This is a genomic window from ANME-2 cluster archaeon, assembly GCA_019429385.1.
Classification (GTDB): Archaea; Halobacteriota; Methanosarcinia; order Methanosarcinales; family Methanocomedenaceae; genus Methanocomedens_B.
The window spans coordinates 1-53986 of the sequence record JAHYIS010000012.1; the positions used below are offsets into that span (position 1 = coordinate 1).

The following is a 53986-nucleotide window of genomic DNA, read 5'->3' on the forward strand; positions in this document are numbered from 1 at the left end:
CCGGTGCTCAAGGCCATGGAGCGCATGGAGAACGAGCATCCAATTGAAGTAGTCGGCAAGAAATTAAGGGCAATGATGCCCTGGCTCAATCCTGATAAAGATTGAGCTCATATTTTTCTATTTTTGTCAGTAATAGGAAAATATTGTCGGTGGTGATTTCGATACGTTTTTATATTAGTAAATCAATACTTAATTAGTCCTCACTATGATAATGATGGACATAGAATTGATATTTGAGGAGAGTTTAGTAAATGAAGAAAGATAGCAAAGAACAGAAAAAGGAAGAAGAAAAAGCAGCACAGGAAATCTTTGAGAAATCAAGATTGTTCTCAGCATAAAATCCAAAATTCATGGAAAATAAAATAATTGAATTGATAAAATTATCTTTTACCCCATTCTCAATTATTTCTCCAATTCCATTTTTTTCTTGTTTTCTTTTTCTCATTGCAACAAAATATTCGGAAATGAATGTATTCGATTTTTTTCTATTATTTATAGGAATTATTATCACGTTATTATCTAGTGGAGCTTCAAATTTCTGGAATCATACAAATGATATAAAAGAAGATATAAAAAATAATAAAAATAACGTATTGATTCAAAATATTATTTCTCAAAACTCTGCTATATTAATATCAATAATATTATATAGTATTTCAATAATTCTGGTATTTCTGATATCGATATACTTAAATCGACCAATTTATTTTTACTTCCTAATATGGGTAATCATTACATGGTGGTATTCGGACAATTTTTTCCTCAAGAGGATAGTAAGATTTCGCCTAAAAACACATTATTTAGGTGAAATATTTACGTATAGTATTGCATATCCAGCTTACACAATGAGTATTTGGCTAATATTTTCTGATTCTATAACTAAAGGAATAGTTTTGTCATTTTTATTTTTATGTTTCGGCATAGCAGGAGTTCTCCTTAAAGATTTAAAGGACATAAAAGGTGATCGTGAAGCGGGGCTAAAAACATTTGGAGTGATGTTTGCTCCATCAAAATTAATTCATTTAGCATGTATTTTTTTAATTTTTTATTTCTTTATAATATTAATTGCAACGAGTGAAAGAATTTTCAATCCAATGTCTGTGATAATTGTAATACCATTTATTTATCTAATTGATAGAACATATCTTCATTTTAGTAAGAAAAATTGGAAACTTGAAATCGGAGATCAGAAAAACATAAAATCAATGATAATGTCTGTATATTCATCATTGTTTCTTTTAGGTTTTACTAATTTCATCTAAATAGTAGTAAAAATGTTACCGCCACCTGATATATAATATATGTTTTCATCAGACTCGGCAATATATTCGCGTTTTTTATATCTGTCAGGTAAAAAAATAGATGGGGAAGCAGAAATTATTCCAAAATATTCATTAAATAAATTATTAATTTCGTCATTATAACTAATTATTCTATCTCCGAAAGCTGATATAGATCCAACATCAATAATAAAAAAAGCAAAATGTTCTAAATTATTTAAGTGATATAAGCTCGAGATATAATCATTTAAATTGATATATATCGGTTCATGAGTTAACAACACTTTATTTGAATATTCAGTTAGATCCAAAAAAAAAGGAAAAAGGTCAAAAGGAAAATATGCATTCAAACCAACACTTTGTATTCCATTTGTTTTTTTGTTAAAGAATATTAATATATATGGATTTTGAACTTGAAATTTACCTTTATCGAATTCATTTTTCAATTCGGAATCATTTTTTTCAAGTAAATTAATTATATTTTTGACAGCTTTTAAAGGGGGCTTACCACTAAGCGATATTAATACATTCTTCTTAAATAGAGCATCGAATTCATTTACAACACTAAACCTTTCTTTTATTTTTTCAATCGTCTCTTCCATAGTAGCCCCCTTATTAGGAAAAATATCATCATATACTACTTCAACATTATCCTTTTCAATAACCAGAGCAGCAATCCCCCCACCAATATCCTTAAAATTGCTGAAAATGGATGGCGAATTAAATTTTACCTGCGTATGCAATAGGTTCATTCCGACTATGGGCACCTTATAATCAAGCTTTCTGGCAAATATTTCAAGCACTGTGGGAGGTAAATAAAATATATTTTCCTGGTTACAATAATCTGATAAATTCCTCGCCATCTCTTGTTGTGTGTTTTCATCACCTCGATAAGCTTTGTAACTGTAGTATCTTCCTTTTGCAAAGAATTCTCCCGTTTTTTTCAAACCGGGCACATGAACTAATGGAAAATGAAGAATCACAACCCCTTTTTCACATTTAATTTGAGCAGCAAGCTTTTCTGCTGAATTTATAGCGCCCTTTTTTTTTGAACTTGTCACGTTAATTAGTGCATCTTTATCTTCACATAGCACAAGGGCTGCCCCATCAGTACGAATATCGTTCGGAAATATCATTCCATCCACAGAAGCCCCTATCTGTGGAATATCTCCAAATCGTTTCTGGAAAACATCAAGCATTTCCTGATAATGTCCATTATACTTCAAAGTGGCATAAAACAAAACCAGATCTGGTTCAAATGTCAAAGAAGCCATAGCTTTCTCAATTAATTCCTCAGCAGCAATTTTCGCATTTTTAATATTGCTAAAAACTGTCAATGTTCTCATGAAAAACCCTATATTTATTTTATTTACATTTTACTTTGTTAATATAAATATGTGTAGTTTGCATAAACATTCCATTCAACAGAACAGTAACAAATCATATACTTATAATAAGGTATATAAACAAGGAAAATAGATTTAAAAGAAAAAATAGAGTTAGAACTTTAAAAGGGTGTTTTACATTGTCTGAACGTTTAACTTCTGGGATATATGGATTAGATGAATTAATGGGGGGAGGATTCAGAAAAAATACCGTAAACATCATTAACGGCGGTATTGGTGTTGGAAAAACTACATTTTGCCTTCAATATGTCTTATTCGGGCTTAATCGCGGTGAAAAAGCATTATTTATCTCATTAGAAATGTCTAAGGAACAGATTATTCGTGATTGCAGGGCATTGGGTTATCTTGAGATAGAAGAACATATTGAAAATGAAAATCTTAAAATATTGCACATTTATGGAGAAGACCTCACATTTCCTTCTATCAGTCTTATCGATATAATAAAAAAAAATGTTTCACAAGGACAACACAATCGGATAATAATTGATCCGTTCACGCATTATTCCATGTATTTAGATAACGATAAGAGGAAATCAATAAGCACAATTTTTCAAAATATGAGGGAATTTGGTACAACCCTCATTACCCTTGAAGAATCTGAAAACATCAATACAATACATGCTGGATCAATGATGCCACTTTATCTTGCCGATACGGTACTTCGTCTGGATAATCTTGGTTTTGGAGAAATGTTTGACAGAACACTTCGGATCGTAAAACACAGAGGGTCAAAACATGGAAGCAGCCTTTATCCCTATAAGATCGAAAGTGGTCTAGGGTTAGTAATTCTTGCTTCAGAGCATGATATCAACCAGGTTACTCCTATTAATAAATTTGACAAAGAGTTCCTTGCTGCTATCAAGGAATCCAGAACAATTGACAAAGTCGGTGATAAATTGGCAAAAAGAATCGAATTGTTGAGAAATAACTGGAACCATAATGAAAGTCCGCAATTCATACTTAATTTAGTAAAAAGAAACGAAATCATACAATAATGCACCGAACAAAACTTGAAAAAACACTGGACAATCTTTACGAAACAGAAGGAGTGGATGCGTGTATTGTATATCGCATTGACGGGGCTCCAATAACTGTCAGAACACCCCTGGACAGTACTATTCTTGAAGTGATGTTCTGGCTTGAAAAACAAATCAAACACGTATTGAGAAATATGAATAAAGAGGGTTTAAAAGCAACTACGTTCGATTTTAAGAGTTACCAAATTCACATCACACCTTCATCCAGGTCAACTATATTAGCTACTATTATTGACCCCGATGCTCATCAGCAACTCATCTCAATAGAAATTGCAAGAGCAAAATCAATTATTAACAAATGTGTATCATAATGAAAGAAGTTCTCTTTTGCTGATTATTTTTTCATTTGTAGCTTTAACCTTTACCGTAATATTTTTATATACAGGAATACCACCAGTTGTTTCATCAGATACCAGAGCGTTTGACCAGGGGCTGTTTACCATGAACCCGATTCCTTTTTGTTCTTCCTTTGGTGAAAACACTGCTTTGACAACGATACTACCCCATTTTGATGTGAGTCTCACATTCCCCCCATCCTGAATACCCATACGCTTCATTTCTCCAGCATCCAGCACGATGACAGCAGATAATCGTTCACACTCCTTACCGGTAATGTCTTCTTCACATGCAGTGGACTGGAACACATCTCTGTATGTAACCACTGTTATGTCATATTCAGGAGCCCGTACGAATTTTCCAACATCAACTGCCATCATTTAATCTCCTTTAAAATCTGTCTGATAATCATCTCATCAGATAGGTGATTTCCATGAACCAGAGCATTGATATTAATGGTCTTGCCATCCATACGTACCGAAGTCCCTCCCACTTCAATTCCGGATGTACCTGAGGGAATGGTCACATCTGCAACCAGAGATGTCATATTTATGCAAGGGTCTATCAGTATGAGAGGAATATCTTTCAAACGTCTCGAAATGGATGCAGGAAGACTTGAAAGCGGGTCTGACCCTACCACCAAAACTGCATCAGCATGGTTTTTTATCTGCTCGACCACAGAGTACTCTATACCGGATATCGCTTCCCCTTCTGTGAACTTCACCCGATGAATATGTCCGGACTTCTCGTGCAAAGTATGATTAAAACCCCGCATATTGAAATGACCTGCCATCGGAATCAATGAATAATGAGAGATTTTGTTCAATGCATTTATAAATTCACAGAGCAGGGAAATATCTTCTTTTATGGAATAAACCAGCCCCAATCCTGCAAAAAGCACACCGAACTCCGCTTTCTTCAATATGGCAGCCAGTTCAAGGATACGTTTAACATCATAGTCAAAGGATAATTTTGGTACACGGCCCGATAGTGCATCTACCAGACCTCGCATGAACTCGGCATCCATTCCCGGGGGTATTCTGTGGGATCCATTCTTACATATCTTTGCGGTCATGGACTGCCTTACATCGATGGAGATTGCAGTCCTGTCCTCTTCATATCCTCGCTGCCTTAATTCACCCCTTGGGAAATATGAATATTTGGACATGTGTCTGGGATGGGAACTCATGGGGTCGGCACCCCAAAAAAGTATCACATCAGCTTTTTCTCTTACATCTTCCAATGTACATGAAGGGATGGAGCCGTTGAGTATTTCATTGACAATAATACCCTGGCAGAAGGATGACGTGGAATCAATGACACCCCCAAGTGTCCGGGCCAGTTCGATACCTGCCATCTGGGCTTCATTTGTAGAATTGCTCCACCCGTAGAGCAAAGGATTTTTCGCTTCCCGTAATATCCGGGCAGCATACTTAATTGCATCATCAGTATCTGCTTTTTTACCATTAATTGCAGGAATAGCCCGGTCTTTACATCCAAAGATCCGGGCTTTGCCTTTCATGCAGGCATGCTCAACATGTTCAAGTCTGTTATCAACCTTTCTTACCTGGATATCCTCGCAAAGCAGTGCGCATCCGGTACAGGTCCAGGTAAATGTTTCAGTCATGCATCAACCTCACTCAACTTACACAAATTCAATTGCTTCGGTTGGGCATGGGTCAATACATGCCCTGCAAAGAATCTTATCCTTGCCAAACCGCCTGCATTCTTTTACATTGGCTGCTTTCACTTTACCATCAACAACCTTGAATATGACTTTATCGTTCGTAGGAGCTGATCCCCTGCCTGACCCGTGTGGGTCATTGGCTACATCAACAGGACAAGCCACTACACAGTTCCCGCATCCGGAACAGAGTTCTTCATGGATGATAAGCCCGGTCTCCTGTGCACCTTCGATGGGCTTTAATATTTTTTCAAGTTTCTGCCTTGAATCGCTGTATTTATCATCTTTCATAAGTGGCGGGCATTCAGTAAACCGCCTGGTACCTGAGAGCAGTGCGACACTAAATGCCATGCAGGTTGACTCACCACATTCCTTGCAGTTGGTTTTTGGCAGTAGTTTATAAATTTCCATTGCATTTGCCATTGTGTAACCCCCCATTAAATATGGAACAGTACAGTCTATAGGTGAATTATGACGTAATTTGAAGTTATGTGTGGAATACTAATAAAAACTTCCTGCAACGAATAAATCAAAGTGGTAAATAGATCACAAAAAAGTAAAAAAGAAAGAATAAACCGGTGTTTTCACACCAGTTTATTGATTGGATGGTTAGGGTCCAGCGTATCGATACCCAATTCGTGAGCTGTTTCAGCCAGCATGATATCCACCAGTGCAACTGCCGGGAATACTGACCTGACGTTCTCGATAGGACCATACAGCAGGCAATCCGCACCCACGATCTGAGCTACAAGATTAGTTCCGATATCGGTGGGCATATAGGCTTCCTTGTGTTCTTTCTTGAACTTCTTAAGCCAATCCCATGCAGATGCCATATTATGGAAACCGCCACCAGTAGGTAATCCCAGATGTCCCTTGACAGCCATGATAGACCGTATGGTCGCACCAGAACCTGCACCAGGTGGCATAGCAGCCACATCGATGATAGGGCGCTTTATACCGCAATCCTTGGCAATTTCCAGCATTCCTTTGGCCTGGCCTGTGCCGCCAACCTCAAGGATCTCCATCTTACCTTTCACAGTGGGGTCGGTAGCATTGAATGCCAGTACAATGGCTGCATCAAGGTCGCTTTCCCTTAACGCAGTAATCTCTTCTTCATTGACACTGGCATTGATAGAATTATGTATGGCCCTGTCAGCTACGCCAATCTCGGTACAATACGCTGCTGCGGCTGCACGTACATCACCAGCAGATGAATCTATCAGGAATGCTGTTTTATTATCCACTTCGACGAACCAGTCAATAAATTTCTTAATAGCTTCCGGTGTTTCGCCTACTATCTGGTTGATATAGGGAATACCTGTCAGGTCTCCCATCTCTTGCTGGGTTTTCCACAATTTCTCAGCCGCATCTTTATCAAATATACCTTTATCTTCGTCACTCACGATTTTGTGCTTGCCGTAGAACATGGTACTGATAAGGACAGTTGGATATTGCCCTGGCTGTCCCCCCATCTTCACGCCACCAAACTCAAAGACTTCTTGTTCTTTATCAAATCTGAACATCTATTATCACCTCATAACAATATTCTTATTACTGCTGACAAAAGGGATTCTCCCTCCTGTAATTGAACTGTGGTTGTGGGAGTTAATCCCAATGTGGTCACGACCAATAGATACATTACCACAAGAATAAGTCCAATACAGATGCCGTACAGTATTCCAATGTCTCTGCCCAGTCGTTTACCGACTCTCTGTTGCATCTCGCTGTTCGTGAATTCTATCTTCTCATCTATGAGGTTAAGTTTCTTGATGACCTCCTGATAATCCATAGCATCCACTATTATCTCAGGGACCTTATTTTCAGCCATGTTAGATACCTCCACTGAGAACAATGGGCAGTCCTACCATTATGACCGCAAATAGAAATCCAATGACAAGACCTTCGAAGCCAGCAGCAACTCCAGAATCCAGTTTTTGGTTTCTGGCAATAAGTTGTCCCTTGTACCTGATGTTCTCAAGAAGTTTATCAAAAACACCGGCACCTGGTGGTCTTACCACCATGGGAACGCCTTTTCCATAGACATATTCGTCAGAATTTTCAGCCATCTTATACACCTCCCATGATAAGTAATCCAAGAATTCCAAGTGTCAGGGTGAGTCCCATCATTACTCCCTCGATCTTACCTGAATAGACACCCGACGCAAATTTATTCAGATTACCGATGTCAGTTGTCGCAGCTTCTACTGCCCGGATCCTGGACTGGATGAGCGCAACCTCTGCTGCCATTGGTCTTATACCTTTAAATTCTTCTTCACCTTCACCTTCGTCTTTGATTTCAATTACCATCGGTTCAGCATTAAAAGCACCCGGATCTTTGCCGACAAGCTCCTTTATCTTGGCTGTAATTTGTCCCTGGTCTTCCGTGTTCATTAAATTAACACATTCGACCTGTTCCTGGAACCGCCCAATTGCTTCATCGGTCAGGTTCTCAATGTAAGGTATTGCTCCCTTTGCACCGACAATCCTGTTTTCCTTGGTACCATTGGCATGTATATTTATTATGGCATCTCCAGTAAGATGACCTTTTACCTCAGAACCCGTAACCAGAAGGAACCTGATATTTGGATTTGAGATGATATTGGCCACAAGTTTTTCGATACCGATATTCTCTGTCTTGCATGGACCGGTTATGGCAGCTCCTGCATCAAGATGAGGTTTTGCTGATAGATGGGAACCTAACGTCGCCACTGCAACCGGATTATGCAGGCTGGCAATTTCGTATTCCCCTTTCATGACAGGCCATCCAATCGCTGCATCTTTTTTATCAGCCATTTACAAGCCTCCTAATTTTAATAATACGGCAAACAGGGTCATTAATATAAGACCACCAATAAAACCGTAGAATATGTTCGTCCATATACCTGCCGTTACTGCGGCTTTCTCTCGACCCGGGAATGTAGACAATAGTGGTTTATCCGGACCCAACGAGTTCATCATGTCAGTTACAATTTTATCCAGTTCGTCCACCACTGTTGATATATGGTCCAGAGAATACTCAAGTATATCATCATTTTCCTCTGCCAGAATACCTGACATGGGTTCCAGTATTAAATGGAATTCAGGTGCAACTCTTACGTGGCTCATTCTAATTCCTCCGCGGTTGGAAGTAAACCTGTTCCTGTTATCAGGTGTGCATCACGATGGGTCAATTTCATGAACTTCTTGAAATAGACCACCCAGATCACCAAGCCTACTATTGTGGTCAATGCACCGGATATACCATCCATACTTTCAACTGCCAGAGAAGCAAATCCGGCAACAGCCATGATAAGTGCTCCTTTCTCAACTGCGACCATGAGAGTTCGGTCCTGTTTTTCGTCAGGACCCAGGCAGGCATTGAATGGATGTAATATCGCCATCGCACCACCGATAAAGACCAGTGCAATGAACCCTGTCTCAACCACTGCCGGCATTATATCAATAATATTGAAACTACCTGCAATAGCTGTTGACAGGCCGATCATGACAAGAGCTCCGGCACCTGCGATCTCGACCATGGATTTTTCCATGATGGGGATGTTCATCTTCAGTATCTTGTTTGACATGACACCAATAACAAGTCCGATTATGGCTGCAACTATGAATGCTATGATCGGGCCTGCAACGACGGGAATTCCTGCAACTTCAGGAAGGGTTAGTCCGAACATGGATGCCACAATACCCATACCAAGAGCCAACATACCTATTGATGGAACACCGGTACCCAGACCGTAACTGCATACACGGCGTACCGCATCTGCACCCCAGACTGCTGCAAATATTGCACCGATGCCTCCGAGGAATGAGAATACGGTCGTATCCATGGCCTGGTTAAGCATTGTAAGGTAGATTCCGGCAAGTCCTCCAACGGCACCGAGAATAATGACCTGGTTCGGGTTAAGTAATCCTTTAACGGGTCCTCCTGCTGCTGTTGACATTATACAACACCTCCCATAATTGGTACTGCAATAATAGCGCACAACAGTGAAGCTATCAGGCAGGATACAATTGCTTTTGGTACTCTCTTAAACTTAGGATCGTGGAAACCTTCGATAGTACCACCGATATTGTAGGAAGCCAGAACAGAGTTCACATAGAACACTCCTGTGGCAAATATACCTGCAAGAGCGACAGCGCCTAAATTTGTAGGGTCACCAACAATTTCCATTAACTGGACATAGATCATTGAACCGCCAACGCCTCCGAGCAAAGCACCGATGGTACCGCTCACAAAACTGACAGTAGGAACTCCATGTCCTTCAGTACCTTTTGATACATAAATATCCTGCACATCTCCGGTGATGGGGTCTTTCTTGACCTTTGCAGATACCGGCGGTACACCTACACCATAGACATATATTACCTGACCAATGAACATGGTCACAGTTATCATGATCATTGCGCCTACTGCACCTGATGCCATTACCAGCATGAAATCAGAACCCGTGAATTCACCACTAATTGCAAGATGGTTATACATGAATCCTGCACTGATAAGTCCGGTCAAACCTGCACCGGCAGCCAGTTGGACAGTACCTGTACCTACGCCTGTTGCCTGGGCCATAGCCGCTGGGGCACCACCCACAGGTATAAAGTGAACACCAACACCAATGAGAACTCCTCCCAATGTAATTAATATGATAGTAATTGGGTCCATTATGCTGCTACACCTCCATCTACATCCTTGTATGGTCCGTATGCCTTTCTTGCTTTTACCTCAACCATTCTATTGGCAAGTATCAGTATCAAGACAATTATCAGACCGGCAATTATTGTATTCATTCCTTCGAATACTGTTGATCTCCAGTTATCAAGGAACACTGTTAAACCAAGAGCCAGTCCGGTCAGGGGACCGCCAAACTTCGCACATGCCCAGACATTATCCATACCGTTACGAAGACCGGATTCGGCCTTTCTTACTATGTTACCTGAGAATGCAGCATTCAATCCGCAGCCGAAAGGCTGGTTCTGGAACTCGCGTTCTGCTCCGTAGTGTACATCACCGGTCGATGAACCTATTGCACCAGCAGTAACTCCCCACAGGAATGCCAAAAGCGGCAGTGGGAAGGGATGTGCCATGAAGTGGTCCATTATGTATGAAAATGATACAATACAAAATACGGCGATATATCCATGTGCCATTATTACCGGGATATGTCCGAGGACCATATCCATATAAACCGGTTGTTTAAATCTTCTTTGACTTGCTGACCGTCCCATGTGAGCGGTCACAGAAAATAATCCCAGGATTATTGCAGCTGCAAAAGAGCCGATTGCGATAGCAAAAAATATTGACATGTCTTTTGCTATTAAAACGCTGGCCACCGTTGCTCCGGAAGCGCACCACAGTCCGTAAGCTGGTGGTTCACCGGATATGGCCTTATTAAAGATCCTGTGTGGAAAATTCATCTGGGGGGCCAATTGCACCTGTGAGTTCGGATTACTCTGAGAGCCGACATCCGACTCAAGATCTTCTGCCGCACCGGCAATAGTAGCCAGTGCCCCTGTTAGTGCAACAATGCCCAGGTCCATTATTATTGGATCAACCATTGTTCTATCCATCCTCCTATACTTTATATAAATATTAGTGATGACACCAAATTAATAGTTACCTGATACCATCAACATTTATGTCCTAAAAACTAGTATGGACTAGTTTATAGTGGATTACCAGATACCACATATAAAGTTTTCTAAATTAACATGCAGTGAACGAATTGATGGGAAATAGGTACACTACATGTATAGAAAAAAAAAAGAGACTGGATTTAAATTAAATCCTATTACGTTCCTGTTTCCCATGCTTCCATATAATTGAACTGGTGAGGTTTTATTGTATCGATTGAAATACCAAGTGCTTCAAGTTTTAGGTTAGCAATCTTTATATCTATTATCGCGGGTACAGGATGTACTCCAGGTTTAAGTTTATTCTTGGCAATGAACTTGACACATAAGGCCTGGTTGGCAAAACTCATGTCCATGACCTCGGCAGGATGGCCGTCCGCAGCCGCAAGATTTACCAGCCGTCCGTCTGCCAGTACATGTATCCGCCTGCCACCCAGGTCATATTCCTTAATATTGTTACGTACCGTTTTGACAGACCGTGCCATATCTTTCAACTGCCCAAGATTTATCTCCACATTAAAATGTCCTGAATTTGCAAGTATGGCACCGTCTTTCATGACCTCGAAATGTTCCTTCGTTAAGATATCAATATTTCCTGTAGTAGTGACAAAGATATCCCCTATTACTGCTGCCTCTATCATAGGCATGACACGGTAACCATCCATCTTTGCTTCCAGAGCGCGTATAGCGTCTATCTCAGTCACAATGACATTGGCACCAAGCCCATCCCCCCGCATCGCAGCTCCACGACCACACCATCCGTAACCGGCTATCACCACATTCTTGCCTGCTACAAGCAGGTTGGTAGTGCGGATAATACCATCCCAGCTGGACTGACCGGTCCCGTACCGGTTATCGAAAAGATATTTGGTCATTGCATCGTTTACGGCAACGACCGGAACTTTAAGGGCACCGTCCTGTTCCATGGCTTTAAGCCTGTGCACGCCTGTGGTAGTCTCCTCACAGGAACCCAGGATCTTAGGAATAAGGTCTTTGCGGTCAGTATGCAGTTTGAAGATCAGGTCTCCACCGTCATCGATCGTAATGTCTGGATTATGGTCAAGTACCGCATCAATTGCATCATAGTATTCTTTATCAGTGCAACCGTACCTGGCATAACACGAGATATTCTCCCTGGTATCCAGTGCCATGGCCACATCATCCTGTGTGCTTAAAGGATTGCACCCGCAAATAGCCACGTTAGCCCCGCCGGCAGCCAGGGTCTCAACAAGTACGGCGGTCTTTGCTTCGACATGCAGTGCCATTCCTATAGTATATCCGGCAAGGGTCTGCTTCTGAATTAATTCTTCCCGGATTTTTGCCAGTACTGGCATGTGATTACGTGCCCATTCTATCTTCATGTTTCCTGTTTCTATCATGTCAGTTTGCATTGTAAGTCTCCTAAATGATCAATTTGACTGTTCCTTGACCCTCTGAATAAGTTTTTCCACAGAGTTGGCAGTCTGTTCCATTATGTTCTTCTCGTCCAAGGCAGTAAAAATACCATCTTTCATCAGGACCTTGCCATCCACGATGGTCGTCCTGACATCTGAGCCCCTTGCAGCATATACAAGATGGGATTCCAGATCGTTGTTGGGTAGTAGATGAGGTTTTTGCATATCAACGATAATGATGTCTGCAAGCATACCCGGTTTTAATTGTCCCGCAGGTATCTTGAGGGCTTTTGCACCATTTACCGTGGCCATTTTCAATACCTGGTGTGCGGGCAGGACCGTGGGGTCAGTCGAATTGACCTTATGCAACAGTGCGGCGGTTTTCATTTCACCGAACATGTCCAGGCTGTTGTTGGATGCACATCCGTCCGTACCCAGTGCAACATTGGCATCCCTCCTTAATAGTTCAGGCACAGGTGCGATACCGGATGCCAGTTTCATGTTGCTGACAGGGCAGTGTACAATGTTCACTCCCCTTTTTGCCAGGATATCCATGTCGCCGGCTGACAACCATACACAATGAGCTGCCAGTACGCCAGGACCCAGAATACCCAATTCATCCAGTAAATGGATACTGCACATGGAATATTTCTCTTTCATTTCGAGCAGTTCTGCTTTCGTTTCAAGTACATGGATATGCATCCCGATAGCATCCGCTTCTGCCTGTGTCTTCACTTTGGCCAGGAATTCCCTGCTGCAGGTATTTGGTGCATGCGGACCATACATTGTTGTAATCCTGCCGTCTGCTGCATTATTCCATGTATTCGCAAAACGTATACCTTCCTTGAGGTCTGCATCACCTTTTGCTTCATTGAACAATTCGATCATACCGTGGGAAAGGGATGCCCTTAAGCCTGATTCTTCTACGGCCCTGGCAGCATGGTCCATGAAAAAATACATATCTGCAAAAGCAGTTGTTCCTGAGCGTATCATCTCAAGACAGGCAAGCAGGGTGCCGTAATATACATCCTCGCCCGTGAGTTTTGCCTCGGCAGGCCATATGTGTCCTTCCAGCCATTCTTTCAGTGGCAGGTCATCGGCATATCCACGAAATAATGTCATTCCTGCATGGTTGTGGGCATTTACCAGACCAGGCATAACGACACATCCTTTTGCATCGATAACTTGTTCTGCCTGTTGTGGCTCCTTGCCCACATAAGTAATTTTGTTATCTTCTATCAGGACGATCCCGTCCCGGATGGGTGGACCGTCCATGGTAATTACATAGCCGTTCTTAATAAGTATACGAGACATGTGAACAATAGATAGTATTTCAATGTTCTATAAGGTTTGCGTTATGAAATGTGAATATCGGTTAACAGGCACTTGAAAAGAAGAATGGTGCGCCGATCGGGATTCGAACCCGAGTTCATGGCTTGGCAAGCCACGGTGATAACCACTACACTATCGGCGCACAGTGGAATAATGTGAGACTTCCATAAGAGAATATAGTATATAGATTTTTGGATTGCATCATAATTACATATTGAAAAAATATTGGGATACGTCACCAAATGCTTTATGCTTAATTAATTCCAAATAATATATGGAGTGTGTTAGATGAGTGAATTCGAAAAAAATTCAATAGACAACGTAGCTTTTACCATTCTGGTGATGTTGCTGGTGGCAAGTGGGATATCAGCGATATTGGGATTTGTGATGTTTGTCCATTCCCAATATCTGGTATTATTTGCTGTGCTATTTATTGTGTTCCTGGCTATCGCAATTGTATTGTCATTCCTGGTAAAATGAACCATAGTTCATCTTAGAATGATTTATGAGAGAGCCCATAAGCAATAACTTCAGCATCCGGTATTCAGAGGAGTTTTTACTTTTCAGGGTCTGCATCCAGTAGCCATTTTCCCAACATGGATAGCATGCGATTAACATCTGGCTCATACCATACTGCAGTCGTTGAACATAAACTATTAAACCAACGATGACCATTAAACACGTTACTGAGGTAACCAAGCATGAAAAAGGCAATCATTGAAACCGATAAGGGCAATATCGTCCTGGAACTGTTCGAGAAGGATGCACCGAACACGGTAGCGAATTTTGTGAAACTCATAAATGACGGATTTTATGACGGATTAAAATTCCACAGGGTCATTTCAAATTTCATGGTCCAGGGCGGCTGCCCCATAGGCAACGGCACGGGCGGGCCTGGTTATAAGATAAAATGCGAGATAAATCCAAGAAAACACCTGAAAGGGACACTTTCCATGGCCCATGCCGGAAAAGACACCGGTGGCAGCCAGTTCTTTATCACACATTCTCCCCAACCCCATCTTGATGGTGTCCATACCGTGTTCGGCCAGGTCATCGAGGGCATGGATGTGGTGAATAAGATGAAGCAGGGCGATGTGATGAAGAAGGTAACGGTAGTCTGAACAGGTTTTTCTCTTTTCATATGTAGTTTTCATTCATTCTGGTTGGGTAGGCTCTACCCACCACTTTTTTGTAGTTCTTGCATATAGCTTTGTTTTTTTACATAAAGTATAACTTTGTATACTCAAGTTAATCCGATCATAGGGAGGATTTTCTTGTTGTCCAACTCTGTCCGACACCGGGATAGAGTCCATAGTTCCAAGGTAATGGGACCAATGAAGAATTTTCCTGTTTATTGTAATCCAAAGCTATGCACATTTATCGTGACTCGAACAACTCCAGCATTTTCTCCTTATCATTAGTCGGGAGCTTGCAAGCGTAGTCCTGGCAAACATAAGCTGTTGCTTTGCCTTCGATACTTTTCAGGTCACCTACAAATCCGGCAATATTGGCAATCTCAGGTGACTCTTCATCAGTTGGATGGAAAATGACTACTTTATTTGGAATGAATGCATGTCTTAGAGTCTCCAACATCGCCTTTGTGTCCTCATCGTTCGGATTGCCGGCAATCACTACTTCACTGGACGGGCCAATTGCAAAGTCCAGCGCCTGCATGAGCATGGTGTATCCCGCAGGTGAGAGTGAAACGTTCCCGGAAAAAGCCTGTCCGGTTTGGATGGCTTTTTTTTCAAACTCGGAATTACCTGTCATTCTGCCAAGACGTAGTAAATTCTGCATGGCAATGGAGTTGCCGGCAGGAACTGCGCCATCATAGAATTCCTTTTTTCTGAAAAGCATCTCTGTGTCCTCATCTGAAGTAAAGAAAAAACCGCCATTTTCTTCATCCCAGAAGTGTTTCAATTGAAATTCGGTGAGTTCAAGAGCGATTTTCAGGTATTTCACATCAAAAGTGGTCTCATAAAGTTCAAGCAATCCCCACACAAAAAATGCATAATCATCCAGAAAAGCAGGCACATCTGATTCACCTTCACGGTACCGGTGATAGAGTCCCCTCTCCTCTCTGCGCATTGTTCTCAGAATAAAATCGGCGGCCTTTGTTGCAGCTTTTTCATATTCATATTCGTTAAAGACCCTTGCACCCTTTGCCAGCGCAGCTATCATTAATCCGTTCCAGTCAGCTAGTATCTTGTCATCTTTACCTGGGGGGATACGTTTTTCACGTGCAGTGAAAAGTTTATCCCGGGCAGATCCAAGGTGTTGTTTGAACTCATCTTCCTGCATTCCCAGCTCCAAAGCCAGTTCAGGAATGGATTTTTTCAGGTAAGGTATATTCTTGCCCGTACTTTTTCCAGAACCTTCATCCCTGAAATTGCCATCATAAGTAATATTGAAGATTTTTACTGCAAGGTCTGCATGTTCTCCAGGTGCACCCTGGATTTCCTCAAGGGTCCACACATAGAATTTCCCCTCAACCCCTTCGCTATCTGCATCCTGTGCAGAATAAAAACCTCCCTTTCGGTCGGTCATATCCCGTAGAACATACGTGAAAACCTCTTTTGCTGTGTTTTTGAATTCCTTCGTTCCGGTAGCTTGATACCCCTCTATGTAAGCCATTGTCAGCAATGCCTGGTCATAGAGCATTTTTTCAAAATGCGGTACAAGCCATCTCGAATCAGTAGAATAGCGGTGGAAGCCAAAACCGATATGGTCATAGATACCGCCCATGCTCATAGCTTCAAGGGTCTTTACCACCATGTGAAGAGCCATTTCATCACCGGTCCGTTTCCAGTAGCGAAGCAGGAAATTCAGATTATGCGGTGACGGGAACTTGGGTGCATTGCCAAAACCCCCGTGTTGTTCATCAAAGATTCCAAATAGCTGTTCATACGCATTATGAAGGGTCTCTTCAGTAAGCTCTTCTCCCTTCATAGTTACTTCCCTGAGTGATGAAATGATCTTATCACCCAGATTGTCCATGTCTTTTCGTTGCGTATCCCACAGTTCCCTGATCCGGGGAACCAACTCCAGCATCCCTACTCTTTGGTACATACTTCTTTTAGGAATATATGTTCCAGCAAAGATTGGTTTTTTATCAGGTGATATGATTATATTAAGCGGCCAGCCACCACTTCCGGTCATAGCAGTACACACAGCCATGTAAAAACTGTCTATATCAGGTCTCTCCTCCCGATCGACTTTTATCGAGACGAAAACCTCATTCATTAACTCTGCAACCCCTTCATCCTCAAAAGACTCCTGCTCCATCACATGGCACCAGTGACAGGTAGAGTAACCTATTGATAGGAAGATGGGTTTATCTTCCTTTTTGGCTTTTTCAAAAGCCTCCTGACCCCATGAGTACCAATCCACAGGATTATATGCATGCTGGAGCAGGTATGGACTCTTTTGTGCAATTAATCGATTGGCCTTCTTGGTGGGCGGTCCGGTTCTATCCATCAGTCAATATTAGTATCGGGACGGTAAAAACATTACCTGTTCCTGCGGGCCATCCCCAAGAAGTTCTCGATTATCTTCATCCCTACCTCTGTCAGCACAGACTCGGGATGGAATTGCAGCCCTTCGACAGGATACTTCCTGTGTCGCAGCCCCATGATAATACCATCCCCGGTCCTGGCAGTAATTTCCAGCACCTCCGGCAGGCTCTCTTCTTCCACCACCAGGGAATGATACCGCCCACCCACTATGGTCGGGGGCAGCCCTGCATATATCCCGCTCTGGCTGTGTGTTATCTTTGAGGTCTTACCGTGCACCGGACCACCCGGAGAATGTATCACTCTGGCACCATAGGCAGCCGCAATGGCCTGGTGACCCAGGCACACACCAAGCACAGGCGTATGAGGGCCGAATGTCCTGATAATTTCAATGCAGTTACCGATATCAGCAGGATTGTGGGGGTTGCCCGGGCCCGGTGATATCACAATGGCATCCGGAGAAATCTTGCTGACCTCGTCCAGGCTTACGGTATTAGGTACTACCAGGGTATCGGGTTCAAAGACCGATACGTAATCCACAAGGTTCCACACAAAGGAATCCTTATTGTTCACGAACAGTACCTTCATGTTCCGCCCCCCAGCGCTTTCATCATAGCTGCCATTTTCCGCTCGGTCTCGTTATACTCGTACGTGGGGTCAGAATCGGCCACAATACCGGCACCAGCCTGGATATAGGCCTTCCCGGCTTTCATTACGACCGTACGGATAACGATGGCAAAATCTGCATCCCCGTTCAGTGAATAATATCCAACACCGCCGCCGTAGGGACCCCTGGCAGAGGTCTCCAGTTCATCGATTATCTCCATGGCCCGTATCTTGGGCGCCCCTGACAGGGTACCGGCAGGGAAAATAGCACGGGTGGCATCGAACTGGTCGCACTCGTCCCGCATCTGCCCTGTTACCGTGCTTTCAATGTGTTGCACATGTGAATATTTCAGCACGCTCATAAAGTCCTCCACTTTTACCGTGCCGGGTTTGCTCACCATTCTCACGTCATTACGTTCCAGGTCTACCAGCATCACATGTTCAGCTCTCTCTTTCTCATTACCCAGCATCATCTGTGCCAGCACCTCATCTTCCTCGGGCGTGGCTCCCCGGGGACAGGTACCTGCAATAGGGTTGGTAATAACTTTCCTATTGTGGATGGTCAGCAACGTTTCCGGACTGGCGCCGATGATCCCTGTATCACCGAACTCGAACAGGTACATATAGGGACTGGGATTCACTTCTCTTAATGTATGATAAACTTCCATAGGGGTCTGCTTGATGTCCAACTCGTATCGGCGCGATGGCACGACCTGGAAGATATCCCCGTCTATGATGTGCTGCCGTGCACGTTGTACAGCATGTTCATAGTGCTGCTGGTCCATATTACAGGCTATATTTCCTATCCGTGATGTTTGCGAGGCAGGGGTAAATACAACCTGTTTTGCTTCTTCAATGAAATACAGCAATTTTACTGCTTCGTCTTTCGTCTCCCCATACACAGATGCTGCATCTTCCTGTTCGCCAATGAACGGCGTCATGACCACATGGATGGTATCGGTCAGGTGGTCGAACACGACGGTCTTGCTCACCAGTGCGAACTGGGCATCAGGGAACTCTGAGGTATGGGCTGATGCTTTATCCATCCAGCAGTCATGTACCAGGTCATAGGAGTTGAACCCGATGATACCTCCGAGGAAAGTCTGCCTGTTAAAAGTGGTATTGTTCAAGAGCACGGCGCCGTTTGCAGGGAATGCTGCCCTTACAGCATCCAGGGTATCAAAACCCGGTTTGATCCGTCCGGTAAAACGACTTTTTTGTACCCCGTCTTTTCCGACATCACACACACTGTTCAGGTTATTTGAAACATGCCTTATCAAAGGTGTGAGCTTTAAATATTCCAGTGTTACCACCCGGTCCTTTACGGTGACCACTGCATCGGGGTCTGCTCCCACAAAGGAGAACCGTGCGTGACGCTGTTCCTTCTCAACTGACTCCAGCAGATAGGAATACTTGCAGGCTCCACTGATGTTCTCTCTTAACGCATGGTAGAGGTCAAAGGGAGTGCACCGCGCGGCAGTCTTGGCGCTCATCTGGATGATGGCTGGTCTGTTCATTGCTGCCAGGTCGCAGAATCCGGTTTTGGTCAGGTCAAACTGCATATCATTCATAATAGTGCCCCTTTTGCCTGTCGGATGAATGTTGTTACTTTGTCTTCGTCTTTACTGCCACCGGTTTCAATACCTGATGCCGTATCCACTGCATAAGGCCTGACTGTCCTGACAGCTTCGGCAACATTTCCTGGTTTCAAACCACCTGCCAGTATAACGGGCAGGTGTGAGGCTGCAGTTATGGCCCGGCTTAAGGTCCAGTCATGAACGGTGCCCGTACCCCCTGTTCTGTCATCGACTTTCGTATCCAGGAGTATGGCATCAACAGTGTGTTTCAGCTGTGATATGTATGCGATCGTATTTCCAATGTCAGTATCCTGGTCGATATGTACGGTCTTGATAAGTTTCACGCGAGTGGCTTTCCTTATTTTTTTCACTATCTCAACAGCCATGGAACTGTGGATTTGAACAGCATCAGGCCGTACATAATCTATTAATTCCATTGCCTGTGACACGTCATCAGGCATGCACACCATTACTGATGTAACAAAGGGAGGTATGCTTGTAATCAGGTCCCTGGCAGTTTCCCTGTCAATGTTGCGCGGCGTATCAACCGGGACCTCGGTAATGAATCCTACGGCATCTGCACCGCAGCGTGTTGCCATCAGGACTGAAATTCTATCCTTCATACCACATATCTTAACCCTCGGGATACAATATTTCAAGTTCTGGTTATTTGCTGATTGTTGCATACATTCTCACAGATATTTGTTCAACTGGTCGGGCACACCGGCAATGTTCACGAAGTTCCTGAGCTTTTCAAGGGCACTTCCATTATCTATGGTCTGTTGTGCCAGTTCTATACCGTCTTTCAGGTCAGATGCTTTCTCACCGACTACCAGTGCAGCGGCAGAGTTCATGACAACAATGTCACGTTTAGCCCCTTTTATGCCTTTCAATATTTTCACAATATCAGCAGCATTCTCCCGGGGTGTCCCGCCTGTGATATCATGTATGCTCGCCCTTGGTATTCCCAGTTCTTCCGGAGTGAGTGAATAGGATTCGACATTCCCACCATTCAGTTCTGCTACTGTTGTCTGCCCGAGGTTTGATATCTCGTCCAGGCCGCTGCCGTGAACCACAAAGGCACGTTTTGTGCCCAGCAGGTTGAGTACATTTGCCATGGTAATGCAAAGGGACTCGTCAAACACTCCTATCACCTGGGCTCTGGCATTCGCCGGGTTTGTCAGCGGTCCAAGGATGTTGAACACGGTACGCACACCCAGTTCCTTCCTGGGTCCACCTACCCGTTTCATGGATGGGTGAAAGATGGGGGCGAGCATGAACCCTATCCCTGCCTTTTCAATGGACTGTTCAACTTTTTCGGGAGGCAGGTCGATGCTCACGCCCAGTTCTTTCAGTACGTCTGCACTACCCGATTTTGAAGTAATGGAATAGTTACCGTGCTTGGCCACAGGTACTCCGGCCGCAGAGGTTACGATGGCCGACGCCGTGCTCACGTTGATGGTATGGGACGAGTCCCCACCAGTACCGCACGTATCCACCAGCGTGCCGCTGATCTTTGGTTTTATCGTATTTGCTGCCTTTTTCATTCCCCTGGCCAGGCCGGCTATCTCCCGGGCAGATTCGCCCTTCATCTTGAGTGCTATCAGGAATGCGCCTATCTGGGCATCAGTAGCATCTGCAAAGATACTGCCAATGGCAGATTCGGCTTCTTCTGATGAAAGGTCGTGTCCTGATGTTATTTTCTGGATAAATTCCTGCATGGTATATCACCTATATAATGTATATGTATGTACATTGGTGTATAGATGAGTACAATATATTTATACTTTGTGACATCAAAACAATTATAATATATGCTTTTGAATTTATACAGGTAAACAAAAGGATAGGTCCTCAATGAATTCAAAAACCGGTACACAGATCATAGCTGCTTTTATGATAATATCAATGGTGCTCTCTTCAGTGATTTATTTCATTGGAAATGATAACGGGGGTAATGGTGATATTCAACCTGTTAGTACTGTAACTGGAGATTATTTTAATGTCGGTGGTAAACAGGTATTCCATAATTTCTATTCTATAACCGATGGTCTGCAGATGTCACCACCAAATGTCACTTCAGCTCTGTTCGTAGATGTGGATTATATTTCATCCACTGCATTCCAGCCTTGGCATGAACAACTGTCATACAACATTACCACCGTGAAACAATTACCGAGCAGTGATGTTGACACGCTGTACCAAAGCAAAACCATGCAGATGTATTATGCCCAGTTACCAGATGATGAGATACTATTATTGAGTAATATGAGTCCGAAAACAGTTTCCTTTGAATATATAGGGCTTCCTTCCGCTGACAATCAATATCTCATCCTGTTGAGAACTGATGTCAAGGGGGCGAATGTCATGGGCGTGCCCACCATTTTCACTAAATCCCGTGATACTGCCGAAGAAGTCCTTTCCATAATTGAAAGCTGGGTCGTACCATCAACGGGCTATGATGTATTCCTCCCTGTGCTGAATCATTCTGATGAGTATTCCGAATACCAGGCCGTGAATTCACAGGTCGTATTCGCAGATTTGTACTATATTGGGATACACCGAAATGATGATGGTACTTTTACCAGGACTACCGTTTATTACAATCCCGCAAAAGATACTCTTTCACATATCCGGACCCTGGCAAATAGTGGACTTGACAGAGGATTTACCCGGTATGATATTACACAGGACGGCAATATTGTCAAAGTAGTGTTGACCGGGGAGTTCTCCCAGGTTAATGATGAGGCTATTCGTTAAGCGAATAGCCTTTTTTGTTAAGGAGATGTCGGAGAGTTGTGGAATAAACTCTTGCATTTAAAAAATGTTTGCCCAATATCTATTCAATTTCAGCAGAAAATTATAACATAAATCCAATACCAGTAATGGAACAATAAATTAAAAAACATTTTGCAATCCAGTATGGAGCGCTGTTATCACTTGAAATGCATGGTTTTTATTTTAACAGTTGCAATACTTGTTCAATCGGTCATGATAGCAGGTGCTCCGTCTGATGGGAATAGGATACATCCGGAATTGTCGGGGCAGATGGCCATATCTCAATCCAACAACAATCAAGATACTATTTTTGTTATCATATTAATGAAAGAACCGTACCAACTTTCTGGTGTAAAGAATAGTAACAATATTGGCATTATGGTCAGTAAGGACAGTAAAGACAATAAAGACAATAAGTATAATAAGCAAAGTCGCAGGGAAATTATCAAAACATTAAAAGAGGAGTCACAACGCAAGCAAAGCGAAATCAATCTTGCTTTGAAAGAGAAAGAGCCTGATAAGGTAAAGAATGTCCAGCCATTGTGGATTGTGAATGCAATAGGACTGGAAGCGACACCTGATATGATTGAGGAACTCGCACAAAGGGATGATGTAGCTGAAATTATTCCCAATTTTAAAGTTCATACACTTGAGGAGCCTATGGGTGGTAGCATTGTTAGTGTTCTTGCAGCCTCAACAACCTGGAGTGTGACAATGATCAATGCACCACAGGTTTGGGCAATAGGATTTAACGGAACAGGGATCAATGTTTCAATAATTGACACTGGAATTAATTATACACATCCTGACCTTGTTGATAGCTATATATTGGGATATGATTTCGTCAATATTGATAGTGATCCAATGGATGATAACGGGCATGGTACACATGTTGCAGGCACTGTTGCAGGTAACGGTGCAAGCGGAACAAATACAGGAGTGGCGCCTGGTGCAAACCTCCTTGTTGCCAAAGTGTTGAACGACAGTGGTTATGGTGATTTATGGAATGTATCTCTAGCGTCTGAATGGTCGATTGATAATGGTGCAGATATAATTTCAATGTCATTTGGTGCAACAACTCACTGGGATTTCATGACTAGTATGGTTGATAATATCGTAGCATCGGGTGCGGTTCCTGTGATTGCAGCAGGAAACAATGGACCATTTAGTTCTACTATTCTTTGCCCGGGTGACGAGGAAAATGCAACAACAGTAGGTGCATCGGATAGCAGTGATAATGTTGCTGGATTCAGCAGTCAGGGGCCTGTGGGTACAATAACCAAACCTGATGTGGTTGCTCCAGGAGTAGGCATTATTTCAACATCAATAAGCGGTGGTTATACTTCAATGAACGGTACTTCAATGGCCACACCCCATGTATCCGGTGCTGTAGCATTGATTTTACAGGCTCATCCAGAATTGGGACCTCTTGATATAAAGCAATTGCTGGAAGATACAGCAATCGACCTTAATGCAGCTGGTAAGGACAATTTATCAGGTTCGGGAAGGATTGATGTATACGAAGCGATTGCAACATCTCCACAGGTTCACAATATTTCGATTAACCCAGATCCAACTAATATCAATGCAACAATAAACGCTACAATTTCCGATATTCGTGATAATATAACATATACATTTTTTTATATTGATAATGACCAATCTAATTTTACCGTTTTTAAAGCTTTAGATGGTGCATTTGATACTAAAAAAGAAAATGTTACTCAAATCATAGATATTACTAATCTTCTCGAGGGAATCCATATCGTTCGCATAAGGGTCAATGACAGCCTGAATTACTGGAATAACAAAACGAATTTCAGTTTCACGGTCGACCTGAGTCCGCCCATCATTTCCCTCAGTTCACCTCAGAACAACTCATTTATCAAATCGAACACGACCATTAACCTGACAATCAATGATACATATTCCAGCGTCACCAATGTCACCTATAACTACAATGGAACCAACCTCACACTTTTGCCACCGTATGACATAAACACCTCCTCATGGCCCGAAGGCCCAACCGGTGTACCGGTATGGGCTAAAGACGGACCAGGAAATGTGAACTACTCAACATTCATGTTTACCATTGACGATACCCCACCGAATATTACCTCTGTTCAGCATAATAGCACTGGAATCATTGATATAGGAGATACTGTATGGGTGAACCTTACCGGAAACGGGGGAAATCAATCGTTCTTTACGATTTCCGGCACAAATGTCCATGTATCATTGGATACGATTACTTCAAACTATTATTCCCATAATTATTCAATCCTACTAAGAATCGAGGTAAACAGCTCTAACCTTACCGGTTACCTTATTGACAAAGCAGGAAACATTAACAGTTTTAACGCATCAACTCCCATCAGCATTGATTCGCTATCCCCCCGCATCAACCTGACCTCTCCTGCCAACATCTCGTATCTCAAATCAGGCACCATCATCCATTTCACAATCTCTGACATTTTCCTTGCAAATGTCACCTACAGCCTGAACAGCACACAGGCGAATTATACCAACATCACCAATAAGATATTTCCTGCACCATATGAGTTAAACACCACAGATTGGAACGAAAGCTCGTTCGACCTGACTATATGGGCAAACGATTCCCTGAACCACATCACCATCTCAGATTACCACATCATCGTGGACAACATTGATCCAAACCTGACCCTTACCAGTCCTGCCTCCGATTATTCGACAACCCAAACATCAGTAACCATAAAAGGGACCGGTGATGCGGATGCAGATATTACCATTAACGGTGTTCTGGTTACCAACAATAATGGTACATTTACCCAGACATATACCCTTGTTCTCGGGTATAATACATTCACCATCAATGCCACCGATAAAGCTGGCAATGTTAACTCAACGGTGCTGACTGTAATCCGATATACCCTTAATACCCCTTCAAGCGGGGGTGGCGGAGGTGGTGGCGGAACATCGGGTGAAGATTTTAACAATATAGCAGAAACGCAGACCCAGAGAAATACCATATTAAAAGATCGTCAGGTAAGTTATGGTTTCGAAAAAACACTTAATCCCATAATTTATATCAACTTTACTGCAAAGCTCAGTGCGGGCATGGTCACATCAAAGATAGAGGTATTGCGGCATACTTCAACATTGGTTGAAATACCCGCACCTGATCTGGTATACAAAAATATCAATATCTGGGTTGGTAATTATGGCTGGGCCAATGACCGGTCAATTGTTAATGCTACCATCATATTTGCAGTTCCAAAAGAATGGATAACATTCCACTCCGTACAGGATGGTAGTATTGCACTGTACCGATATCACAATGATTCATGGGAACCACTGCCAACATCCATCATTAACACAAATGGAGAATATATATATTATGAAAGTGTAACACCCGGTTTTTCACCATTTGCCATTTCGGGTGAGCCTGGTCCCGTCCCAACTGTCATCCGGACACCCGTGCCAGAGCCTGTGAACAATACCAGTATCATATTGATCTATCAGGTACCGGTTGAACCTGAACAGAATAATTGGAATGCCCCATTCTGGGCTTTCTTGATTATCATTGTCCTGTCGTTTATTGCAACTATATATGATAACCTGGATGGTATCCATACGGTTATCAACAACATAAAACAACGGGGATGGCGATAGTTATATTACCTATCGTGTAGTACAAGGGTCGAATCAAACCGATGAATTATGACGGACATGAGTAGATCACTCATTGTCCAGAAGGAGATTTTTAATCATGGCACAAGCAATGTACGTTAAATTTGAAGTCCCATCAGACCTTGAGAACAGTGCTTTGGAAGCACTCGAACTGGCAAGGGACACTGGCAAGGTACGGAAAGGAACCAATGAAGCCACAAAAGCTATCGAGAGAAGCACAGCTAAGCTCATATTCATTTCTGAGGATATCGCTCCTCCCGAGATCGTGGCCCATATACCACCCCTTTGTGAAGAAAAGAACATTCCTTATGTTTATGTCAAGAAACAGGAAGAACTGGGTGCAGCCTGCGGCCTTAAAGTAGGGTGCGGTGCGGCAGTTATTCTGGAATCAGGCAAAGCAAAAGACCTGGTAGAAGATGTGGCTAATAAGGTCCAGGCACTGAAGTAGGCGCTCTATCATGGCAGATAACGACGGATTCCCGGCAGAGATTATTGAGATTATAGGCAACACCGGCATGCATGGTGAGGCCTTGCAGGTGCAGTGCAGGATACTCGAAGGCAGGGACAAGGGAAGGATTATTACACGCAATTGCGTGGGCCCTGTCAGGGTTGGAGACATCCTGATGCTCCTTGAGACCTCTAGAGAAGCAAAGAAACTTGCCACCAGGTGAGATATATGGAAAGACGAAAATGTTCATTCTGTGGCGGCGACATTGAAGTCGGCACAGGTAAGATGTTTGTGAAGAAAGACGGTTCAACCATGTATTTCTGTTCAAGTAAATGCCAGAACAACAGGAACCTTGGCAGGATACCAAGACGAGTGGAATGGACCCAAACAGCCCATAACCTCAAATCAAAATAGACCTGTTGTCTTTCATTTTTAGGATAAGATATCATGCAAAGAACATATCTTATGGTCAAACCGGACGGAGTACAGCGAGGGCTTATCGGCAAGATCATCACCCGCATAGAGGAGCGTGGTCTCAAGCTGGTTGCCCTGAAAATGTACATAATTCCGGAAGATGTGGCCAGGGCTCATTATGCCGAACATGAAGGTAAACCATTTTTCACATCACTGCTGGACTTTATTACCAGCGGACCTTCGGTTTCAATGGTGGTGGAAGGTAAGGAAGCCATTAAAATAATGAGGGCAACAGTGGGTTCGACAAATCCCCAGGACGCATCACCCGGTACCCTACGTGGTGATTTCAGCCTGGACATGGGACGCAATATCATACATGCGTCTGATTCAATTGAATCTGCGAACCGGGAAATAGGCATCCATTTCAGTGAATCCGAGATCGTTACATTTACCAGAATAGACGAACAATGGATGTACGAATGAATACCGTCTGATTTTTTTTTGATTCCGTCGGCGAACCATAGGTTCGCTGACACATAATTATAAATTGTGTCGTTACTATATTAAGAATGGGACATAATTTTTGACAGGGGATATTAAATGGCACATGATAAAAATCTCCGTACTCCAATTGTATGCGTTATGGGTCATGTAGACCACGGCAAGACCAGTCTCCTGGATAAGATACGTGGAACTGCCATAGTCGAAGGGGAAGCAGGTGCCATTACCCAGCATATCGGTGCTACTGAGGTTCCTCTGAATGTAATTAACAGGGTATGTGGAAACCAGGTCAAGGATAAATTCAAACTTCCCGGTCTGCTTTTCATTGATACCCCCGGACATCACGCCTTTACCACACTACGGTCAAGGGGTGGCGCACTGGCTGACCTGGCAGTAGTGATCGTTGACGTGAATGAAGGATTCCAGCCCCAGACCATTGAAGCTATCAATATCCTGAAACATTATAAAACACCCTTTGTCGTAGCAGCCAATAAGATCGACCGTCTCCATGGCTGGGACCCGATCCCAGGCTCACCGTTCCTTGCATCGTATAAAAAGCAACCAGAACATATAAGGTCAATTCTTGATACGAAGTTGTATGAATTAGTGGGCGAGCTGTATAATTATGGCTTCAGTGCTGACCGGTACGACAGGATACGGGATTTCCAGAGCACGATCGCAGTAATACCTATCAGTGCCAAAACTGGTGAAGGATTGCCTGATATACTTACCGTGCTGCTTGGACTGGCCCAGAAATTCCTGGAAACAAATCTTGAATACAATACTACCGGGCCGGGTGTGGGCGTGGTGCTGGAGGTCAAGGAAGAACGTGGATTAGGTATGACCCTTGACGCCATCCTGCATGAAGGCGAGATAAAAGTAGGAGATATGGTGGCGGTGGGTACATTGAATGACCCCATAGTTACGAAAATCAGGGCTTTACTAAAGCCCAGGCCACTGTCTGAAATTTCCAGGGAGGAAAAGTTCACCCAAGTTAAACAAGTTACTGCTGCGGCTGGTCTTAAGATATCCGCCCCGGGTCTGGATGATGCTATTGCAGGTGCACCTATACGGGTGGTCACCAAAGAAAACGCCAAAGCCATTTCTGAGGAAATCCGGTCCGAGATAAACCAGACCAGAATTGAGACCGATACTGTGGGTATTATTATCCGGGCCGATACTATCGGCAGTCTCGAAGCTATGGTAAACGAACTCAAAGGAGCTGGAGTACCGATTCGAAAAGCTGATATCGGGAATATCTCGAGAAGGGATATTGTTGAAGCTTCTGCCATTGAAGACCCCTTATATTCAGTAGTAATGGGTTTTAACGTGGACATACTTCCCGATGCTCTTGATGAACTCCAGAGAACCGATGTCAAGCTCTTTATAAGCGATGTCATTTACCGGCTGGTGGACGATTTTGAAGAGCATGTAGAGAACCTCAAGACACTTACTGAAAAACAAAGAAGTGAAGCCGTCATCAGGCCAGGGAAGTTCCGTATCCTGCCAAACCATACATTCCGCCAGAGCAAGCCCGCTGTAGTGGGTGTGGAAGTGGAAGGCGGGGTTATCAAGAAGAAACTGAATGTGATAAATGAAGAAGGAGTTCGCATTGGTGTCATAAAGATTATTCAGGACAAAAGCGAGAATGTCGATGAAGCCAGGTTTGGCTCACAGGTAGCAATCTCCATTGAAGGACCAGTAGTGGGCCGGAATATCAAGGAAGGTGAACTGCTCTACATTGATGTACCTGAAAAACATGCCAAGATCGTGGAACAGGAACTTATCGATACGCTGTCCCCGGATGAACTAAAAACACTCAAGGCATTTTTGGAGATTAAACGAAGAGGGAATGTTTTTTGGGGAAAATGAATTCCAGTAGGGTCTGTTTTTAATAATATATCATACCATTGTGTGTATTTTTTCAAGTAATTTAGGTTCATTCAAGTTACTCAGTACACTGGTGAGCGTGCGCCGTGTAGAAGTATGGTAGTATTCCCGTGTGACCTTTGCATATGAGTTCACAGCATCTTCAAGCATCTTTCTGTCCTTGGTCCTGGCTCCCATCCGTACCAGGGTTTCAGCTATGGCCTGGAACATGGAGGAGCGCTCGAACTCATCTGTAAGGTTCTCAGCAGCACGTTGGGCCTTGACAATACACTGCCTGGCCCGGTCTATTTCACCAATTTCAAGGAACAGCCCTGTCAGGTCAACATAAGCTGACACCCGGAAAATTTCCTGTTCGATGTTCCCGGCCTTATCAATCACATCCAGTGCCATCTCTGCCCTGTCCAAAGGTGTTCCTGTCCCTGCCACGGCAATTGCATCATCATTGTTATACAGCACACGGGAGATGCCTCTTAGCGCAGATGAGCGGTAGGTATTATATTCAATGGTCTCGACAAGTTTTTTTGATGCTTCGATTATCTGTGCATCGCTGTTTGTTACACCTACCTCTGCCATGGCCACTACCACTCCCTGCAGACAATGACTCCTGTCATGTCCGGTGTCGGTTTTGGCTGAAAGTGCTAAAGCCCGGTTGACCAGTTCGGTATTGGCTGTATTGCCTGCAATGCGGGCTGTAGCCCTGACAATGTCTACAAATGCCTTTGAACGGTCATGTGCGTCTATGATGTGCTGATTGAACCGTTCGGCAGCATCCAGATAGGCAGTATTGTTCGTCTCAACCGCCTTTTGTGCCAGTGTAGCAATACCGGCCCTGTATTTCTTGGAACGGTCGGTATCGTTCTTGATGGCTTCTGCCGTATCTTCAAGATGCCTGATAAAATCCTCTGCTGTATTATCCACCATAACATTGACCTCACATTATTCATTCATCCCTGAACCTGAAATATACCCTTCTGTTGTTCTTACCCTTGTTCTCGGCCTTGAATATCTCGATATGAGGTATCTCGCCAGTATTAGTTACGTGGGTGCCTCCGCATGCCTGCTGGTCCACCCCGGGTATGGTGATGACCCGTATTTCCTGTATATCGGGTGGGAAGGCGTCCTTGAGTTTAACGACTGATGGTATCTGGAGGGCTTCATCCCTGGGTAAGATATTGATGCTGACCGGAAGTTTTTGGTCTATGATCTCATTGACCTTTGTCTCGTATGACTGTATGAGTTCCCTGTCAAAATCTTCAAGATTGAAATCCACCCTGGTTTTTTCTTCACTGATCTGGTTGCCGGATATCTGTGCTCCGGTTTCGGTGTGGATGGTAGCTGCCAGGATATGGCTGGCTGTATGGTATTTCATGAAGAGGTACCGGCGGTCCCAGTCAATGACAGCTTTTATTTTGTCACCGGGAGTCAGTCCTGGTTTTGAGACCTCGTGGCTTATGGTATCACCGAACTTGCCGGTATAGACTACACTAAACTCTTCGGTGTCCTTGAGGAACTTGCCTGTATCATGGGGCTGCCCGCCTGAGTTGGGGTAGAAAAAGGTCCTGTCCAGCACTACAAATTTATCGTCCTTCACACTTTCAACAGTGGCATCGGACTCCCTGAGGTAGCAATCTTTCAGATATAGTGCATTCATGAAAGATTAATCAGCAGGCTATTAGATAAAATTGTTGTTCCATTCACACCGATTTTCGTCATGTGTTTATACATCATAATTGAACCATGGTCAGAATCTCCAAAAGCGACGTTTTTTTTGCTCAAACATGGCATAGGATACGATTTATGAAAAACCTCATTTGATTTGAAATATGTATGGATTATGGAATTTATAATATTCAATATTTATTGTTTAATCTTCATAATCAACATATATAGATGGGTTTAAGGTTCATTTTGTGCTTATTTCTATGCCATAATTGATTCTGGACGTTAACTTATCGTTGGATATCAGAATTTTTATGTTCCATACACGGAACATATTCTAGAGCGAGATTCCATGAAAAAACGTCACTGGCCTATTTGTTTTGATGCGAAAATGGTAGTTTTTTTGTGGAATATAAACGGCTGACGAAAATCGGTGTTAAATGATTGAATCAAGGAGATTTTTTTAGCGACGTGCTGAATTAATGTGTTTTCATCTTAATTTTTCAAAAATAAGACCTGATTTTGGTTATTTGACATGTTTTTATCAGATATTCAGAACTAATTTATTGTGAATATTTACTGTCAATACCTTTGATCCATAATTTCCAAATGTAATCAGTCATTTCCGTATACAACACAACAAATATAGCAAATAATATGAAAATTGCGAATGTTTCTTTATTTATTTTGAGTTCTGCTGTTTCTTGGAAAATGCCTGATGTATTTATAATAACATATGCAATTAGCCAAATTAGTTTGGTTGATTTGTTTTTTAAATAAATTTTTCCTGCGATACCTCCCACGACTGCCAGAAGTATTACTACAAATAAATAAAAAAGAATGAAATCCTTCGATGCTACTCTCCAGAAATTATTTATATGAACAGATATAATCATAAGAATTAGCAAAAAAGCTATAATTAGACCTCCTTTACCCCCTCTAATAATATATGCAGTTCCTTTATTGTGCACCATTTTAGTATTTCCAGCCCTAAATATAACATATTATTTTTCAATAAATGAATGATTGACCCTATTAAAAAATAAGGTCAATTTAGCTAAAATGTTTTATTTGAAATCGATTGAAATTGAATTATATTTTACATATCCTTTGAATTGGGTATCCGGCAAATCTCTATCTGTTAAGGCATCTGCCCATCCTTCACCAGTAAGTAAGGACGATGCACTGGTTTCAACCTGGAGATACATTGTATAATAATGACCCGATTCAAGATATACATTTTGTGTGGAGGAAAAGCTTTTGTCTTTATTTTCATACCAAGGTTTTGCCGATGAAGACCAATGATATATTTGTTGCGTATTTTTTACTTGACCTGTAGTTCCATCCCACAATATGGCAGTAACAGTCATTTCAGAAGAAGCTGCAAGTATATTCCCTGAAGATGTTTTTATCCATCCTGGCATTTTGATGTCAGCTTGTTGACCACCTGTCCCTGAAACGTAGAATTCTTTGCCAATCTGTGTCCATCCCCATTCGCTTGAATATCCTGGAGTTGCACGGCTTGTAGCTTCTGCTTTTCTTTCAGACGTATAAAAGTGAGCATCACTGTTGCCTGTTCCCAATCCCCCATTATCATTGTTTCCCCAGTCTGCGGTGGTAAAAGTCGTATCAGTACCTAATGGGACATCTGTGCAAGTATTTATAGATATTTCACCATTATTGATAGGCAGTTCTTTTTGAGACTTTTCCAGCGATTTTTTAATAGAATTCTCCATTTCTTTTTTAGAAGTGGTTTGAAGCTTTTCTAATTGCTTTTGCTCTTCATGAGTAGTGCCTTGGTCATTTATCTTCTGATCTGTGGTGGCCATACTTACAGTGGGTACAAACGCAATGTTCATAATTAACATCACCGCAAGCACCGCACATAATTGCATTCCTTTATTTCGTTTCATATTCTTATTTCCTCCAAATTATTTCTCCCGGAGGCAAAACAAGCAAGTTTTAAATACATTTAAAGCTCCTATTATATTGCCTTCGGGCATAGTGGGGTTGCGGCCTGATCTTTAGCGATGTATGCCTAAATCCCACCTTCTTTTCATGTACTTGATAATTGAATCAGTACAGCAAACCATACTCATGCACACTATATAAATATTTTGTTTTTTTTCAGAAATATTATCATATAATTATATATATTCTTACTAATATATCGGATATATAGTAATATATCTATAATTAAAATTGGATAATGTGAATACGCTTTTGGATAATCATTACTTTAATGTCACAGACTATAAAATCAAATTTCGATTTAACACTGACGACGTCTTCGGAGAAAAGGAACCGATAAAACTCTGCTTCCATGAATTATAATCTTCACCAAAACAACCCTTCATGCGTGGTCTGTTAAGTGATGAAACGTGAAAAATTACCGTCCTTTTAGTAAATTATTGATTGAAAACAAGATATTATATCTGGTGAAAATTCCCAGTACACCATTAACCTACAGCCTGCACCAGCCCGAATCCATATACATTATCTCTCGCAGGCACTCCCAGATCGATCGCACCATTAGCCATTGCAGCCCTGACCTCATCAGGTGAAGCTCCACCATTATCCTGTAACATCAGCGCAGCCACTCCGCTCACAAAAGGCGCTGCCATCGAGGTCCCGTTCATTGAACCATACCCTCGGTACAGCCATGGGAAATCGATACCCCACCCGGCGCAGCCAGCTCAACTTTGCTGCCATGAATTTATTAGAAAACCTATGAATAAGGCAATAAATAATTGAATGACTAACAGAATAAATATATACCACCTTGTAGCCGGAATGTGTGATGTGTTAATTATTGATATTCCTATGAAAAACCAAACAGTTATTATAGTTATTATGACTAACATTTGGACGGTTGTGACTTTCTTTTTCATTGGCTTTATCTCCAAAAAAATTGCCCATCGGGTTTCCCGACGGGCATTAATTTGCTTCAGACCGGTCCATAAGGTATTGGAATATAATGATTTCTATTTAAACCTGCATACGAATCCATTATTCCGTAGTCATATGGCCACCAATTAGTATATTTATCAACAAACTTACTAATATCACTTATTTCGACCCAGTAATCAAAATCCCCGTCTGGACCCGCATAGATCATATAAACAATTCCAATAACAATTCCAGCAATTATTGCAGCACCTGCCGTGGCTGCTACAGTAAGGGCGATACCAGCTGCAAATAATGCTACTAATATAGCTGCTGTTAAGGTTGGTATACCTATAAGTACACTTCCATTAACTACATTGGGTGAAAACCATATTCTTAGGTATCCATCCTCAACCCACACCTCAAATTTAGCGTTTCCATGATCTCTTAATGCAGCTACATCATACTCGGTTAGAGCTTTTGTTTTATCATAGGCATAACCAGTAACTCTTACATTCTCCCCTATATGTTGGACTGTAAGAAGTTCTTTATCCTGGCCTGATTCTATCAAATATAACTCAGTGTCATCTGTCTTAGACAAATGGGTCATTTTAACCTTTTGTTTGGATATTTTTCCATTTGCATCAATCGTTGGAACTGTGATAATCTTATCATCACCAACTTCTATAATTGGATAATCTTGTTTTGCAAGGTCTTTGAACATTTTCTTCTGATCTTCAGTCATTAATGCTTCAATTTCTTCATCAGATAGATTTTCAATATCTGATAAAGTAAGACTTTGGAAATTCGATATATCGAACTGATTATTCTCAAATTCAGCTTTTGCACTCACTGCAGGCACAAACGCCATACCTACAATCAGCATCATAGCAAAAACAGCTCCTAGCTTCATACTTTTACTTTTCATATTCTTATTTCCTCCAATTTATTTCTCCCGGAGGCAAAAACAGCACGTTTTAAATACGTTCAAAACCTACATTATATTCCCTTCGGGCATAGTGGGGTTGCGGCCTGATCTTTACCGATGTATGCCTAAATCCCACCTTCTTTTCATGCACTTGATAATTGAATCAGTACAACAAACCATACTCACACACACTATATAAATATTTTGTTTTTTTTTCAGAAATATCGTTATATAATTATATATATTCTTACTAATATATCGAATATATAGTAATATATCTATAATTAAAATTGGATAATGTGAATACGCTTTTGGATAATCATTACTAGAATTTCACAGACTATAAAATCAAATTTCGATTTAACACTGACGACGTCTTCGGAGAAAAGGAACCGATAAAACTCTGCTTCCATGAATTATTATCTTCACCAAAACACCCCTTGATGTGTGATCGGTTAAGTGATGAAACGTGAAAAATTACCGTTCTTTTAGTAAATTATTGATTGAAAACAAGATATTATATCTGGTGAAAATTCCCAGTACACCATTAACCTACAGCCTGCACCAACCCGAATCCATATACAGTATCTCTCCCAGGTACACCCAGGTCGATCGCTCCATCAGCTATTGCAGCCCTGACCTCATCAGGTGAAGCTCCACCATTGTCCTGCAACACCAGCGCAGCCACCCCGCTCACAAAGGGAGCCGCCATCGAGGTCCCGCTCATTGAACGATACCCCCCGTCCAGCCATGTGGAATAGATACCCACACCCGGCGCAGCCAGTTCGACTTCGCTGCCGTCTGCGCTCCAGGATACTACCATGGTATTCTGGTCATTTGAATCGGATTAATTGCTTTTAGCAATTATATTACAATCATCATCGCTACCATTTTAATTATGAATTAAAAAAAAGGGCTCATTGAGCCCCAATAGAATCCAACAACTCATAAAGAGGTATTTTTCTATATTTTTCGGGAACGTCAGGTCTCACTGCTTGATTGTCCTCTGTTATACTGAATTTCCCAAATTTCCAGGAAGTAACTCTATAATGTGTCCTGGCACTATTATCAGTGAATGGATCTTCTTTTGTTAAAAACAGCATTACTTTTTCTCCTTCCTCAAACTTTGCTTCATCTTCTACAATGCCAATATAGTTTCCTACTTGTCCACCACTTGTTCGGACAGTAATTACCTGTGGTGTTGACTCATCTTTTATTGTCTCATCTACTCTAATAATTACATCAGTATAGATAGTTTCTTCCTGATATCTTTTATTAGCTTCTTCTTTAGATGTTGGCATACCAGTATAATCAGGTTTTTTCCCATCTGCTGTGTTCCATCTGCTTGGGAGAATTTTTAACACATGACCAATTATTATACTCTCTGAGTTTTCATAAATGAATGAATTGTTAAGTACTTCCTCAGACCATGAACTGGTAGTTATTGTATAGGTTGGTTCTTCTTCACCAAATTTTTCGATATTGGCATTCAAAACAGCAGCACCAGTTATGAAAATCGCGAATAATAATATTGATATGTAATATTTATTCAATTTTATCTTCTCCTTAAACATTTAATTATTCAGCTCCGTATAAAAATTTAATACCATCTTTATCATCGAGATTTAATGTTCTTCTGTAAGTAACTCCTAGACCCCCGAATCCATACATTGTTTTTATTACATCATGTGGTCCATACAGGTCACCTAAATATAAGAAGTGACCAAATTCATGAGTAGCTACATCCTGAACATCATGTTTATTGCTTTCCCCTGTTGTAGACCAGGATAAATCGCCATTAAATGTCATTTTAACTGAGGTAATCGTTGTCCCAATTCCTTCAACATCTGTCTTTGCTTGTGGTCCACCGGTTCCAAGACTTTTTTTGAAAATGTTTGCAGTCCAAAAATCCTCTTTGATCCTGAACGTTGAACCAGCTGAATCCCAAGTAGATTCAGCATTTCTTATAGGGTCTTTCCATGATGAGGGTATCGACTGGTACCAATCCCATCCATAATATGCTTTATTTGCATCCCACTTATATCCTGGAGCATCATATGCACTCGCAGGTATTGATGAAAATAGTATTAGCAATGCAACAAAAAATGTACTTAATAGCATTTTTCTATTTCTCATATTCTTATTTCCTCTAAATTATTTCTCCCGGAGGCAAAACCAGCAAGTTTTAAATACGTTTAAAGCCCACATTATATTGCCTTCGGGCATAGTGGGGTTTCGGCCTGATCTTTACCGATGTATGCCTAAATCCCACCCTTCTTTTCATGTACTTGATAGTTTAATCAGTACAGCGATTCATAACCAAACAAACTATATAAACAGTTTGTTTTTTTTTCATAATATATTTACTAAATTATATAATAATATATATTTATCGATAATTAAATATTGGATATATGACATAAAATGTATACTATTAATACACTTTAGGATAAGCATTAGAAAAATTTCACACACGAAAAAATCAAATCCTGATTGCACGAATCTCATCTCAAGAGATTTTGAACTGATAAAACATCTACTCCGCATGTTTTTTAAATATGCATCAACCCCTTACTTTTCAAAACACCCATTCATCCCCTTTCCAGCACAGTCACATCCACACTCCTGTGCCTGGGTCCGTCCAGTTCAGCAAAATAAATGCGCTGCCAGGTACCCGGCACCAATTTCCCGTCAATGACAGGAACAGTCTCACTGGAGCCAGGCAATACAGCCTTCAGGTGAGCATCAGCATTGTTATCTATCCTGTCATGTTCATAGCCAGCAGAGAAAGGAATGAGCTGCTCAAGCAAGTTCAGGATATCAGAGCAAAGACCTGATTCATTCTCGTTAATGATAATGGAGGTTGTGGAATGGCGGGTACTGATCACACATATTCCATTTTGTACTTTGCTACCTTTGACACGTTCCCCAACCTGTGCCGAAATATCCACTAACTCAATCCGTGAACCAGTATGTATATCCAGAGACATAGCGTTCCCTGGATACAAAAGTAGTCAGATACCTTAAATATACTGGAGCTTGTAGGACGCGAAATTCAGGGTTACCATACTTACTATCATGCAGGCAGATAAGGAATACAGCACAGTATCCACAGGGATAGTACTAAGACTTCCATTGGCGATAAACAGGATACCACCTACGATCGATATGGCAAGGAATGTCATACCCGTAGAAGCTAATGCACCGCCGACCAGCGACCAGGGATGCTCGGCACCTCTTCGCTCAAAGAACACAGAGCCCAGCGTGAACCCTATTGCAAATATCAGGAGAATCACGGGTGCCGGTAGCGGCAATCCGGTGTCGAACAGGTAAATGATACCCAGCGCAACTGCAATCATGGTCAGGGACATACCCAGTACTGTAGCCAGTGTCCGCAAAAAATAATTATCCATAGCTATTCTAATTGTCCATCCCTCCGATATTAAACATTTTAATTAAATTATATACAAAGGTGTATATATCACTTTCCCTGAAAAAATCCCTGAAATCACGAAAGAGCCCTTATCCGCCCATTTTTTTCATCATCTTCTGGAGATTGAACTTTCCGCCACGCAGACCCTTAAAAGCCTGCTGCATCATCTTGTGCTGCTTAAGCAGGAGCCGGACATCTTCCTGGGAAGTCCCCGAACCCATAGAAATCCTTTTAATCCTGCTGCTGCCTACGATCTTCGGTTCTTCCAGTTCTTTCTCAGTCATGCTGTCCATGACAACCTTGAACTTCTTGAGCGTGCTCTCAGTGGTCTGGTACTGTTCCTCTGATATGTTCGTACCTTTCGGAATCATCGGAAGACCAGGTATCATCTGCATTATCTGTTTAAGCGGCCCCATCTTTTTCATGGCTTCCATCTGTTTGTACATGTCCTTCAGAGTAAACTTTCCCTTCATCATGTTCTCTACATCGAACTCTTCTTCAGCCATGGCTTCCTGTGCCCGTTCGACAAGACTTTTGATATCCCCCATACCCAGAAGCCGTGAAATGAACCGGTCAGGTTCAAACTTCTCAAAATCGTCCGGTCTCTCTCCGGTACCGATAAAAGCAATGGATGTTCTGGTCTCGGATACTGCAGACAGTGCTCCACCACCCTTGGCTGTACCATCAAGTTTACTGATTACCACTCCGGTAATACCGATGGATTGATTGAATACCTTAGCCTGTTCACTGGCCTGTTGGCCCAGTGCCGCATCAATGACCAGCAACTTATGTTCGGGCATGGATACCTTATGTATCTCCTCCATTTCCCGGATCAGGTCATCCTCCATGGCATGCCGTCCGGCGGTATCGATGATCAGCACATCGTGTTTGGCCACAGCCTGCATCCCGCGCCTGACAATGGCAACGGCGTCCTTATTGTCCTTCTCGCCATAGAAGGGAACATTCAACCGGCCACAGAGCGTGCTTAACTGTTCATAGGCTCCGGGTCTGTATGTATCAGCGCATATAACAGCCGGTTTCAATCCTTTTCTCTGGAAGAACCTGGCAAGTTTTGAGGTAGTAGTGGTCTTACCGCTGCCCTGGAGGCCCACCATCATGATCTTTTGCCCGGTAAGTTTCACACCGGTCCCGGTACCCATGATATGTATGAGTTCCTGGTACACGATATTTATCACATGTTCACGGGGACTCATACCAGGGGGAACATCTTCCTTCAAGGACCGTTCCTTGATAGTCCTGGATAATTCCATAACCATTTTAACATTGACATCTGCCTGCAGCAATGCGCGCTGAATTTCCTTTACAGCTTCTCCCACAACCTTTTCATCTATCCTGCCAGCACCTGCTAACTTTTTCAGAGTATTTTGCAGTGAACTTCCCAGTTTATCCAATACCATGGTGACCTTCCTATCGAAATTTACTTTTACATGTGTTCAAGATAAATAAATAACTACCTTTAAATTACGAACACAAACGTGAACCAGGCAATCAATACTAATATCACAGAATGTTTCAATCCTGCCATTGCTTCGCCTTCCCCCATCTGTCCTGCTACCAGACCCGAAGAGAATCCCTGTATCAATGATGCATGGAAGAACAGGCGGTTGAACGTATCAGGATTGAAAGCACCTACGAATTTCTCGGCTCCACTACCGGTTCTCGCAGCAGTGACACCGGCTTCAGCCATCACAGGAATGAAGCTATACGACAGTATCCCGATCACGAACAGGAATACCATGAATGACATGTAACTTATGACTACATAAATAATCATGTTACTGAGCCTTTCCCGTTCAAGAAGTTTAATGGTATAAGCATCAGTGGCAGCTACTTCCAGGACATCCGGAACATTACCACCAGCCCGGCTGGCCTGGTTTATCAATGCTACAGAGCGGTGTATCAGTGGTGTTTCAACCCTGTCTGCAAATTTTTCAAGAGCTTCTTCAAATGATATACCCCAGGAGAGCATGGAATCGATCTGCCTGATCTCAGGACTCAGGTCGCCATACTCGCCTTTAGCGATTGTGTTAACTGAGCGGGTAAGAGTCATTCCTGACCGGTTCATTTCGGCAACGTCCCTGAGGAAATTAGGGAAATACTCTTCTATCTTCTTGACAGTCCGTCTGTGGGTATGTTGAAGTATTCCGGGGGGGATTATTGCAATCAGTATGGAGAACAGCACAACATGATCGAAGGCAGGAGTAAAACCAGTTTGTATACCGAAAAGTATCAGGAAGGTTATGGCAATAGGAAGACTGAATACCAATCCATACATTGGCTGTCGTTTCATTTGTTGCTTAGGTGACTTTAGGAAATTACGTATATTAATCCATTTCCTGGCTTCGGTTATTTCCAGAAGTACTTTATCCTGTTCCAATCCCTCTGAAAGAACATCAAGCTCACGATTGTCTGGAGTCAAATCTTTCATCATATCTTACACCTCCGGAGTAATGCTGGAAATAAGTATTACAAATGTCAGGGTGGCTAAAGGAATTGCGATGTATATCAGTAAATACATCAACATGAGATCCATACCGCCCATTGTGGCCATGACCGACATCATTACAATTAAAAAGAGGGGACCGGCAACAAACGCTGTAATATAGGTCTCAGCAATAAGTCCGAGGGTTTCAAGGAACTCCTGTTGTTCCCGTCTATTCTCAATAACGTACTGATTCGCTTTGATCTTGAAATATGATTCTAAATCACCACCGGATGAGACGATAGTAATTGCTCCCTGGAGAAATTCCTGGAACCTGTACGATGGAGTCGTAGAAGCTACCGTCTTCATTGCTTGAACAAGGTCAAAACCAAGTACTTTTATGTTCCTGACTATGTATGATGCTTCTTTAGCTGCTTCACCATATATTGTATTCTTTGCAAGACTGCTCAAAATATCGACAGGTATCACACCGGCACCTGACATTGCAGACATATAATGCACGGCATAGGGAAGCATCAGATCGATATTTCGTTTTCTATCGCTGTTAATTGCTTTAGGGGCATTTATGAAAGCAACATATGTCCCGCCGCCAAAAACAACCACAATTAAGATGGTAGAGACCACTTTCCAGAAAATATCTTTATACTCGCGGAAGCCCAAAAAAACATCAGTTACTATCGAACGAGAAAAAGTAATGTCCGGTACACCAAGCAATGATACCAGGAGAACCGCAACAATCAACCCGAATAGTGCCATTAAAATCGAACAGGTAACTGCCATCGACAGGTACATATCATAACTAATGTTCATTCTGGTCTTGAGCAAATCCTGTCTCAATTCAAAGTAATGTTCGCGCCGCTTTTTAAAGTATTCCCCGAATAAATGATATGAATAACTACCAAGATGCTTAATTGCCATAAAGTTCTTTCCTCACAATTTCCATCAACGTTTTTGGTTCACGATAGTACGATACAACGATCTTGGCCACATCTTCATAATGTTTAACATTCTTCATCCGCGCCCATTCAAGGATCTCCTGTCTCTGTTTGAGTTCAATCTGGAGACGTTCATCGTTCCATCCTCTGTTCTGCAATATAGATTCAAGGACATACGACCTTCCCGAATAAATAAATTCATCTTTTGACGCATTCCATGTGAAAACCTCATTTGTGAGCAATTCTCCGGTCCTGGGGTCAACTCCTACGATCTCTGTAATGGATTTAGCCCGTCGGACTCTTTCTTCTCCGACCCTTACCTGCACCTGGATAATGACAATATCAAGTGCCTGGAGCATTATCCTTGGTACATTTATGGGAGGATTCTCAAGTCGGTGTACCACAGATTGGACAGAATCTGCATGCATGGTCGAAAAAGTAGTGTGACCTGTACTCATTGCCTGGAATAACACGTACGCCTCTTCACCCCGTACTTCACCTACAAGAAGGTATTCAGGACGCTGTCTCAATGCTGCCCTTAACAGGTCGTACATATCAATAGAACCTGCTTCGCCACCCGTGAACGTTTCCCGGGTTACACCAGCAATCCAGTTAGGATGCGGCAGGTTCAACTCCCTGGTATCTTCAATGGACACAATTTTTGTCTGTGGCGGAATGAACAGGGCCATAGCATTCATAGAAGTGGTTTTTCCTGACGCAGTTCCACCTGCAAAAATGAGATTTTTGTTATTCTCTGCAGCTAACCACATATAGGATGTAATGGATGTCGAATATGTATGGAAGTCTATAAGGTCGGGTGGAGTCAGCGGGCTTTCCTTGAATTTTCTGATAGTAAATGAACTGCCCCTGGTGGTCACTTCCCGGCCAAGCGTCAATTGTATCCTTGAACCATCAGGCATCGTGGCATCAAGGAGGGGATCAGCAATAGAGATGTGTCTTCCACATATCTGTGCTATCCTTGTTACAAATCCATCAAGTTTTGACTCATTATCAAATTTTATATCAGCCTCGATTGAATCGTATTTCCTATGGTACACAAACAGGGATGAATGTGGACCGTCACAGGAAATATCCTCAAGGTTGGCGTCATGCATGAGCGGATCAATAATTCCATATCCCATAAACTCGGTAAACAGGAAATACATAATCTTCGTAAAGGATATGGTATCAATTTTTATTTGGTAATCCCAGAGTATATCTGTCACTTTATCCTGCAGATATTTCTTTGCGCCTTTTTCTTCCAGCTGGGTAAGGTTTACATCAAGGGTTTCACCAAGCCTGACCTTTAGTTCAGCGAATAGTTGTTTTTCGCCTTCGGTTAACTCTGGTTCAAGGGTCTGGTACAGATAACTATGGGAGTTAGGATTATAGACCACCCTGACATAAGCATAGGGCACATTTACTTCATAGACTTCGATCTCATCATAGAGAAAATTTGTTGGTAAAGATAAATCGACCAGAGGTCCGTGCTTTTCAGGGTCATAATCTTCCAGTACCAGCTTTTCCCGTTTAAAGCGCTGGGTAATGCGTTCGATAAATGAAAGTTTTGGAACAGGTATTTCTTCAATGTCCGGAGATAAGACCGCTTCTGTTTCCAGTCGAGTGATTTCCTGTAATGTCTTCTCCCATATTGATTCTAGGGAATCGGGCAATACTACTCGTCTGTGTTCTATTGTGCGACTGTCACCAATACGGTATCGCAACCTGCCAATATTGATCTTATCTCCATCTGGCATGATAAGTTCAGACAGCATGGATTCAGGTGTTGCAGATTCTGATTGTTTTTTCTTGATAGTTACAATATTGTTGTTTACCTGATTGTTACTACTGGAAGTCTCATCTCCCGCGATAATAGACCTGCCAGATTTTGTGATTACAGCATCCTGCGCCTTCTCGACAGCTTCCGGTTCATTGAAATCATCATGAGATGTATCAGGAGTTGATAAGACGGATGAGTCATCTTGTTCAGGTTCAGTCACTCTCTCCCCTTCATTGAAAGTACCTGGTGAAACGTTCCGATGGTCCCTCATTATACGGGTATTTTCAACAGACTTCAACCGATTTTTAAGGTCGGTTTGATCAGCCTCCGAATCATTTTTTAACATTACCAAACCTTCATTTTTTATGCTACACTATATATTCTTTTTATTCAGATTGATGTAATAGGATATAAAAGTTATATGAGACCTAATAATAATTTGAGATTCTATAATATATTCTATGATATTATTTAGCAGTAAGTAAGTACTTATACGTAACGATGACATACATCATAAATTCTATGCAGGAAGATTACTATTTTGTCTGTCGTGAACTCATCAGTAAGATATTAGAGGGTACTATCAAGACAAAAATAGACCTAAGCAGGGAAAAAAAGACACTCAGCGCACAACATCATCTCAGCAATTTCCCGGGAAATTCAATGATATTGTCCCAGACACTACCTGGTGAGTATGACAGTGTCATTGAATTGCTTCAAAGAAAACCAGTAAGGACTATTTCAGGAGTGGCTGTGATCGCAGTTATGACATCCCCTGCACCCTGTCCTCACGGTACCTGCATACCCTGCCCGGGCGGCCCTGATTCAGATTATCGGTCACCCCAGAGTTATATGGGGCACGAACCAGCGACAATGAGAGCGATACAACATGATTATGACCCTTATCGCCAGGTTACCGGGCGGCTGGAACAGTTGAAACTGATAGGCCATCCTGTTGATAAAGCTGAACTGATAATAATGGGCGGGAGTTTTACAGCAAGGAATATTTGTTACCAGGAATGGTTTATTAAGCGGTGCATCGAGGCCATGAATGATTTCGGGATATATCGCAATGCTTCTGATACCCCTGATACCCGGGATAATTCCGACACTGGTATGTTCAGGTATTTTGAGGATGTACAGGCACGCAATGAAACTGCACAAATACGAAATGTCGGCATGACCATTGAGACGCGTCCTGATTGGGTGGGTACAGAAGAAGTAGATAGGATGCTGGGATATGGCGGCACCAAAGTTGAGATCGGGGTGCAGAGCATTTATGATAACGTGCTTGAAAAGATGAAACGGGGACATGATGTTTCCCATACAATAAAGGCTAACAGTGTGTTGAGGGATTCAGGGTTCAAGGTAGGGTTCCACATAATGCCCGGTCTTCCTGGTTCAACTCTTGATATGGACTTTAAGATGTTCGATACATTGTTCCAGGATGAGAAGTTCATGCCTGATTACGTGAAAATATACCCGGCCCTGGTAACGCCCGGGACCGGTCTCCATGATATGTGGACGTCAGGCGAATACCATGCCCTGGAATTGGAAGATGCCGTTGAACTCATAGCGAATGTAAAGGCCATACTCCCTCCCTGGGTCAGGCTGCAGCGGGTGCAGCGGGATATTCCGGCATGGCAGATAGAGGGCGGTGTGACAAAGAGCAACCTCAGGCAACTGGCAGGGGAACGACTGAATGAGAAAGGGGGGAGGTGTCGCTGTATCCGGTGCCGTGAAGCTGGCCATAAGGGGCTTCGTGGAATCGAACCTGGGAATGTCAGGAAAGTGGTGGAGTCTTATCGGGCCTGTGGAGGGGAAGAGCATTTCATTTCTTATGAAGATATTGAGCAGGACGTGCTAATCGGTTTTCTCAGATTGAGGTACCCACACGCACCGCACCGCCCCGAACTGGAGAACGCGGCCCTGGTCAGGGAACTGCACGTGTACGGGTCTATGGTCAGTGTGGGACAAAAGGCGGGGGAAAAGCAGTGGCAGCATAAGGGCTATGGTGAAGAGTTGCTCAAAATGGCTGAAGAATTAGCAAAGGGAGCAGGGTTTGACAAACTTGCCATTATCAGCGGTATAGGTGTCAGGGGATACTATCGGAAACTGGGCTTTGAGCGGGATGGACCCTATATGGCAAAGCTCATATAGCTAATGAAAACAAGAAAATCCTCCCTGCGGTCGGATTAACTTGAGTACAAAAAGTTATACTTTATGTACTATCCAAAAAAAAAGTAAAACGCTGAGGAGGAGATTCGAACTCCTGAGGTGCTGTGCACCACCGGTTTTCAAGACCGGCGCCGTGGTCCGCTTGGCTACCTCAGCATGTTGAGCAATAATGGCAACAGAGGAGGTTACTCCTCTACAGCCACTGGTTCAGTTGCCTCCCGGGCAATATTCTCATTCAGTTCTTCTCTATCTTCCATTCCATCTACTGTTTTTGTTAGCAGGTCTTTCGTATAGGTTTCTACATACAGGACTTCTGTAAGGTCTGTGTATTTCAAGAGGTCCAATGCCATCTGGGCCTTGGAGGTGATCCAGTGTCTGGAATAATTAAATTCCAGGGGTACGTTGAACTTTGCTATGGTACCATCAATGTCGATGTCCAATTCCATTCCCGTGTACAGAGTGCTAAGACCCACAGCCTTATCCTGTAAATTTTCAAGAGCGGCATCTATCTTATAATCATACGTTATTATCTGCCCTGCCATAGGAATGTTAAAATCTACGCTGGCATGTCGCCCGAGTACTTTTACCACGGTACCTACCTGTCCGTTGATCTCTATAGGCATTCCTACCTGTGGTTGTTGCTCGAACTTTTTCATTGGTAACGCTTTTACCAGCTGGGGGTCCCGCACGCCAAAAGCCTTTTCGGGGGGTATGGATATCGTACCTTCATGACCGACATCATGCTGTTTGATATCCTCTTCGAGGCCGGCAATTATCTGGTTCACGCCTATGATTATCACATCGCCGCCGTATCTTCTATTTGGATTGTACAGGTTATGAACTTTGGCAGCCTCTTCATTGGTGGTATCGAAGACCGTGCCATCCTCCATTTTTCCTGTATATGAAATTTTTATGAAATCTCCTTCTTTAATGGTCATGTTGTAAACACCGAAGCTCATAGATAACGGGAAGGATAAAATAAGTTTCTATGGAATGCCCTCATCTGACTGATTGAAAAGTATTAAATCAATGCAATTACATCAAAATTCCAGGCAGGGATATTAATGGACAAGGTAATGGAGATATATGAAAAATTGAAAGACCGGATAAGCCTGGAAGAATTCCTAAGTTTGGTGGATGAAAAGGAAGCACAGATGGCCGGACTTGCCGATAAATTTACAGCGGCCAGACTTGTTGCTATCAGCATGGGAATATCTGATGATGAGAAAAAGATAGGAGATGTTACTCCGGATTTATCAAAGGTTGTCCTGGTAGGCAAAGTAACTGCCTGTTCAGATGTGCGTGTATTTAACCGTGAAGACGGTTCAAGCGGCAATGTTGCCAACCTCACATTGGCTGACGAAACCGGTTCCATCAGGGTGACATTATGGGATGCTGCAGCAGACCTGGTAAAGGTAGGCGATATTGTATTCGGGGATTCCATCCAGGTATCAGGTTTTGTCAGGGAAGGTCGAAATGGACTTGAGGTCAGTGTGGGAAGAGGTGGCAAGGTTGATAAGATTGCCCTGAGCGAGGACATTCAGGTAAGGATCGACCCCTACAAGATAAATGAGGTCAAAGCAGGGATGGGGAATCTGTACCTGGTTGCCAAAGTGCTTGACATTTCAAACCCCAGGACGTTCCAGCGTAAAGACGGTTCTACCGGGAAAGTACGTAACGTGACCCTGGGTGATGCCACTGGCAAGATCAAGGTCACCTTATGGGACGAGAATGCAGTTACCCTTGATAAGATTAAACCAGGGGAAAACATCGAGATAACGGGCGGATATGCGAAAGAGAACAGTTTCAGTAATCAGGTGGAGATCAATCTGGGAAATAACAGTTCCCTTCGTACAAGCAGTAAAAAAGTAGAATTCAAGGAACAGTTCACACCCATTGCAGATATTGTGCCAAAGCAGCAGTACAATATTGAAGGACATGTCACAGGACTTGACGAATTAAAGGAATTCCAGCGCAAAGACGGGTCTGCTGCCCAGGTATTGAATATCCACATATCAGATGATTCAGGCAGGATACGGGCTGCTCTCTGGGGTGAACAGGCTGACATCATACATGACATCGACCTGGGAACACAGGTACAGGTCATTGACTGCTATGCAAAACCCGGATGGAACGATGAAGTAGAATTAAGCGTGGGCGAGCGCAGCAGGGTGATTATCGTTGAAAAAGGATAGGGTGATAGACTTTATCGGCCCTGTACTTTTGTCTTTTTAGCCTTTTTCAGTTTCTTCTTTGCCATCTTTGTTCTAAATTCGCTGACCTCTTCCACGGTTTCTTCTTTTTCTTCCCTGTAGAAAAGCAGGCCTGCTACCAAACCAAAGACCACTATGAACAGCACGAAATAAAACTGAAATTCTGTCAACGGACTGAAATCTATATGTCTGAAAATAAATGTATCAAGTACATAAATTATGGCTGTAGAGACTATTGCCATAATCAATGAGTACTGTATGACAAGAAAGTTCTCCGAATATGTATTTTGGGTTTCAGATTTCATTGAGCCTATCTCCTCTCACTTCTTTGAAGCTTTATAGGTAAAAAAACCTTTTGTCGGGAAATTATTCTTTATCCTGTTCGATTATGAACGTGCCCACATATCCACAATCTTTACATTGATATTGAAGGCCGGTTTTCAGTCCCATATAATAAGTAATGCTGGTGGAACCACAATCCGGGCAAATAAGAATACTGGCGGCCCGATTGTGGGAAGCTTCCATCATTTTCTGTTCCAGTTCAATGAAATTGTCTGGAATTTCAGGACTGTTCATATTTCGACCTTCTCAATGTTATGATGAAGCACGTTCCTTCGCCTTCTCTACTTTTAACGACGATTTTCCCACCGTGTCCCTCTATTATCCTCTTCACAATAGCGAGACCCAGTCCAGTACCGGTTTCCTCTTCAAAAACTTCACCACCCAATGTATAGAATTTTTCAAAAATATGTTCGAGGTCATTTTGGGGTATGCCAATACCATTATCTTTCACCGTTATCTGTACATGCTCGTGGGTGTCTGCCACTTCAATCTCTACTCTGCCACCCCAGGGCGTAAATTTCAATGCGTTATTTATCAGGTTTACAAATACGGTCACAAGAGCATTCGTATTTCCTGTAATTTCTGGAAGGTCTGAAGGTAAAGTTATTTTTATCGCAATTCCATGGTCATAGGCGATTTCATAAATCGTTTCCACCGCAATATCAATTACGTCACGCAGGTTCACCTGTTCCTTCTCAAAATCGAGCGCACCAGATTCAATTCTTGCAATGTCCAGCAGGTCATTGATCGTCCGGGTTTGACGGTCAACATTCTTGATTATTTTACTGATAAGCTCGTGACTGTCTATCTGTTCATGATCGCCCCCGGTCATCAATAATTCTGCAGACGCTTTTATCGCTGTCATAGGTGCCTTAAGTTCATGAGAAACCATAGAAACAAAATTTGATTTGAGTTTGTCGAGTTCTTTCAATTTTGAATTAGCACGTTCCAGTGAATCATTGAATTCATTAAGTTCCATTGTTTTTCTTTCAACTTCAAATTCCAGTGACTTATTCCATCGAAGAAGCAGGAATATTATAAGGGTACCACCCATCAGCGTTATAATGGCAGATAATGCTACAAATATGGCCTGTTGGAACAACATGGAATGCATCAATGCAACAACTTCGGATTTGGGACTGACCACTGCCACCGACCACAGGCGTCGGTTCCATTGGATTGGAGAATATGCAACAATCATATCTTCTGGTTTGCCATTATGAGAATAATTTACAGCATTATCAGGACCCTGTGAAAACAATGCATAATTTCCAGTACCTTCTGAACCGTTCACTTGCTCATAGATGATGTGTAAATATTGGGAATGAGAATTATTCAGGATTTCAATACTATTTTCTCCCTGTGCAAAATAACCAGACCCATCAAACAGCACCTGTCCATTGCGGTCAATCATGTAAACGTACCCGTTGGAATTATACGTTTCAAGATAATTTTCAGATAACGTTGACATTTTAATGATGGCAAGTATGGTTCCCTTATAGCGTAACCCTTCAAATACGGGAACCCAGATAAAAGAGCCCAGCCCCCCTTCAATCAGTTGCATTGGATTGGTACAATATGTACCTGTTTCCTTTGCATGTTCTATGGGCCACTGCTGGTTGTTCTCATAAAGGTCGTATCCGATAGGAACATACTCTTCAGGGTAACCTGTTACCACTATCCCAGTGGAATTGATAAACTCAATTGCATAGAAACCCTGGCTGCCTTCATAGATATCTTTGAATAACCTCTGGTACTCATCAGGCGTTGCACCCGGTTCATTCTTTCCCAGAGACTCGACCAGATTTAGTTTCTCATCCAGGAATTCCATAATTCCTGTTGATATCTGCCTGGCAAGCAGGAGTTGCTGTTCATTATACTGGGATGTGACAATTTTATCAACTTTAATGTGGGTATTGACACCAAAAAATACAATAAATAACAACAGTATAATACTTGCAATCGCTATTAAGAACAGTACTTTTTTATCAGATTTGTAAAACAAATCATATTTTATCGGAGCGACCATTGAATCACGTGCAGAATTTTACGTATGTGATTATTTTCATAATCCCTGAATTGTATTACATTGTGTCGTCGTATATTTTTACCAAATATTTTTATCAGATCGAATTTTACTTCTTACGGTGGGATAATATTTCCTGGGACATACGTTTTTTTATCTGCATGAACTCCATATCTGAAACACCTACTACTTCAAGCACACCATCTCTTAAAAAGCAAGGTTTTGATATCTTGCAGCACCAGGCCATACTACCAAAACAGGTACTATCCCCATATTCCAGAGGAGTACCCTTAACAAAATCAAGTTTCAGTCGTGCAAATTCCTCTGCGCTCATTCCTATCTGCTTCAATGCATTGTGCACTGCACAGGGTTTCACCGGCAGGCAGCAAAAGGTAAGTGCTCTTAGATCCCCGCCGCCGCAGATATGCTTGGGAGAATTATACCAGCCATTCATCATCTGTACTGAAGTAACCTGTTCAACTAAGAAACGCAATGTATTGGGATTATTCATAACAGCCCTGGCAACTGATACCATATCAGCACCCCGTGAGAACATAGATTTTGCTGATGAATAGTCTATAATTGAATTGTTACCGATAATGAACAGTGACGTATGGTTCCGTATCTTCCTGATGACATTTACATCAGCACCTCGACCGCCCATTGCATCAATGTGGATTATATGTGCTCCTGCCAGGTCAATGACCTGTGCTACTTCAAGGTCATCCACAACATTGGCCCGTATCTTGACAGATACCACCGCACCTGTACTCCTCACCGTTTCAATGATCTCGCGCAGCGTATCCAGATGTTCAAGCAGCGATTCCCCCGCGCCCAGTTCCATCATTTCAGGCTGGCGGCAGTGGGCATTTATCTCGATACCGGCACCGTACTTTTTAGCAAGGCGCGCGGCATCAGCATAAGCTTCAATATCGGCAGCCCTGACATTGACCATGACAGCGGTGCCGGAATCTACACTGGTGATAGCCTGCAGTTCTGATTCCAGAAATTCCATAGGTGAGTCAGTTATGAATTCTTTTCGTCCACGCTTGACCTCTCGCTGTGCTGCATCGTTGGTCGGTTCATCAAGGTTGTATCCACCCAATATTACCATTCCTGCATGGTCCATGAACCGGGCTGCAAACTTACTATCGGTAATTCCGGCCATCGGAGCTAATGCAATCGGGTTTTTAGGGGTAAGGTATCCGATCTTCAGGTCGAATGGGACAATTATTTCTGTATTCAATGAATTCCCTCGAGTACTATGCAAGACATAACAGGTGTTCATGTAAGGAATGTTCGTGCTTGTTTAAACTATAAAAGTTTAACGGGGAAAAACGTTCTATCAAAAATAATAACGGTAAATAATTAAAATCCAATAACGGTAGTCAATCAGCTCATATAACTATTGAGGCTGAAAATAATCCAACCATTATTATCAGCAAAAACAATCCCGCATACACTGCAGGGCTCCAGGCCAGCACTTTGCGTCCATCCAATACGCTTACAGGCAACATATTAAAACCCGCGAGCAGCAGATTTATCATAACTCCAAGCCGGCCTACTTCGCCCAGGAATCCTGGCTCGCTGATAAGGGGCATGAACACAATGGCCAAAAAAAGGTTCATTGCCGGACCTGATGCAGCTATTCTTCCGTACTGGCTCTTTGATATGTGAGGGCCGAATATCTGCACGGCACCGGGTGCAGCGAACAGGAAACCTAATTGCCATGCCATAAGGATAGCAAAGATAAGCATGCCAATACTCATGCGGAACTCTGCCCATGCCCCATACTGCTGGGCAATGAACTTGTGCCCCATCTCGTGGATAATAAACGATATACCTACCGTGAACAGGGATATCATGAACAGTTCGCCGATGAATGACCCGGTTATCTCGGAACCTGTGGGCTGGCGATTCAGGCGCATCCACCCCAGCATTATAGCAAACGCATAGGAAATAGCCAGCCATGATACGAAAAGATGCTTTAACTCTGTACTGCTGGTATTGAACAGGGCCATTTTCTTTGACCGTACTGTATTATTATGGTTAGACTCGATCTGGGACCAGAGGTTCTCTTGAGGCATCTGATTAAACAATGTGTTTACTACGATTTAATATTTGTTAATAGAAAAGGACATTTTTCGGTGGCTGAACACAATACAATCAGAGGAAATCCAGCAATGTTCTCTGGTTACGTCGTTTATCCAGCAGAATGGACTCAGGGTACCATTCCTCTTTCCTGGTATTGAGCCGGGTTGACATATCGGTCAGGGCAGCATCAACGGAGTCGAATTTCAAAGGCGGCATTGACATGGCATACCTGGCAGCCTCCCGCACAACCCAAACCCCCAGGGGTGCCCAGTAGTCAGGGGTGATCTCCCGTATGGCAAAAACACTGGCACTGCGGCGCAGGTCATGCAGATGCTCCTGCACAGGCAACCTGGCAGCATAGTACCCGCCGCCCAGATTTGAGTACCTCTTCTTTCCGCTGTGGTCTTCCTGGTCAGCCTCGATAACGGTGGTCCCGCCAGTCCATACTGCTCTTGGCATCCATATCTCGATAAGTTCGAATGCCGGTGGTCCTGGAATGACCAGTATTTCGAAATGATTGCCATGTAGTCCCCCGCTGAATACCTGTATCTCACCAGTTTCAGGGTAATACCTGATATCCTCAGCAAGCATCTTGCCTATCATATCATCAGTGGCAGTGATGGACCAGCGGGTAGGTACAATCGTGCGCTTCTTCCCCAACAACCCGATGGAAAGCAGCCTGTTGATGTGGTCTGTGGAAACATCTGCACGGTACATCTCCCTGATGGCATCTACTGCTGCAACATCACTATCGCCCACGGCCCTGTCCACATGCCTGGGTACAACCGGATTCTGGGCAATGTCGAGTCTGGTTACTTCACCTGCAGGACCCATAGGCGAGAGCACCCCGTCAAAGCGCAGGTCCATACGGGGGGGTTTGCGGAACCATACCTCAGTGTCCACAGGGGTCCCGGACAGTGCCAGTTCCTGGGTCTTCTGGAGCATCGCATCGGGTTTACCTGCATCTTTCACGTTAAAATGCATATTGGACCTGACCAGGCTGGACCGAAGTGCTATGATCTCTCCTATATCCAGATTGTTCCATGAATCTGGAGCGTCATAGTTTTCGGCTGCAGCGCCCAGTACATCAGGAGGTACAAGCGGTCCTGCAGATACCTGGGGATATCCGTAGCGTCCCACAAATACCGAAGGCGGGGACGAGCCAAAGATATTGTCTGAAAGTTTTTCTGTCGTTCCCAGAGGTTTAAACTTCTCCAGAACCGGGCAGGCAGGACGGCCGCAGCGTCCCTTACCTTTGCAGGATACACACAGCGAGGTCATGTGAACTCATATTGGCCGACGGATACTTTAAATCTGGCATTTGCAAGAATAGAACGATACAAAAACCAGTTATTTTAACAGTACCAATACATGAATACGGCACTATCCCATAATCTAGTGATTTCTTCAATTTTTTGCAAACGAAATTAACCAATCTGTTAATTATACTTCTTTTACCTTCCTTGATCGTTAAAATTATGCCTCATCTCACCATAAACTTAAAAAAAAAGTAGACAGTATTCCCTCTAAAAGCATAAATCTCGTTAGCACAAGCT

Annotated in this window: 56 protein-coding genes and 2 tRNA genes; 15 read left to right on the forward strand and 43 right to left on the reverse strand. The window is 42.7% G+C overall.

Features of this window, described 5'->3' with window-relative positions:
* Together K0A89_05770 and K0A89_05775 are read left to right on the forward strand one after the other, a co-directional pair.
* On the forward strand, positions 1-105 hold a 105-nt coding region (locus tag K0A89_05770; protein ID MBW6517991.1), incomplete at its 5' end, for a ketol-acid reductoisomerase.
* A gap of 245 nt (positions 106-350) precedes the next feature.
* A complete protein-coding gene (locus tag K0A89_05775; protein MBW6517992.1) occupies positions 351-1262 on the forward strand; it encodes a UbiA family prenyltransferase in 912 nt (303 codons plus the stop codon).
* Here the strand turns inward: K0A89_05775 and K0A89_05780 are convergent.
* The gene (locus K0A89_05780) at positions 1259-2626 is read right to left on the reverse strand and encodes a hypothetical protein (protein ID MBW6517993.1); all 1368 of its coding nucleotides are present in this window, start codon (positions 2624-2626) and stop codon (positions 1259-1261) included. The two genes, K0A89_05775 and K0A89_05780, sit on opposite strands and share 4 nt — an antisense overlap.
* A gap of 179 nt (positions 2627-2805) precedes the next feature.
* Here K0A89_05780 and K0A89_05785 point away from each other — a divergent pair, with 179 nt between their 5' ends.
* The gene (locus tag K0A89_05785; protein ID MBW6517994.1) at positions 2806-3681 is read left to right on the forward strand and encodes a hypothetical protein; all 876 of its coding nucleotides are present in this window, start codon (positions 2806-2808) and stop codon (positions 3679-3681) included.
* A complete protein-coding gene (locus K0A89_05790) occupies positions 3681-4034 on the forward strand; it encodes a hypothetical protein (GenBank protein MBW6517995.1) in 354 nt (117 codons plus the stop codon). The genes K0A89_05785 and K0A89_05790 overlap by 1 nt, the downstream gene beginning before the upstream one ends.
* On the opposite strand, the gene K0A89_05795 is transcribed toward K0A89_05790, so the two are convergent.
* The 14 genes from K0A89_05795 to K0A89_05860 all read right to left on the reverse strand — a co-directional run bounded on the left by K0A89_05795 (position 4029) and on the right by K0A89_05860 (position 14236).
* Entirely contained in the window at positions 4029-4436 is a 408-nt protein-coding gene (locus K0A89_05795; GenBank protein ID MBW6517996.1) for a formylmethanofuran dehydrogenase, read from the reverse strand. The genes K0A89_05790 and K0A89_05795 overlap by 6 nt on opposite strands.
* On the reverse strand, positions 4436-5686 hold the full coding sequence (locus tag K0A89_05800; protein MBW6517997.1) for a formylmethanofuran dehydrogenase subunit B: 1251 nt from the start codon (positions 5684-5686) through the stop codon (positions 4436-4438). The genes K0A89_05795 and K0A89_05800 overlap by 1 nt, the downstream gene beginning before the upstream one ends.
* A gap of 18 nt (positions 5687-5704) precedes the next feature.
* On the reverse strand, positions 5705-6166 hold the full coding sequence (locus K0A89_05805; GenBank protein MBW6517998.1) for a 4Fe-4S binding protein: 462 nt from the start codon (positions 6164-6166) through the stop codon (positions 5705-5707).
* A gap of 161 nt (positions 6167-6327) precedes the next feature.
* Positions 6328-7266: a tetrahydromethanopterin S-methyltransferase subunit H gene (gene mtrH / locus K0A89_05810; GenBank protein ID MBW6517999.1), complete on the reverse strand. Its 939-nt coding sequence runs from the start codon at positions 7264-7266 to the stop codon at positions 6328-6330.
* An 11-nt stretch (positions 7267-7277) separates the two neighbouring features.
* A complete protein-coding gene (gene mtrG, locus K0A89_05815; protein MBW6518000.1) occupies positions 7278-7571 on the reverse strand; it encodes a tetrahydromethanopterin S-methyltransferase subunit G in 294 nt (97 codons plus the stop codon).
* Between the two features lies 1 nt (position 7572).
* Positions 7573-7809 (reverse strand): tetrahydromethanopterin S-methyltransferase subunit F, encoded by a 237-nt coding sequence (locus K0A89_05820; protein MBW6518001.1) that lies wholly within the window; start codon positions 7807-7809, stop codon positions 7573-7575.
* A 1-nt stretch (position 7810) separates the two neighbouring features.
* A complete protein-coding gene (gene mtrA, locus K0A89_05825) occupies positions 7811-8536 on the reverse strand; it encodes a tetrahydromethanopterin S-methyltransferase subunit A (protein ID MBW6518002.1) in 726 nt (241 codons plus the stop codon).
* The gene (locus K0A89_05830; protein MBW6518003.1) at positions 8537-8848 is read right to left on the reverse strand and encodes a tetrahydromethanopterin S-methyltransferase subunit B; all 312 of its coding nucleotides are present in this window, start codon (positions 8846-8848) and stop codon (positions 8537-8539) included.
* Complete coding sequence (gene mtrC, locus K0A89_05835) at positions 8845-9681, reverse strand: tetrahydromethanopterin S-methyltransferase subunit C (GenBank protein ID MBW6518004.1); 837 nt, start codon at positions 9679-9681, stop codon at positions 8845-8847. Before mtrC ends, K0A89_05830 begins: the two co-directional genes overlap by 4 nt.
* Complete coding sequence (gene mtrD / locus K0A89_05840) at positions 9681-10400, reverse strand: tetrahydromethanopterin S-methyltransferase subunit D (GenBank protein ID MBW6518005.1); 720 nt, start codon at positions 10398-10400, stop codon at positions 9681-9683. The genes mtrC and mtrD overlap by 1 nt, the downstream gene beginning before the upstream one ends.
* Positions 10400-11275 carry a tetrahydromethanopterin S-methyltransferase subunit E gene (mtrE, locus tag K0A89_05845; GenBank protein MBW6518006.1) on the reverse strand — a complete coding sequence of 292 codons (876 nt, stop codon included), beginning with the start codon at positions 11273-11275 and terminating at the stop codon, positions 10400-10402. Before mtrE ends, mtrD begins: the two co-directional genes overlap by 1 nt.
* 251 nt (positions 11276-11526) lie before the next feature.
* Complete coding sequence (locus K0A89_05850; protein ID MBW6518007.1) at positions 11527-12759, reverse strand: adenosylhomocysteinase; 1233 nt, start codon at positions 12757-12759, stop codon at positions 11527-11529.
* Between the two features lie 18 nt (positions 12760-12777).
* Positions 12778-14076, reverse strand: coding sequence for an amidohydrolase family protein (locus tag K0A89_05855; GenBank protein ID MBW6518008.1), 1299 nt, complete (start codon positions 14074-14076; stop codon positions 12778-12780).
* A gap of 85 nt (positions 14077-14161) precedes the next feature.
* A tRNA-Gly gene (locus K0A89_05860) sits at positions 14162-14236 on the reverse strand.
* A 146-nt stretch (positions 14237-14382) separates the two neighbouring features.
* On the opposite strand from K0A89_05860, the gene K0A89_05865 reads away from it, so the two are divergent.
* Both K0A89_05865 and K0A89_05870 read left to right on the forward strand, forming a co-directional pair.
* Positions 14383-14574 (forward strand): hypothetical protein, encoded by a 192-nt coding sequence (locus K0A89_05865; protein ID MBW6518009.1) that lies wholly within the window; start codon positions 14383-14385, stop codon positions 14572-14574.
* A 221-nt stretch (positions 14575-14795) separates the two neighbouring features.
* Positions 14796-15215 carry a peptidylprolyl isomerase gene (locus K0A89_05870; protein ID MBW6518010.1) on the forward strand — a complete coding sequence of 140 codons (420 nt, stop codon included), beginning with the start codon at positions 14796-14798 and terminating at the stop codon, positions 15213-15215.
* A gap of 256 nt (positions 15216-15471) precedes the next feature.
* Here the strand turns inward: K0A89_05870 and K0A89_05875 are convergent, their stop codons facing one another.
* The 5 genes from K0A89_05875 to trpD are packed head-to-tail and all read right to left on the reverse strand — an operon-like array spanning position 15472 to position 21510.
* Positions 15472-17571, reverse strand: a complete 2100-nt coding sequence (locus K0A89_05875; protein ID MBW6518011.1) for a thioredoxin domain-containing protein — start codon at positions 17569-17571, stop codon at positions 15472-15474.
* Positions 17572-17603: 32 nt separating this feature from the next.
* Positions 17604-18194: an aminodeoxychorismate/anthranilate synthase component II gene (locus K0A89_05880; protein ID MBW6518012.1), complete on the reverse strand. Its 591-nt coding sequence runs from the start codon at positions 18192-18194 to the stop codon at positions 17604-17606.
* Positions 18191-19774 (reverse strand): anthranilate synthase component I, encoded by a 1584-nt coding sequence (trpE, locus tag K0A89_05885; protein MBW6518013.1) that lies wholly within the window; start codon positions 19772-19774, stop codon positions 18191-18193. Before trpE ends, K0A89_05880 begins: the two co-directional genes overlap by 4 nt.
* Positions 19775-19779: 5 nt before the next feature.
* Entirely contained in the window at positions 19780-20475 is a 696-nt protein-coding gene (locus K0A89_05890) for a phosphoribosylanthranilate isomerase (protein MBW6518014.1), read from the reverse strand.
* 6 nt (positions 20476-20481) lie between these two features.
* The gene (gene trpD, locus K0A89_05895) at positions 20482-21510 is read right to left on the reverse strand and encodes an anthranilate phosphoribosyltransferase (protein ID MBW6518015.1); all 1029 of its coding nucleotides are present in this window, start codon (positions 21508-21510) and stop codon (positions 20482-20484) included.
* Between the two features lie 136 nt (positions 21511-21646).
* Here trpD and K0A89_05900 point away from each other — a divergent pair, with 136 nt between their 5' ends.
* The 7 genes from K0A89_05900 (at position 21647) to infB (ending at position 29474) form a co-directional block, all read left to right on the forward strand.
* Complete coding sequence (locus K0A89_05900; protein MBW6518016.1) at positions 21647-22549, forward strand: hypothetical protein; 903 nt, start codon at positions 21647-21649, stop codon at positions 22547-22549.
* Between the two features lie 189 nt (positions 22550-22738).
* Positions 22739-26221, forward strand: coding sequence for a S8 family serine peptidase (locus tag K0A89_05905; GenBank protein ID MBW6518017.1), 3483 nt, complete (start codon positions 22739-22741; stop codon positions 26219-26221).
* 97 nt (positions 26222-26318) lie between these two features.
* Positions 26319-26687 (forward strand): 50S ribosomal protein L7Ae, encoded by a 369-nt coding sequence (gene rpl7ae, locus K0A89_05910; GenBank protein MBW6518018.1) that lies wholly within the window; start codon positions 26319-26321, stop codon positions 26685-26687.
* A 10-nt stretch (positions 26688-26697) separates the two neighbouring features.
* Positions 26698-26910, forward strand: a complete 213-nt coding sequence (locus tag K0A89_05915) for a 30S ribosomal protein S28e (GenBank protein ID MBW6518019.1) — start codon at positions 26698-26700, stop codon at positions 26908-26910.
* Between the two features lie 5 nt (positions 26911-26915).
* On the forward strand, positions 26916-27101 hold the full coding sequence (locus K0A89_05920; GenBank protein ID MBW6518020.1) for a 50S ribosomal protein L24e: 186 nt from the start codon (positions 26916-26918) through the stop codon (positions 27099-27101).
* A 33-nt stretch (positions 27102-27134) separates the two neighbouring features.
* The gene (ndk, locus tag K0A89_05925; protein ID MBW6518021.1) at positions 27135-27584 is read left to right on the forward strand and encodes a nucleoside-diphosphate kinase; all 450 of its coding nucleotides are present in this window, start codon (positions 27135-27137) and stop codon (positions 27582-27584) included.
* A gap of 117 nt (positions 27585-27701) precedes the next feature.
* A complete protein-coding gene (gene infB, locus K0A89_05930; GenBank protein ID MBW6518022.1) occupies positions 27702-29474 on the forward strand; it encodes a translation initiation factor IF-2 in 1773 nt (590 codons plus the stop codon).
* Between the two features lie 30 nt (positions 29475-29504).
* On the opposite strand, the gene K0A89_05935 is transcribed toward infB, so the two are convergent.
* The 15 genes from K0A89_05935 to K0A89_06005 form a co-directional block, all read right to left on the reverse strand.
* Positions 29505-30413 carry a hypothetical protein gene (locus tag K0A89_05935; GenBank protein MBW6518023.1) on the reverse strand — a complete coding sequence of 303 codons (909 nt, stop codon included), beginning with the start codon at positions 30411-30413 and terminating at the stop codon, positions 29505-29507.
* Positions 30414-30432: 19 nt separating this feature from the next.
* The gene (locus tag K0A89_05940) at positions 30433-31143 is read right to left on the reverse strand and encodes an alanyl-tRNA editing protein (protein MBW6518024.1); all 711 of its coding nucleotides are present in this window, start codon (positions 31141-31143) and stop codon (positions 30433-30435) included.
* A 571-nt stretch (positions 31144-31714) separates the two neighbouring features.
* Complete coding sequence (locus tag K0A89_05945; protein MBW6518025.1) at positions 31715-32125, reverse strand: hypothetical protein; 411 nt, start codon at positions 32123-32125, stop codon at positions 31715-31717.
* A gap of 93 nt (positions 32126-32218) precedes the next feature.
* The gene (locus tag K0A89_05950; GenBank protein MBW6518026.1) at positions 32219-33064 is read right to left on the reverse strand and encodes a hypothetical protein; all 846 of its coding nucleotides are present in this window, start codon (positions 33062-33064) and stop codon (positions 32219-32221) included.
* Between the two features lie 546 nt (positions 33065-33610).
* Positions 33611-33790, reverse strand: coding sequence for a S8 family serine peptidase (locus K0A89_05955; protein ID MBW6518027.1), 180 nt, complete (start codon positions 33788-33790; stop codon positions 33611-33613).
* 308 nt (positions 33791-34098) lie between these two features.
* Positions 34099-34965: a hypothetical protein gene (locus K0A89_05960; protein MBW6518028.1), complete on the reverse strand. Its 867-nt coding sequence runs from the start codon at positions 34963-34965 to the stop codon at positions 34099-34101.
* Positions 34966-35512: 547 nt separating this feature from the next.
* Positions 35513-35788, reverse strand: coding sequence for a S8 family serine peptidase (locus tag K0A89_05965; GenBank protein ID MBW6518029.1), 276 nt, complete (start codon positions 35786-35788; stop codon positions 35513-35515).
* A 94-nt stretch (positions 35789-35882) separates the two neighbouring features.
* On the reverse strand, positions 35883-36539 hold the full coding sequence (locus K0A89_05970) for a hypothetical protein (protein ID MBW6518030.1): 657 nt from the start codon (positions 36537-36539) through the stop codon (positions 35883-35885).
* Positions 36540-36543: 4 nt separating this feature from the next.
* Positions 36544-37101 carry a matrixin family metalloprotease gene (locus K0A89_05975; GenBank protein ID MBW6518031.1) on the reverse strand — a complete coding sequence of 186 codons (558 nt, stop codon included), beginning with the start codon at positions 37099-37101 and terminating at the stop codon, positions 36544-36546.
* A gap of 455 nt (positions 37102-37556) precedes the next feature.
* Complete coding sequence (locus K0A89_05980; GenBank protein MBW6518032.1) at positions 37557-37955, reverse strand: secondary thiamine-phosphate synthase enzyme YjbQ; 399 nt, start codon at positions 37953-37955, stop codon at positions 37557-37559.
* Between the two features lie 33 nt (positions 37956-37988).
* Positions 37989-38378: a heat-shock protein gene (locus K0A89_05985; GenBank protein ID MBW6518033.1), complete on the reverse strand. Its 390-nt coding sequence runs from the start codon at positions 38376-38378 to the stop codon at positions 37989-37991.
* Between the two features lie 109 nt (positions 38379-38487).
* Positions 38488-39816: a signal recognition particle protein Srp54 gene (locus tag K0A89_05990; protein ID MBW6518034.1), complete on the reverse strand. Its 1329-nt coding sequence runs from the start codon at positions 39814-39816 to the stop codon at positions 38488-38490.
* 59 nt (positions 39817-39875) lie between these two features.
* Complete coding sequence (locus K0A89_05995) at positions 39876-40850, reverse strand: type II secretion system F family protein (GenBank protein MBW6518035.1); 975 nt, start codon at positions 40848-40850, stop codon at positions 39876-39878.
* A 3-nt stretch (positions 40851-40853) separates the two neighbouring features.
* Positions 40854-41780: a type II secretion system F family protein gene (locus tag K0A89_06000; protein ID MBW6518036.1), complete on the reverse strand. Its 927-nt coding sequence runs from the start codon at positions 41778-41780 to the stop codon at positions 40854-40856.
* Positions 41770-43572, reverse strand: a complete 1803-nt coding sequence (locus tag K0A89_06005; GenBank protein MBW6518037.1) for a type II/IV secretion system ATPase subunit — start codon at positions 43570-43572, stop codon at positions 41770-41772. Before K0A89_06005 ends, K0A89_06000 begins: the two co-directional genes overlap by 11 nt.
* A 527-nt stretch (positions 43573-44099) precedes the next feature.
* Between K0A89_06005 and K0A89_06010 the strand changes: the two genes are divergently transcribed.
* Positions 44100-45737 carry a tRNA uridine(34) 5-carboxymethylaminomethyl modification radical SAM/GNAT enzyme Elp3 gene (locus K0A89_06010; protein ID MBW6518038.1) on the forward strand — a complete coding sequence of 546 codons (1638 nt, stop codon included), beginning with the start codon at positions 44100-44102 and terminating at the stop codon, positions 45735-45737.
* Positions 45738-45826: 89 nt separating this feature from the next.
* Here the strand turns inward: K0A89_06010 and K0A89_06015 are convergent.
* Both K0A89_06015 and K0A89_06020 read right to left on the reverse strand, forming a co-directional pair.
* Positions 45827-45911: transfer RNA gene (locus K0A89_06015), tRNA-Ser, on the reverse strand.
* A gap of 29 nt (positions 45912-45940) precedes the next feature.
* On the reverse strand, positions 45941-46693 hold the full coding sequence (locus K0A89_06020) for a peptidylprolyl isomerase (protein ID MBW6518039.1): 753 nt from the start codon (positions 46691-46693) through the stop codon (positions 45941-45943).
* Between the two features lie 126 nt (positions 46694-46819).
* On the opposite strand from K0A89_06020, the gene K0A89_06025 reads away from it, so the two are divergent.
* Positions 46820-47950, forward strand: a complete 1131-nt coding sequence (locus tag K0A89_06025; protein ID MBW6518040.1) for a replication factor A — start codon at positions 46820-46822, stop codon at positions 47948-47950.
* A gap of 11 nt (positions 47951-47961) precedes the next feature.
* Here K0A89_06025 and K0A89_06030 read toward each other — a convergent pair whose 3' ends face one another.
* The 6 genes from K0A89_06030 to K0A89_06055 all read right to left on the reverse strand — a co-directional run bounded on the left by K0A89_06030 (position 47962) and on the right by K0A89_06055 (position 53711).
* Positions 47962-48138 carry a hypothetical protein gene (locus K0A89_06030; GenBank protein ID MBW6518041.1) on the reverse strand — a complete coding sequence of 59 codons (177 nt, stop codon included), beginning with the start codon at positions 48136-48138 and terminating at the stop codon, positions 47962-47964.
* 196 nt (positions 48139-48334) lie between these two features.
* Positions 48335-48544, reverse strand: coding sequence for a hypothetical protein (locus K0A89_06035; GenBank protein MBW6518042.1), 210 nt, complete (start codon positions 48542-48544; stop codon positions 48335-48337).
* Positions 48531-50339 (reverse strand): sensor histidine kinase, encoded by a 1809-nt coding sequence (locus tag K0A89_06040; protein MBW6518043.1) that lies wholly within the window; start codon positions 50337-50339, stop codon positions 48531-48533. Before K0A89_06040 ends, K0A89_06035 begins: the two co-directional genes overlap by 14 nt.
* Positions 50340-50445: 106 nt before the next feature.
* Positions 50446-51624 carry a methanogenesis marker 9 domain-containing protein gene (locus K0A89_06045; protein MBW6518044.1) on the reverse strand — a complete coding sequence of 393 codons (1179 nt, stop codon included), beginning with the start codon at positions 51622-51624 and terminating at the stop codon, positions 50446-50448.
* A gap of 109 nt (positions 51625-51733) precedes the next feature.
* Positions 51734-52423, reverse strand: coding sequence for a hypothetical protein (locus K0A89_06050; protein ID MBW6518045.1), 690 nt, complete (start codon positions 52421-52423; stop codon positions 51734-51736).
* Between the two features lie 79 nt (positions 52424-52502).
* A complete protein-coding gene (locus K0A89_06055) occupies positions 52503-53711 on the reverse strand; it encodes an Nre family DNA repair protein (GenBank protein ID MBW6518046.1) in 1209 nt (402 codons plus the stop codon).
* Positions 53712-53986: the final 275 nt, after the last annotated feature.

What these genes read in the sequence shown, in the direction of transcription:
- mtrG (MBW6518000.1), bottom strand. Translation starts at nt 7,571, where the DNA reads ATGGCTGAAAATAAGGTCCCTGAGATAATAGTGGATGCTATGGATTAT.
- trpD (MBW6518015.1), bottom strand. Translation starts at nt 21,510, where the DNA reads ATGCAGGAATTTATCCAGAAAATAACATCAGGACACGACCTTTCATCA.
- K0A89_05905 (MBW6518017.1), top strand. Translation starts at nt 22,739, where the DNA reads ATGGTTTTTATTTTAACAGTTGCAATACTTGTTCAATCGGTCATGATA.
- trpE (MBW6518013.1), bottom strand. Translation starts at nt 19,774, where the DNA reads ATGCAGTTTGACCTGACCAAAACCGGATTCTGCGACCTGGCAGCAATG.
- K0A89_05820 (MBW6518001.1), bottom strand. Translation starts at nt 7,809, where the DNA reads ATGGCTGAAAATTCTGACGAATATGTCTATGGAAAAGGCGTTCCCATG.
- K0A89_05850 (MBW6518007.1), bottom strand. Translation starts at nt 12,759, where the DNA reads ATGCAAACTGACATGATAGAAACAGGAAACATGAAGATAGAATGGGCA.
- K0A89_06045 (MBW6518044.1), bottom strand. Translation starts at nt 51,624, where the DNA reads ATGAACACCTGTTATGTCTTGCATAGTACTCGAGGGAATTCATTGAAT.
- K0A89_06040 (MBW6518043.1), bottom strand. Translation starts at nt 50,339, where the DNA reads ATGGTCGCTCCGATAAAATATGATTTGTTTTACAAATCTGATAAAAAA.
- K0A89_05980 (MBW6518032.1), bottom strand. Translation starts at nt 37,955, where the DNA reads ATGTCTCTGGATATACATACTGGTTCACGGATTGAGTTAGTGGATATT.
- K0A89_05870 (MBW6518010.1), top strand. Translation starts at nt 14,796, where the DNA reads ATGAAAAAGGCAATCATTGAAACCGATAAGGGCAATATCGTCCTGGAA.
- K0A89_05830 (MBW6518003.1), bottom strand. Translation starts at nt 8,848, where the DNA reads ATGAGCCACGTAAGAGTTGCACCTGAATTCCATTTAATACTGGAACCC.
- K0A89_06050 (MBW6518045.1), bottom strand. Translation starts at nt 52,423, where the DNA reads ATGCCTCAAGAGAACCTCTGGTCCCAGATCGAGTCTAACCATAATAAT.
- K0A89_05990 (MBW6518034.1), bottom strand. Translation starts at nt 39,816, where the DNA reads ATGGTATTGGATAAACTGGGAAGTTCACTGCAAAATACTCTGAAAAAG.
- mtrD (MBW6518005.1), bottom strand. Translation starts at nt 10,400, where the DNA reads ATGGACCCAATTACTATCATATTAATTACATTGGGAGGAGTTCTCATT.
- K0A89_05875 (MBW6518011.1), bottom strand. Translation starts at nt 17,571, where the DNA reads ATGGATAGAACCGGACCGCCCACCAAGAAGGCCAATCGATTAATTGCA.
- K0A89_06010 (MBW6518038.1), top strand. Translation starts at nt 44,100, where the DNA reads ATGCAGGAAGATTACTATTTTGTCTGTCGTGAACTCATCAGTAAGATA.
- K0A89_05890 (MBW6518014.1), bottom strand. Translation starts at nt 20,475, where the DNA reads ATGCAACAATCAGCAAATAACCAGAACTTGAAATATTGTATCCCGAGG.
- K0A89_05920 (MBW6518020.1), top strand. Translation starts at nt 26,916, where the DNA reads ATGGAAAGACGAAAATGTTCATTCTGTGGCGGCGACATTGAAGTCGGC.
- K0A89_05960 (MBW6518028.1), bottom strand. Translation starts at nt 34,965, where the DNA reads ATGAAAAGTAAAAGTATGAAGCTAGGAGCTGTTTTTGCTATGATGCTG.
- K0A89_05865 (MBW6518009.1), top strand. Translation starts at nt 14,383, where the DNA reads ATGAGTGAATTCGAAAAAAATTCAATAGACAACGTAGCTTTTACCATT.
- K0A89_05945 (MBW6518025.1), bottom strand. Translation starts at nt 32,125, where the DNA reads ATGGTGCACAATAAAGGAACTGCATATATTATTAGAGGGGGTAAAGGA.
- K0A89_06025 (MBW6518040.1), top strand. Translation starts at nt 46,820, where the DNA reads ATGGACAAGGTAATGGAGATATATGAAAAATTGAAAGACCGGATAAGC.
- K0A89_05985 (MBW6518033.1), bottom strand. Translation starts at nt 38,378, where the DNA reads ATGGATAATTATTTTTTGCGGACACTGGCTACAGTACTGGGTATGTCC.
- K0A89_05800 (MBW6517997.1), bottom strand. Translation starts at nt 5,686, where the DNA reads ATGACTGAAACATTTACCTGGACCTGTACCGGATGCGCACTGCTTTGC.
- K0A89_05970 (MBW6518030.1), bottom strand. Translation starts at nt 36,539, where the DNA reads ATGTTTAAGGAGAAGATAAAATTGAATAAATATTACATATCAATATTA.
- K0A89_05965 (MBW6518029.1), bottom strand. Translation starts at nt 35,788, where the DNA reads ATGGTAGTATCCTGGAGCGCAGACGGCAGCGAAGTCGAACTGGCTGCG.
- K0A89_05880 (MBW6518012.1), bottom strand. Translation starts at nt 18,194, where the DNA reads ATGAAGGTACTGTTCGTGAACAATAAGGATTCCTTTGTGTGGAACCTT.
- K0A89_05935 (MBW6518023.1), bottom strand. Translation starts at nt 30,413, where the DNA reads ATGGTGGATAATACAGCAGAGGATTTTATCAGGCATCTTGAAGATACG.
- infB (MBW6518022.1), top strand. Translation starts at nt 27,702, where the DNA reads ATGGCACATGATAAAAATCTCCGTACTCCAATTGTATGCGTTATGGGT.
- K0A89_06020 (MBW6518039.1), bottom strand. Translation starts at nt 46,693, where the DNA reads ATGACCATTAAAGAAGGAGATTTCATAAAAATTTCATATACAGGAAAA.
- K0A89_05795 (MBW6517996.1), bottom strand. Translation starts at nt 4,436, where the DNA reads ATGGCAGTTGATGTTGGAAAATTCGTACGGGCTCCTGAATATGACATA.
- mtrH (MBW6517999.1), bottom strand. Translation starts at nt 7,266, where the DNA reads ATGTTCAGATTTGATAAAGAACAAGAAGTCTTTGAGTTTGGTGGCGTG.
- K0A89_06005 (MBW6518037.1), bottom strand. Translation starts at nt 43,572, where the DNA reads ATGCTGTCTGAACTTATCATGCCAGATGGAGATAAGATCAATATTGGC.
- K0A89_05855 (MBW6518008.1), bottom strand. Translation starts at nt 14,076, where the DNA reads ATGTCTCGTATACTTATTAAGAACGGCTATGTAATTACCATGGACGGT.
- mtrA (MBW6518002.1), bottom strand. Translation starts at nt 8,536, where the DNA reads ATGGCTGATAAAAAAGATGCAGCGATTGGATGGCCTGTCATGAAAGGG.
- K0A89_05775 (MBW6517992.1), top strand. Translation starts at nt 351, where the DNA reads ATGGAAAATAAAATAATTGAATTGATAAAATTATCTTTTACCCCATTC.
- K0A89_05975 (MBW6518031.1), bottom strand. Translation starts at nt 37,101, where the DNA reads ATGAGAAATAGAAAAATGCTATTAAGTACATTTTTTGTTGCATTGCTA.
- rpl7ae (MBW6518018.1), top strand. Translation starts at nt 26,319, where the DNA reads ATGGCACAAGCAATGTACGTTAAATTTGAAGTCCCATCAGACCTTGAG.
- ndk (MBW6518021.1), top strand. Translation starts at nt 27,135, where the DNA reads ATGCAAAGAACATATCTTATGGTCAAACCGGACGGAGTACAGCGAGGG.
- K0A89_05900 (MBW6518016.1), top strand. Translation starts at nt 21,647, where the DNA reads ATGAATTCAAAAACCGGTACACAGATCATAGCTGCTTTTATGATAATA.
- K0A89_05940 (MBW6518024.1), bottom strand. Translation starts at nt 31,143, where the DNA reads ATGAATGCACTATATCTGAAAGATTGCTACCTCAGGGAGTCCGATGCC.
- K0A89_06035 (MBW6518042.1), bottom strand. Translation starts at nt 48,544, where the DNA reads ATGAACAGTCCTGAAATTCCAGACAATTTCATTGAACTGGAACAGAAA.
- mtrE (MBW6518006.1), bottom strand. Translation starts at nt 11,275, where the DNA reads ATGGACCTGGGCATTGTTGCACTAACAGGGGCACTGGCTACTATTGCC.
- K0A89_05950 (MBW6518026.1), bottom strand. Translation starts at nt 33,064, where the DNA reads ATGAAACGAAATAAAGGAATGCAATTATGTGCGGTGCTTGCGGTGATG.
- K0A89_05915 (MBW6518019.1), top strand. Translation starts at nt 26,698, where the DNA reads ATGGCAGATAACGACGGATTCCCGGCAGAGATTATTGAGATTATAGGC.
- K0A89_05955 (MBW6518027.1), bottom strand. Translation starts at nt 33,790, where the DNA reads ATGAACGGGACCTCGATGGCAGCGCCTTTTGTGAGCGGAGTGGCTGCG.
- K0A89_05805 (MBW6517998.1), bottom strand. Translation starts at nt 6,166, where the DNA reads ATGGCAAATGCAATGGAAATTTATAAACTACTGCCAAAAACCAACTGC.
- K0A89_05995 (MBW6518035.1), bottom strand. Translation starts at nt 40,850, where the DNA reads ATGATGAAAGATTTGACTCCAGACAATCGTGAGCTTGATGTTCTTTCA.
- K0A89_06055 (MBW6518046.1), bottom strand. Translation starts at nt 53,711, where the DNA reads ATGACCTCGCTGTGTGTATCCTGCAAAGGTAAGGGACGCTGCGGCCGT.
- K0A89_06000 (MBW6518036.1), bottom strand. Translation starts at nt 41,780, where the DNA reads ATGGCAATTAAGCATCTTGGTAGTTATTCATATCATTTATTCGGGGAA.
- K0A89_05790 (MBW6517995.1), top strand. Translation starts at nt 3,681, where the DNA reads ATGCACCGAACAAAACTTGAAAAAACACTGGACAATCTTTACGAAACA.
- mtrC (MBW6518004.1), bottom strand. Translation starts at nt 9,681, where the DNA reads ATGTCAACAGCAGCAGGAGGACCCGTTAAAGGATTACTTAACCCGAAC.
- K0A89_05780 (MBW6517993.1), bottom strand. Translation starts at nt 2,626, where the DNA reads ATGAGAACATTGACAGTTTTTAGCAATATTAAAAATGCGAAAATTGCT.